Raw genomic sequence first — 55,669 nt, 5'->3', positions numbered from 1 at the left:
CTGGATGATGTTGTCGGCGCTGCCACCGGACCGGTTCGACAGGTTGTAGACCGAGCCGTCGGGGGCGACGACGTCGACGACCAGGTCACCGCGGTAGGTGTGGTAGATCGCCACGTTCACCGAGCTGGTGGCCGAGGCGTTGCGGTTGCAGCCACTGATGGTGATCGTGCTGGTCACCGTGGTGTTGTCCGGGATGGCGACGTCGTTGCCGTTGGTGCCGGTGCAGCCGGGCGCGCCGTTGACGGTCAGGCTGAACGTGGTGGTCCGGGTCGAGCTGGCGCCCGTGCCCGTGATGGTCACCGCGTAGGTGCCGGACGGGGTCGACGCGGAGGTGGCGATCGTCAGCGTGGACGTGCCGCCGGCCGAGTTGATCGAGGCCGGGCTGAAGCTGGCGGTCGCACCCGACGGCAGGCCCGACGCGGTCAGCGCCACGGTCTGCGCCGAGCCGTTGGTGAGCGTCGCGGTGATCGTGCTGGTCGCCGCGCTGCCCGGGTTGACCGAGCCGCTCGCCGGCGCGGCGGCGAGGGAGAAGTCGTTGCCGGTCGGGCAGACGGCGTCGTTGCCGGCCACGTTCACCGCGGTCCACGCGGCCTGGACGGCCTTGTACTCCACGGAGCAGGTGCCGTACAGGTCGGTCGCGGCGCTCAGCGAGTACGCCCGGGCCGTGTTGCCCGGGTTGCTGGTGTTCACGTAACTCGTGTTCGACGTGAAGTAGACGTCGAGCGCGCGGTACCAGATCTTCTCGGCCTTGGCCCGGCCGATGCCGACGACGGCGGGCGCGGAGCCGCAGACCGGCGAGGTGCCGTAGGCGGTGGCCCCGGTGCCCTCGGCGAGGTTGAAGAAGAAGTGGTTCGCCGGGCCCGACGAGTAGTGCACGTCGACGTTCTTGGTGCTGGTGGACCAGCAGCCGTGCGACGAGCCGTCCAGGGTCGGGTTGTACATGTAGCGCAACGGCGTGTTGTTGCCGTTGATGTTGATCTTCTCACCGATCTGGTAGTCGCCCTGGTCGCTGGCGTTGTTCGCGTAGAACTCGACCATCGAGCCGAAGATGTCGCTGGTGGCCTCGTTGAGACCGCCGGACTCACCGGAGTACACCAGGCCGGCGAGCGCCTCCGTGACGCCGTGGCTCATCTCGTGGCCCGCGACGTCCAGCGCGACGAGCGGCCGGCTGTTGCCGGAGCCGTCGCCGTAGGTCATCTGCGCGCCGTCCCAGAACGCGTTGACGTACGCGTTGCCGTAGTGCACCCGCGACGGCACGCCGGCGCCGTTGCCGAAGATGCCGTTACGGCCGTGCACGTTCTTGTAGTAGTCAAACGTGACCGCAGCGCCGAAGTGCGCGTCGACGCCCGCGGACTGCCGGTTGGAGTTGGCGCCGGTGCCCCACGTGTTGTCCGCGTCGGTGAACGTGGTGCAGGTGCTGGTGCCGTTGTTCATGTCGCAGGTGCGGCCGTTGCCGTGCGACGGGTCGATCATCTGGTAGGTCGTGCCCGACAGTGTCGTGTCGATCGGGACCGAACCCGAGTAGATGCTGTTGCCGGTGCCCTGGACGGTCTCGATCTCGTCGAAGGCGCCGCGCACCGCGTTGGTGGTCGCGTCGGTGATGACGTGCAGCTTCGACGGGGTCTGTCCGTCGGCGAGCCAGCCACTGACCACGGTCTCGTAGGCGAGCACGCCGGTGCCGTCGCTCGCGTCGACGAACAGCTCGGGGCTGCCGACCGAGGTGATCGTGCCGCTGAACGCCGACTTCGCCTTGGCGGCGCCGGCCGTCTTGGACACCGCGGCACTGGTGCCGAGGGTGAGCGGTGCGTGCAGCCCGACGGACGCACTGCTGAACGTGCCGTCCGGCGCGGCGTGCACGACGAAGTCGCCGCCGTAGACCCGCAGGCCGTGGTAGGTGCGGGTATAACGGGTATGGGACGCGCCGCTGGCGTCCTTCCGGCTCCTGGCGACCGTGTAGGCCTCACTGTCGGCGGCCCGGATGTCCGCCCGGTGGGCCTGCAGGGCCGAGGGGGCTGGGTTGCTGGGCGACGCGTCAGCTGGTGACGCGAGAGCGGCCAGCATGCCCCCGGTCAGGAGCAGTGCACCGGCTGCGGCGATCTTTCGTTTCACTCGGCCTCCCTGGCAGCGGATGTGCCGTGACGGTAGTCACGTATGTACATATAGCAATGCCTAGGGATGACCCATCCATACCACTTCCCTCATACCGCCGGGACCGTCACCCGCCGGGGTGGGTCCGGACGTGACCGCCTTATGCCACTTCGTTGGGAGACATCCGCGCCGGCAGATCGAGCACCGACGCGAGGCGCCGCGCCTCGGGCACGTCGGCGCGGCGCGCCGGGTCGATGAGGAACGCGGTCATGCCGAACTTCTCCGGCCCCGCGAAGTCCGCGAGGTAGGTGTCGCCGACGAAGACGGCGGCGGACGGCTCGATGCCGAGCGCCGCCACGGTCGCGGTGTAGATCGCCGGGTGCGGCTTGCGGTGGCCGACCTCCACCGACGTGATCACCACGTCCATCAGGTCGGCGATGCCCATCGCCGCGAGGTGGCCCGGCACCAGGTCCGGCTGGTGCGTGTTGGTGACGACGGCCAGCCGGTACACCCGCGACAACGACTGAATGAGCGGCACGACCCCATCGGGATACCGGACGCCGGCGCTCCACTCGGCCAGGTAGGCCCGGATGAACGCGTCGACCTCGCCGGCGGCGGGCACCCGGCCGAGCACCTCGGTGAGGTAGGCGGTGCCGACCTGCGCCATCGAGAACTCGTGGTCGTCGGCGTCGCTGTCCCGGTCGAACGCCGCGAACGCGCCGTCCCAGCCCTGGAGGAACTCGGCGTAGGAGACCGTGGCGCCGAGCCTGCCCAGTTCGGCGTAAGCGCGCGGATACCCCTGGCTGGTGCGGCCGGCGTCGTAGTCGACGAGCGTGCCGAAGAAGTCGAACAGGATGTGCGAGTACATCCGGGCAACCCTAACGAGACTCATCGACGGGTCTTGAAGCCTCGGCTACTCGGGAGTAACTTGACCGGATGCGAATGGTGGCGCTGCTGGCCGCGGCGGTCGGGATCATCGTCGAGGGCGTGGTCGTCGGCGCCGCGCTGTTCGTCGTCGGTGGGGTGATCGGGGCGTACTCCATGTCGCTCAACGGCGCCGATCCAGGCCATGCCCAGGTCGGGATCCGGGTCGCCGCCGTCATCCTGGGTGCGTTGCTGGTCGCGCTCGGCGCGGTGCTGCTCGCTGCCGCGTTGCGGCGCCGCGCCGCCGGCCGCCTTGAACTCCTGGCCACCGGCCGCTTGGCGATGGTCGCGCTCGTCGTGCAGTGCGTGGTCGTCACGGTCGCCGGGATCGCGCTCGGCTGGGAGGTCTTCGCCGGCACCCTGCTCGTGCTCGGCGCGCTGCTGTACGTGCGGCTCGACGAGGGCTCGTCGCTGCCCCGCACGGCCGATTCCCCCTGACGATCAACGCGGTAGCGTTGCGCTACCGCGTTCGGCGTCAAGGGGGTCGGAAGTGCAGCAGGTCAGGGTCGGCCGGCGGGTCGGCCGGATGATCGGCCGGATGATGCGCCACCTGCAGCCCGGCGAGCCACTGCCGCACCTGCTCGCCGACGACGGGCGGGACTCGATCGTCGACTGCGCGCTCTACGTCCGCGGCGTCCGGCAGCCGGACGGGCACACGTTCCGCGAGGCGTACGCGGCGGCCCGCCGGCGGCGCAACGGGTTCGTCTGGCTGGGGCTGTTCGAGCCGACGTGGGCCCAGTTCGCGGCCGTCGCCGAGGAGATCGGCATCGACGACCACACCGCCGAGAAGGCCGTCGCACGGGAGCGCCGGCCCGCCGTCGAGCGCCGCGGCGACGTGACGATGCTGGTGATCCGCACCGCCCGCTACGTCGAGCACGCCGAGCTCACCGCCACCTCCGAGGTCGTCGACACCGGCGCGGTGACCCTGCTCATCGGCCCGCACTTCGTCGTCTCGGTCCGGCACGGCGGCGCGGGCGCGCTCGCCGACGTCCGCCAGCAACTCGAGCAGCGCCCCGCCATGCTCGGGCACGGTCCGTGGGCGGTCGCCTACGCGGTGTGTGACCGCATGATCGAGGTCTACCACGACGTCTCCACCGACGTGGAGCAGGACGTGGAGCAGCTGGAGCAGACCGCGTTCCTGCGCGTCGGCGGCTGCGACGTGCAGCAGATCTACCAGCTCAAGCGCGAGCTGGTCGAGTTCAAGCGGGCGGTCGTGCCGCTGCAGGCGCCGCTGCGCCGGATGAACGACCCGGCCGTGGTGGAGCTGCCGCCGCAGCTGCGGCAGTACTTCGCGGACCTGCTCGGCCGGCTCACCCAGGTCGTCGACCGGGTCGCCTCCGACAACGAGCTGCTCGACTCGATCCTGCAGGCCCGCCTCGCCCAGGTCGGCCTGGACCAGAACAACGACATGCGCAAGATCGCCTCCTGGGCCGCGATCGCCGCGCTGCAGACCGCGATCGCGGGCATCTACGGGATGAACTTCGAACACATCCCCGGACTGCGGTGGGACTACGGCTTCTACCTCATCCTGCTGATCATGACCGTCGGGTCGGTGGTCCTCTACCGCCTGTTCCGGCGCTCGGGCTGGCTGTGACGCTCCTGTACGCGCTGACCTAAGATCGTCGCCGTGTCGTACACCTTCATCACCGCCGCCCGGATCACCATGTCCCGGGATGGCTTCGACACCTGGATGGACGCACCGGTGCCGCCGGCCTCACGCATCGAGAACCCTTCGGCGATGTTCGCCGGTTGGTGGTGGTCCGACCGCACGCCGCAGTGGTCCACCGACGCCGTCGACGAGACTCCTCGCTCCGTGCTCGCCGAACGCGCCGACGACCCGCAGACGCTGACCGTGCTGCGCCACCACGACGGCGCCCTGGAGGCGTACCTGTGGACGGTCGGCCACTCCGGCTTCTGGGAGCCACCCGCCCAGCAGCTGCTGCTCATGCTGGCCGGGGCGGCCGCCGTCAAGACCGACGACACCGAGGACCACGTCCTGTTCTGGGAGGACGCCGCCGGCACCCTCCCGACCCGCGACGAGTCGGCGCTGATCTCCCTGCTGGCCGTCGGCCGCGACAGCGCCCGCTTCGTCGGCCGGCGCCCACTGGCTGACCTGCTCACCCGCCTGGCCCCGGTCGAGGAGGCCTTCGCCGAGCTCGCCGAGTCCTACGACGACTAGGCTCGCGCCCCGCCCCCGGGAACCTCGCGCCGCCGCCGCGACTCACGGACGCGTGAGACTTTCTTCGTGGTGCGCCGTGCTGCTGCCGGCCGTCGTCATGGTGTCCGGCGGCTGTACCGCCAACCGCCCGCAACCGCCGTCCCGGACCGCCCCCGCACTGGGCGCACCCTCTCCAGGCGCACCGTCTCTGAGCACACCGACTCAGACCGTGCCGGCCGCCCCCGCCCGCTCGGGATGCGGCTCCCCGGTCGACACCGGCCCCTTGCCTTCGTGGGCCCGCGCTGGCTTCACCGGAGACTCGAGCATGCCGCACGTCCTGAGCGACCACGGCACCATCGTCGCCGCGATGTTCGGCCACCCCCTCGCCGTCACCAGACCCGCCGGCTCCTCCAACAAGATCCTCTGGATCGCCAAGGACCCCACCCCACCCGGCGACCTCCAGATCGACGCCACCCGCACCGGCACTCAAGACGTGGTCCGGCGTACCGTCCCCGGCGGCCCCGGCCCGTCGATCATCGACCTCCCCCAGCCCGGCTGCTGGCATCTCACCCTCACCTGGCCGGCCCACACGGACACCCTGGACCTCACCTACCAGCCCTGACCCACCAGACACCCAGCACCCTCCTCGACACGAATGATCGAAGGCCGGACCGGGTCGCACCGGCAGCCACCCCGGTCCTTGGATCAACCCGACACGAGGATCACCCTCACGACCCGGCAACACTCACACCCACCCCCTGCCACGGCCCGGCGACGCAGCAACACGGCGACGCAGCAGCACGGCGACGCAGCAGCACGGCGACGCCGGTGATCGAAGGACAGCACCGGCCGCGGCAACGGCCACCCCGCGACTTGGATCACCCGCCGCGAGAACAGCCTCACGAACCCGGCGCCCAACCCAGCAGCCAGCAACACCCACACCCGCCTCTACCTCGGCCCGGCGACACAGCAACACGGCGGCACCGGTGATCGAAGGACAGCACCGGCCGCGGCAACGGCCACCCCGCGACTTGGATCACCCGCCGCGAGAACAGCCTCGCAAACCAGGCGCCCAACCCGGCAGCCAGCAACACACACCCGCGCTCTACCTCGGCACGGCGACACAGCAACACCGCGGCGCCGGTGATCAAAGGACAGCACCGGCCGCGGTAACGGCCACCGCACGACTTGGATCAACCGCCACAACAATTGACCTTGCGCGAACTCGGCGCCCAGGCCCGGCGGCCAGCGACACTCCCGCCCGGCCCCACCACCGACTCCAGTTGCGGCGCGGAAACGCCACTCAGGCGCAGACGCTGGCCCGGGAAGCAGGCCGCTGCGGCCTTGAGTGCTGTCGGCGCCGCGCCGGGCGAGCGCGCCGACGCCGAGGAGGCAGCACCGCGGCGCCGATGAGCGCGCCGACGCTGAGTGCAGCACTGCGGCGCCGGGTGACCTCGCCGACGCTGAGGAGGCAGCACCGCGGCGCCGGTGAGCGGGCCGACGCTGAGTGCAGCACTGCGGCGCCGGGTGAGCACGCCGATGCTGAGGAGGCAGCGCCGCTGGCGGTGGTGAACCCACCCGGCGCTGGGTGCGGGTGCTGTTGCGTCGGGTGAGCACACCGGTTCTGCGTCTAGGCGCTGAGGAGGCAGCGCGCAGCGGTGGGGCAGGGCGCGGCGGCGGGGCAGTGCGCGGCGGCGGGGCAGGGCGCCGGCGCTGGGGTGGGCAGCGCCGGCGGGGAGTGGAGCGGGTTGCGGGATCGGGCCGGTGGGCAGGTTGGTGGGTGCGAGTGAGAGGTCAGCCGCGTTCGACCAGGTGGCCGACGATCTCGGGGGCTCGGAGTTGGGCGCCTGAGCCGTCGCGGCGCTGGTCGGGGGCGGGCAGGTCGCGAGGCTCGCCCTTGGTGGAGGAGGCAGCGGGGCGGGGGCCGACCCAGGCGAGCACCAGGCGGCTCTCGCCCTTCAGGAAACGCTGGGCGCGCACGCCGCCGGTGGCGCGGCCCTTCGCCGGGTAGAGGCGCAGCGGGGTCATCTTGGCGTTGCCGATGGTGGCGGTGACGACCATGGGCTCGCCGTGCTGGGGGTCCTGGGTGTTGACGGCGCCGAAGTAGAGGACCTGGGCGCCTTCGGACAGGGCGATGCCGGCCATGCCGCCGCCCTTCAGGCCCTGTGGGCGGACGAGCTTGGCCGGGAAGCGGAGCAGCGACGCATCCGAGGTGACGAACGCGAGGGTCTCGGCGCCGTCGGTGAGCCAGGTGGCGCCGACGACCTCGTCGCCGTCGCGGAGGCCGATGACCTCGAACTCGTCGGCGCGGACGGGCCACTCGGGCGCGCAGATCTTCACCATGCCGTTGCGGGTGCCGAGGGCCAGGCCGGGTGAGCCCTCGGCGCCGGGGCCGCCGAGCGGGGCGAGCGCGACGACCGTCTCGCCGGGCTGGAGGGAGACGAGCTCGGCGGTGGACATGCCGCCGCGCAGGGAGACGGTGCCGGGCTGCTCGGGCAGGACGGGCAGGGGCAGGACGTCGACCTTGAACGCCCGGCCGAGGCTGGTCACGAGCAGCACCTGGCCACGGGCGGTGGTGTGCACGACGGCGCGGACGGTGTCGTGCTTGTCGCGGCCGGCCTTGCGGCTGCCCTCGGGGGCCTCCTCCGACTCGGCGGCGGTGCGGGCGACCAGGCCGGTCGTGGACAGCAGGACCTGGCACGGGTCGTCGGACACCTCGAGGGGGCCGGCGGGGACGGACGCGGCGAGGACCTCCTTGAGGTCGCCGTCGATGAGCGTGGTGCGGCGCGGCTGGGCGAACTCCTTGACGACGGCGGCCAGCTCGTCGGAGACGACCTTCTTCAGGACCTTCTCGTCGTCGAGGATCTGGCTGAGCGCGGCGATCTCCTCGTTGAGCCGGGCCTGCTCTGCCTCCAGCTCGATGCGGTCGTAGCGGGTGAGGCGGCGCAGCGGCGTGTCGAGGATGTAGGTGGCCTGGATGTCGGTGAGGCCGAACTCGCTCATGAGCGACGCCTTGGCGGCGGCCGCGTTCTCGCTGGCGCGGATGAGCGCGACGACCCGGTCGATGTCCAGCAGCGCGACGAGCAGGCCGTCGACGAGGTGCAGCCGGTCCTGGCGCTTCTTGCGGCGGAACTCGGTGCGCCGGGTCACGACCTCGTAGCGGTGCGCGAGGAAGACCTCCAGCAGCGGCTTGAGGCCGAGGGTCTGCGGCTGGCCGTCGACGAGGACGAGGTTGTTGACGCCGAAGGACTGCTCCAGCGGGGTCAGCCGGTACAGGTCGGCGAGCAGCGCCTGCGGGTTGACGCCGACCTTGCACTCGATGACGAGGCGGGTGCCGTTCTCCCGGTCGGTGAGGTCCTTGACGTCGGCGATGCCCTGCAGGCGCTTGGTCTTGTTGACCTCGTCGGTGATCTTCTCGATGACCTTCTCGGCGCCGATGCCGTAGGGCAGCTCGGTGACGGTGATGGCCTGCCGGCCGCGGCTGCCTTCGAGCAGGCCGATCTCGACCCGGCCGCGCATGCGCACGACGCCGCGGCCGGTCTCGTAGGCGCGGCGGACCTCGTCGAGGCCGAGCAGCAGCCCGCCGGTCGGCAGGTCGGGGCCGGGGACGAACTCCATGAGCTTGTCGAGCGTGGCGGCCGGGTGGTTGATCAGCCAGCGGGCCGCGGCGACGACCTCGCCGAGGTTGTGCGGGATCATGTTGGTGGCCATGCCGACGGCGATGCCCGAGGAGCCGTTGACCAGCAGGTTGGGGAACGCGGCGGGCAACACCGAGGGCTCGTCGAGGGAGCCGTCGTAGTTGGGCCGGAAGTCGACGGTGCCCTCGTCGAGCTCGCCGACGAGCAGCATCGCCTCGCGCGACATCCTCGCCTCGGTGTACCGGGAGGCGGCCGGACCGTCGTCGGGGGATCCGAAGTTGCCGTGGCCGTCGATCAGCGGCACGTTGAGCGAGAAGTCCTGCGCCATGCGGACCATCGCGTCGTAGATCGCGCTGTCGCCGTGCGGGTGGTACTTACCCATGACGTCACCGACGACGCGGGACGACTTGACGTGGCCGCGGTCGGGGCGGTGCCCCTGCTCCTGCATCGAGAACAGGATGCGGCGGTGCACCGGCTTGAGGCCGTCGCGCGCGTCGGGCAGCGCGCGGGAGTGGATGACCGAATACGCATACTCCAGGTAGGAGTCCTCGACCTCGGTGATGAGCGGGTTGTTGAGCACCCGCGCGCCCGCCTGGTCGAAGGCGGACAGGTCGGCCTTCATTGGTTTGGCCTTGCGTGCCATGTCGCCGGACTACCCTTCCTGACTCAGGCGTCGATGTTCTCTTGGTCGACCCGCGGCGCGGCGTCGATCAGCCAGTTTCGCCGGGGCTCGACCCGCTCACCCATGAGCAGCTCGAGGACCTCCTCGGCCTTCTCGATGTCGTCGAGGGTGATGCGCCGCACGGCCCTGGTCGCCGGGTTCATCGTGGTGTCCCACAGCTCGTCGGCGTCCATCTCGCCGAGACCCTTGAACCGCGGGATCGGCGTGACGACCTGCTTGCCGGCCTTCTCGAGGCGGCTGACCGTGCTGACCATCTCCTGCTGCGTGTACGTGTAGATCGTCTCCGGGTTGCGCCCCTTCGTGACGATCTTGTGCAGGGGCGGGACGGCGGCGTAGAGCCGGCCGTCGGCGATCGCGGGCCGCATGTACTTGGCGAACAGCGTGATGAGCAGAGTGCGGATGTGCGAGCCGTCGACGTCGGCGTCGGCCATGATCAGAATTCGCCCATACCGCATCGACTCCAGGTCGAACGTGCGGCCGGAGCCGGCGCCGAGGACCTGCACGATCGCGGAGCACTCGGCATTGTCCAGGACCTGCTGGATGTTGGCCTTCTGCACGTTGAGGATCTTGCCGCGGATCGGCAGCAGCGCCTGATACTCCGAGGAGCGGGCCATGCGCGCGGTGCCGAGGGCGCTGTCGCCCTCGACGATGAACAGCTCGCTGCGCTGCACGCCGGTGGAGCGGCAGTCGACGAGCTTCGCCGGCATCGACGCGCCCTCGAGGGCGGTCTTGCGCCGGGCGGCGTCCTTCTGCTGCTTCTGGGTCAGGCGGACCCGCGCCGCGTCGACGATCTTCTGCAGGACGGTGCGGGCCTCGACCTTGGTCTTGCGCGCCTCGACCCACGCCTTGATGTGCTGCTCGACGATCCCCTGCACGACCCGGGTCACCGGCGCGGTGGACAGCTCGTCCTTGGTCTGCGACGTGAACTGCGGCTCGGGGATCCGCACGTGGATGACCGCCGTCATGCCTTCGAGCACGTCGTCGAGGGTCGGCAGGTCCTCCTTCGGCCGCAGCAGGCCGCGGGTGTTGCGGATCGCGTCGCTGAGGGCCCGCAGCGCGCCGCGCTCGAAGCCGCGCCGGTGCGTGCCGCCGTGCACGTTGCGGATCGTGTTGGTGAACGACTCCACGACCCGCTCATAGCCGGTGCCCCAGCGCAGCGCGATCTCGACCTCGGCGCGGCGCTCGACATTGGCCTTCATGACGCCGTTCTCGTCGGCGGCATTCTCCTTGTAGGTGCCCTCGCCGGTGATGTGCAGCAGCCCGCACACGGCGCGGTCGCCGGACGGCGCGAGGAACTCCACCATGTCGGCGAGCCCGTTGGGGTAGTGATACGTCTCCGTCGAGATCTGCCCGCCGGTGGCGTCCTTGAGCACATAGGTCACGCCGGGGACGAGGAAGGCCGTGTTGCGCAGCTTGGCGCGGACCGCCTCGACGTCGAGCGCGGCACCGGTCTCGAAGTAGCGCGAGTCGTGCCAGTAGCGGATCGAGGTGCCGGTGGACTGGCCCCGCTTCATCCGCCCCGTGACATTGAGCCCGGAGCGGCGGGTGAACGCCGCGCTCGGGCCGGCGCCGTCGAAGTCGCCGGGGACGCCGTGCTGGAAGGCCATGTGGTGGACCTTGCCGCTGTGGCGCACGGTGACGTCGAAGCGGTGCGACAGCGCGTTGACCGCGGAGGCGCCGACGCCGTGCAGGCCGCCGGAGGTCTTGTAGCCGGAGCCGCCGAACTTGCCGCCGGCGTGCAGCCGGGTCAGCACGAGCTCGACGCCGGACATGCCCGACTTCGCGTGGACGCCGACGGGGATGCCGCGGCCGTCGTCGTCGACCTGGACGGAACCGTCGGCGTGCAGGGTCACCTCGACGCGGGTCGCGTGGCCGGCGATGCCCTCGTCGGTGGAGTTGTCGACGATCTCGTTGAACAGGTGAGCGACGCCGCGGCTGTCGGTCGAGCCGATGTACATGCCGGGCCGCTTGCGGACAGCGTCCAGCCCTTCGAGGAGCGTGAGGTCGTCAGCCCCGTACAAGGTCTCGGGTTGTGCGGTCAACTCGATGCTCTCCAATGATCCTGGTGCGCTGCTGCCCGCGAGCGTAGCCGCAGGGTCTGACATTTCCGTGGCACCCTCGCCGGATGTGGCGCCCGACGCGCCGCAACCAGCGACGACGACACCACGGAAAAGACGACCACACCACGGAAAACGAAACCGGCGACGACGGCACCACGGCAAACGGCCGACCACAGAAGCACAACACGACGCCGGGAACGGCGAGGTGGCCCCGCGTCCCGTTCAGTGAAGCACGACCATCCCCGGGACGCAGTCCAGGGACGCGTGTCACGCCTCCAGGACCGGCCGCCCGCTGAACCGGCCCACCGCGCCGACGATCTCCGCCGGGGTCCGGTCGTTGAACCGCAGCGGCACGGAATAGCGGACCCCGTCGGTGGTCAGGACGGTCAGCCGGCGGGATCGGGTCAGCTGCGAGACCCCCGCCCACGGTACCCAGACCGGGGTGCCCCAGAGCCCGCGCGAGTTGCGGACCCACAGGCCGACGGAGTCGAGCGCGAGCACCGGACCGCCGGACACCGCGATCCGCACGGCGGCGACGGCCAGCGCGCCGAGGACCACCAGGGCGCACAGCCCGATGGCCACGACCGCGACGGCGTCGCCGTTGGTCCGGTCGGGCGAGTCACCCGCCAGCAGGCCGGCCGACACCAGGATCATCAGCAGGACCCAGGCCGCCGCGGAGACGCCGCCGATCAGCACGGTCCACCGCCCGGTGCCGCGCCGCACGACGAACGACAGGTCGCCCGGGATCCGCTTCACGCCGAGGTCCGGTCGATCCAGGAGCGGTAGCTGTCCCCCGTGCCCTGCCCTTCCAGGTAGTACTCGCGCAGGTCGGTGCGGACCAGGAAGCCGGCGACGAAGAACAGCAGGCCGGCCGCGATGAGGCCCGCCACGCCGTGCACCCACAGGTACCACTCCGGCACCGCGCGGGCGTACTCCTGGCGCAGCAGCTCCGGCTCTTCACCCGTCGGGGCGACCGCCCACTCGGGGCCGCCGACCAGCCCGCACAGCAGGGCGAGGGCCAGCAGCGGGCCGACGACCCAGAGGATGGCCCTGATCTTGGGGGTGCGCCACCGCACGAAGAACAGCAGCGCGCCCAGGACGACCGCGCCGACCGAGGCGACCACCAGGTTGTTGTGGTAGTCGGCCTCGACCTGCTGGAGCGACCGGGGCGACATGAGCACGGTGTGGAGCGCGGCGAGGTCGCGCGTCACGACCGCCGTGACGGCGACATCGACGGCGAGCAGCGCCGAAGCCGCCGCCACCGACCAGAACACCAGCCGGACCTGGGTGCCAACCTGCATCGCCACACGCTATCGACGTGACATCCGCCGCCGCAGCCCCGTTTCGTACCGACAAAGACGACCGAGATAGTGCACAATTCGCCGGTGGATCCTGTGATGGCCCTGGCGGGGCTCGGCGTCGGCATCGTCGTCGGACTGACCGGCATGGGCGGCGGCGCGCTGATGACCCCCATCCTGGTGCTGTTCTTCGGCATCCCTCCCCTGGCCGCGGTCTCCAGCGACCTGGCCGCGAGCGCGGTGATGAAGCCGTTCGGCGGCTGGGTGCACGCCCGCCGCGGCACCGTCAACTGGTCGCTCGTGCGCTGGCTGTGCCTGGGCAGCGTGCCGTCGGCGTTCGCCGGGGTCCTCCTCATGCGCGCGCTGGGCGACGGCGAGCAGGTCCAGGACATCGTCCGCGTCGCGCTCGGCGTCGCACTCCTGCTGGCCGTCGTCGGACTGCTCCTTAAGTCGTACAAAAGCGGAAAAGGCGAAAAGTCGGATGTGCCGCTGAAGGTCAGGCCGGTCCCCACGGCCCTGCTCGGCGCCGTCGGCGGGCTGGTGGTCGGGATGACCTCCGTCGGCTCCGGCTCGCTGATCATCGTCATCCTGCTCGCCCTGTACCCCATGCTGCGCCCGAACGACCTGGTCGGCACCGACCTCGTCCAGGCCATCCCCCTCGTCGCGGCGGCCGCCCTCGGCCACGCGATCTTCGGCGACCTGAAGCTCGACCTGGCCGCCGCGGTCCTCATCGGCTCGGTCCCCGGCGTGCTGATCGGCGCCCGCCTGTCGTCCCGGGCGCCCGCCGGCGTGGTCCGCGCCGCGCTGGTCATCGTGCTCATCGCGAGCGCGCTGAAACTGTTCGAGGTGCCGACGGCCACGGTCGGCATCGTGGTCGCGGTGGCGACCGCCGGGGCCGTCGTGTTGGGCCTGCGCCGACGTCAGGCGGTTTCGGCAGATGTACAGGCGTCCGCCGGCGAACCGGAGGAGGCGCTGGTCAGCGGGCGGGACCAACCGCAAGATCGGCGCGCGGAGGACGAGACGCACCCGAAAGGGGCACAATCCCTGTGAGAGTGTGACCTCGCTGAAGGAGTGCTTGATGTCTCAGGGCCGACTCAACCAACTGCCCGAATGGGCCGCGCTGGCGAAACACCGCGCCGAGCTTGGTGAGGTGCACCTGCGGGACCTGTTCGCCGAAGACCCGGAGCGCGGGACGAAGTACTCCCTGCAGGTCGGCGACCTCTACCTCGACTACGGCAAGCACCTGGTCACCGGCGAGACCCTCGGCCTGCTGCGCGACCTCGCCGCCGCGCGCGGGGTCGCCCAGCTGCGCGACGCCATGTTCCACGGCGACAAGATCAACTTCACCGAGCACCGGGCGGTGCTGCACACCGCGCTCCGCGCGCCGCGCGACGCGGTCGTCGAGGTCGACGGCGAGAACGTCGTGCCGAAGGTGCACGCCGTGCTGGACCGGATGGCCGCGTTCGCCGACCGGATCCGCTCCGGCGAGTGGACCGGCTTCACCGGCGAGCGGATCACCACGATCGTCAACATCGGCATCGGCGGCTCCGACCTCGGCCCCGCGATGGCCTACGAGGTGCTGCGCGGCTACACCGACCGGGGGCTGGAGATGCACTTCGTCTCCAACGTCGACGGCGCCGACCTCTACGAGGCGGTCCGGGCCGCGGACCCGGCGAGGACGCTGTTCATCGTGTCGTCGAAGACGTTCACGACGATCGAGACGATCACCAACGCGACCGCCGCCCGCCAGTGGATCCTCGACGCGTTCGGCGACGACGCCGCGGTCGCGAAGCACTTCGTCGCCGTGTCGACCAACGCCGGCGAGGTCGCGAAGTTCGGCATCGACACGACCAACATGTTCGAGTTCTGGGACTGGGTCGGCGGGCGTTACTCGTACGACAGCGCGATCGGCCTCTCGCTGATGATCGCGCTCGGGCCGGACGGCTTCCGGGAGATGCTCGACGGGTTCCACGCGATGGACGAGCACTTCCGGACCGCGCCGCCGGAGCAGAACGCGCCGCTGCTGCTCGGGCTGCTCGGCATCTGGTACCGCAACTTCCACGACGCCCAGACGCACGCGGTGCTCCCCTACAGCCACTACCTGTCCCGGTTCACCGCGTACCTGCAGCAGCTGGACATGGAGTCCAACGGCAAGTACGTCGACCACGACGGCCGCCCGGTCGACTGGCAGACCGGCCCGGTCGTCTGGGGCACCCCGGGCACCAACGGCCAGCACGCCTACTACCAGCTGATCCACCAGGGCACGATGCTCATCCCGGCCGACCTCATCGGCTTCGCCCAGCCCGCGCCCGGCCTCGGCGTCTTCGCCGACCAGCACGACCTGCTGATGGCCAACCTGTTCGCGCAGGGGCAGGCCCTCGCGTTCGGAAAGACTTCGGAGGAGGTCGCGGCCGAGGGGGTGCCCGCCGAGGAGGTGCCGCACCGCACGTTCCGCGGTGACCGCCCCACCACCACGATCCTCGCCGACAAGCTCACCCCGTCGGTGCTCGGGCAGCTCATCGCCCTCTACGAGCACAAGGTCTTCGTCCAGGGCGCGATCTGGGACATCGACTCGTTCGACCAGTGGGGCGTGGAGCTCGGCAAGGTCCTCGCCAAGCGGATCGAGCCGGCGCTCACCGCCGAGGCCGGCGACACGTCCGCGCTGGACTCCTCGACCGCCGCCCTGGTCGACCGTTACCGGGCGCAGCGCGGCCGCTGAGTGCCGATCACCGACGACGAGCTCGCTCGGATGTCCCCGTCCGAGCGGGCCGACCTGGCCCGGCGCCTGGCCGTCCTCATTCCCGCACCGCGTGCGGGTGAGCGGACCCGGCGCCGGTTCGTCGTCGTGGTCGTCACCGCCGCCCTGTTCCTGATCCCGTGGGTGGCGGTGCTCGCGTGGACGTTGCCGCCGCGCTACCTCGCCGGCCACTGGCGCGCCACGTGGGTCGGCTTCGACCTGGTGCTCGCCGCCGCCCTCGCCGCCACCGCGTGGGCGGCGGCGCGGCGCCGCCAGGTCCTCCTGCTGACCGCGGTCGTCAGCTCGACCCTGCTGGTGTGCGACGCGTGGTTCGACCTGATGACGGCGGCGGGCCCCGACCGCTGGGTCAGCCTCGGCACCGCGCTGCTGGTCGAGCTGCCGCTGGCGGCGTGGCTGCTCTACGTCGCGCACCACCTGATCCGGCTCAGCCTGCGCCGCATGCTGACCCTGTCCGGCGAGTCGTTCACCGACCTGCCGCTGTGGCGGATGCCCCTCTTCGGCGTCCCGCCCCGCCATCGTCGTCAGCGCTGACCCCGTCGGCTTCGTCGTGAGCGCCGGTTCCGCCTTCAGCGCCGGCTTCGTCGGTACCGTGGCCGCATGACCCACTGGACCCTGGGCTGCGACGCGACGGACCCGCACGCCCTCGCCGCGTTCTGGGCGGCGGCGCTCGGCTACGTGCCGGAGCCCGGCTACGACGAGCCGGACGGCGCCTCGATCGTCGACCCCGCCGGCGCCGGCCCCGCGATCGGCTTCCTGCGCGTGCCGGAGGGCAAGACCGCGAAGAACCGGGTGCACATCGACATCCGGGTGGCCGGTCCGGCGACCATCCGCGACAAGGCCGCCGAGCTGGTCGCCGCGGGCGCCACGCTGGTGCGCGAGGAGCGCTACGGCGACCGGCTCGGCCACATCGTCATGCTCGACCCGGAGGGCAACGAGTTCTGCGTCGCCTAGCCCCTGACCTCCTCCAGTAGGGTCGGGCGGGTCGGGGACCAGCCGAGCGAGCGGGCCTTCGCGCCGGTGGCCCGCTGGTCCAGCAGCAGCGCGTCGGCGAAGAGGGCGCCGAGCCTGGCCCGGGACTCCTCGACGGTCTCCGGCACCACCTCGGCGCCGGTGGCCTCGGCGATCTCGCGGACGGTCGGGCTGGCGCCGGACACGCCGAGCACGTGCCCGAGGCGCTCGCCGCGCTCGACGACGGTGACGTACAGCGCGGCCACGTCCTCGACGTGCACGGTCGTCCAGTGCTGCGAGCCGTCGCCGACCAGCCGGACCTTGCCGTCGCCGGGCGTGAGCACGCCGGCGGGGATGCCGCCGCCGTGGCCGTACACGACGCCGGGCGTGACGATCGTGGCCACCAGGTCCGCGTCGAGCACCGACCGCTCCACCTCGGGCCGCCACGCGGTCAGCGCCGGCGGCGCGAGCGGCGAGTCCTCGGTGATGTCGGCGTTGCTGCCGTACAGCCAGACGCCGCTGGTGTGCACGTAGGGCTTCCCGGTCCCGGCGAGCGCCTCGACCGCCGCCTCGACGACCGCCCGGTCGAACTGCTCGCTGCTGCCGTCGCCGGGCGCCGCGGTGTGCACCACGGCGTCGGCGGCCGCGAACAGCCGCGCCGTCCACGCGGTGTCGTACAGGTCCCCGATGGCGGCCTCCGCCCCGGCCTTGCGCACCTTCTCGGCCGCCTCGTCGCTGCGCACCAGGGCCGTGACGGCGTGCCCCGCCGCGACGAGCTGCTCCAGCACCACGGATCCGATGTACCCGGTCCCACCGGTCAATGCGATGTTCATGCCACCGAGCCTAGGAGCGTCACGGCCTCCGGCGCAGCGTGACGCAGCCGGCGCCCGGGCCGGGAATACGCCTCCGACGAGGCTATTCCCGGCGGCCCGGTGACGCCTGACCTACGGCAGCGCCTCCGCCTTGCGCAGCAGGACCGCCCGTTCGCGGGCGTTGGTGCACAGGCGGGCGGCGCGCTCCAGCTCCGTCCGCGCCTCCCTGGTGCGCCCGAGCCGCCGCAGCAGCTCGCCGCGGACCCCGGGCAGCAGGTGCGAGCCGGGCAGCCGGTCGGCCGCGACCAGCTCGTCGACGATCGCGAGCCCCCGCAGCGGCCCGCTCGCCATCGCGACGGCGACGGCCCGGTTGAGCTCGACGACCGGCGACGGCGCGATCCGGCCGAGCGCCTCGTAGAGCAGCACGATGCGCTCCCAGTCGGTCTCCTCCACCGACGGCGCGGCGGCGTGGCACGCGGCGATGCCGGCCTGCAGCCCGTACGGGCCGAGCCCCCTCTTCGACGCGGCCGCGAACGCCGCGAGCCCCCGCCGGATCGCGGACCGGTCCCACAGCCGCCGGTCCTGGTCCTCCAGGAGCACCGCCTCGCCGTCCGGGCCGGTGCGCGCCGGGAAGCGGGCCGCGGTCAGCTCGCACAGCGCGAGCAGCCCGTGCACCTCGGGCTCGCCGGGCAGCACCGCGGCCAGCATCCGGGTCAGGCGGATCGCCTCGTACGCGAGGTCGGGGCGCAGCAGGTTGTCGCCGGCGGTCGCCGTCGAACCCTCGGTGAAGATCACGTAGAGGACGCTGAGGACCCCGCCGAGCCGCTGCCTGCGGTCCTGCGCGGGCGGCAGTTCGAACGGCACCTTCGCCGCCGCGATCGTCTTCTTCGCCCGGGTGATCCTCGCCTGTACGGTCGGCACCGGCACCAGGAACGCCCGGGCGATCTCCTCGCTGGACAGGCCGCCGACGGTGCGCAGCGTCAGGGCGACCCTCGCCTCCGGCGCGAGCACCGGATGGCAGGCCACGAACATCAGCGCGAGGATGTCGTCGTCGATGCGGTCCGGGTCCCACGGCAGGTCGTCCTGCTGCTGCGGCACCAGCGCCCCCGCGGCGGCATCACCCTCGCCGAGCTGGCCGGCTATGGCGGCGTACCGCTCGTCCCGCGCCGACCTGCGCCGGAAGCTGTCGATGGCGCGCCGCCGCGCGGTCGCCAGCAGCCACCCCACGGGGTTGTCCGGCGTGCCGTCGCGGGACCAGCTGACCAGCGCCTCCGCCACCGCTTCCTGCGCGACGTCCTCGGCGAGGCTGAAGTCGCCGGTGTACCGGCTGAGCGCCGCCACGATCCTCGCCGACTCGATCCGCCACACGGTCTCGACGGCCCGCCGCGCCGTCTCGGTGCCCGGCGGGCCGTCGGGGTCTGCGGAGTCCATGGGGGTCACAGCTGCCCGGTCCGCTCGCGCCTCGCCCGCTCCTTGGCGATCCACTCGTTGTCCTGCGGGAAGTCGTCGATGTCCGACACCCGCCGCACCTCGACCTTGGTGCCCGGCCCGCCCGGCAGGCGCCGCGCCCACTCGACGGCCTCCTCCTTCGAGGCGACGTCGAGGATGTAGAAGCCGCCGAACAGCTCCTTGGTCTCCCCGTACGGCCCGTCGGTGACCACGGGCGTCTCCCCGCCGAACTCCACGACCACGCCCTGGCCCGCGTCGTCGAGCCCCTCGGCCGCGACCATGACCCCGGCCCGGATCAGCTCGTCGTTGTATCGGCCCATCATGTCCAGGATCTCCTCGAACGGGATGTCCGCCGACTTCGCCATCGCCTCGTCGGTGGCCCGCAGGATCAGCATGTACTTCGCCATCGCCGTGCTCCTCGCCTTCGGTGGGGTCGCGTCCCGACCCTCTCACCCCGAGGTCGAACGGGCCCACCCGCCGATCGACACCCGCCCCGGAGAATCTTTCCCGCGTGCGTCCGGTCGATACAGTTCGGGGCCGCCGCTCGAAGGAGCGTCGCGCGGAGTTCCGCCGGCAGCTGGCGGTGGCCGACGAGACACGGTGAAGGCGCGGGGTTGGGCCCGCGCCTCCACCGGTCGTGCGGCGGTGCTGCTCAGCGGCGGTCGAGGAGGACCTCGGCGGCGCCGCCGTCGACGTGCAGGGCGTAGCGGTCGGCGGCCTGCTGCCAGCCGGGCAGGGCGATGACGGCGCCGCCGGCCAGGTTCTGCTTGGCCGAGGTGTCCAGGGTCGCCTTGCCCACGGTGCTGGTCTGGCCGAGCGTCAGCTGGGCCGGCGGGCCCGCCGGGGCGTGGACGAGGAGCTTGCCGACGCCGCCGACCCGGATCGGCAGCTCGCCCTCCGGCTTCGGGACGGTGACGTCGAGCTCCTGCACCCCGGCGACCACGTCGACGGCGGCGAGCCGGCCGGAGCCGAAGTCCACGACCTGCCGCAGGCCGCCGCCGGCGAGCTTGAGCGTCCAGCGGACGGTCGAGTTCAGGTACACGTGGACCGTCGCCTGGCCCGCGACCTCCGTGCCGTTCAGGCTGAGCCGGACGACCTCGCCGTCGACGGCCGCGGCGGGTTCGACGCGGCTGCCGGGCAGGGTCGAGGCGCGGTACAGGTAACCGTCCATCGGCTCGCTGTGGATGATCACCGACTCCGCGCCGGTGACCACCTCCAGCGTCGCCGCCTGCCGGCCGTCGTGCGCGCCGGTGACGGTGTGCACCGTCTCCTTCTCCGCCGGTGCGTCCGGCTTGGAGCTCCGGGTGGTGGCGATGACGAGGCCTGCCAGTACCAACGCCACCGCCACCACACCGGTCAGCAGCCGCAACAGGGGTGACTTGATCATGGGCTGGTGCAGCTCAGGGTCGGGGCGGTCGCCGGGGCGGTGCCGGTGGCGTTGAAGCCGAACGACGTGGTGGCGCCGGCGGCGAGGACCCTGTTCCAGTCGACGTTGCTGACGGCCGGATTCGGGGGCTGTGCGACGAGTGTGCCGTTCCACGGCGATCCCTCGAAGCCTTGTCCGCCGGTGTACGACCAGCGCACCGTCCATCCGTTGAGGCTGCCGCTGCCGTTGTTGCGGACGGTGACCTCGGCCTGGAAGTGCCCGGCCCATGAGCTGGGGACGATGCTCCAGGTGGCGGTGCAGGCGCCCGACCCCGTGGACGGCGAGTTCGACCGCGACGGGGACGTGCTCCTGGACGGTGACGTGCTCCTGGACGGGGAGGCGGACGCCGACGGCGACGTGCTCCTCGACGGGGAGACCGAGGCTGAGGGCGACGACGGCGCGCCGCCGATGCCGGTCACCTCGCCGTTGCCGCCGTCGAAGACGATGTCGGAGCAGCTGAAGAAGTTCTCCTGGCTGTCCGAGCGGACCCACTGGATGAACAGCATGTGCTTGCCGGTCTTGCCCGACGGCAGCGTCGCGTTGAACGAGTAGTAGTTCAGCGCGCCGGGCGGGCCGGACTGCGGCGGGTCGGTCGCGCTCCAGAACGGCTCCAGGTCACCCCACGCGAGCGGGGTGGTGGGGCTCCAGCCGTTGCGGGTGACGTACAGGTGGAACGTGCCGGGGTGCGCGGCCCAGTTGCTGTACCGCATCTGGATCGTGGCGCCGGCGGTCAGGTGGGTGGTCGGCCAGTCGGTCCGGGCGGCGTTGTACGCGGCGTACTTCGTCGTGCCCGCACCGCAGATCTGGCCGTCGGGGATGAAGCCGGTGGTGCGGCCGCCGGCGTCTGAGCGCAGCACGCCGAACCAGTCGTACAGCGGCTGCTGACCGCCCTGCGCGACGGCGTCGGCGCAGGCGGGGTTGGACGGGATGATCTGGCCGGTGGCCTTCAGGCCGTCCACGTAGCACAGGTAGGTGCGGCTGCCGGGCACCATCGCGACACCGTGGGCGCTCGCCGGGGCGGGCACCACGAGGACCGCGACAGCGCCGACGGCGAGGGCCGCCAAGACGCTCCACACTGGGCGCAATGTGCTCCTCCTCACATGAGGTGAGCGCAGTGTTCCCACGGCCTCCCGCCATTGGCAAGCATCGACGTCTCCGGTACGGCGGGACTTCGGCTTTCGCTTGAAAGTTCCACCGCGGCCGTCACACCGCGATCGACAGCCTCGCGGTGGTGCCCTTGCCGGCCGAGCTCAGCGAGACGGTGCCGCCGTGCGCGGTGGCGGCCTGGCGGGCGATGTGCAGGCCCAGCCCGACGCCGGGGACGGCCTGCTGGCGGGCGTGCCGGCCGCGGTAGAAGCGCTGGAAGACATACGGCAGCTCGTCGGCCGGGACGCCGACGCCGGTGTCCGCGACCTCGACGGTCGGCGCCGGGCCGCCGACCACCGCGACGGTGACGTCGCCGCCCGCGGGGGTGAAGAGCACCGCGTTGCGCACCAGCTGCTGCACCGCATGCGTCAGCTGGGTCACGTCGGCGCGGACGTCCACCCGTGCCGGCGAAGGAACCACCGACAGGGTCACCCCGCGCTGCTCGGCGAGGCTGCGGCAGGCCCGCCAGGCGGCCTCGACGACCATGGCCAGGTCGACCTGGGTGCGGTGCAGCTCGGTCAGGGCGTGCGCGGGGCGGGTGCCGGTCAGCAGGTGGTCGACCATGCGGACGAGCCGCTCGCCGTTGCGCTGGATCGGCTCCACGAGTCGGGCGTACGCGGCGAGCTGCTCCTCCTCCGCGAGGAGCTCCAGGTACCCCTGGATCGCCGCGACCGGGGTGCGCAGCTCGTGCGAGACCGTCGCGATCAGGTCCTCCTCGCGCTGCGTGGCGCGGGCCAGCTCGTCGCCGAGCTCGGCGAGCAGGAGCCGGTTGCGCAGCAGCGACAGGTGCCCGACGGCCTGCGCGGCGAGGGTGTCCAGGGCCTCGCGCTGGCGGGGGCCGAGGTCGCCGGGGCGGTCGTCGATGACGCACAGGGCACCGAGGGCGTGGCCGTCCTCGTCGACGAGCGGGGAGCCCGCGTAGAAGCGGATGTGCGGGTCGCCGGTGACGTTGGGGTACGTGCGGAAGTGCGGGTCGAGCCGGGCGTCGGGCACGACGAGCTGCCGCCGCTCGGGCAGGGTGTGCGCGCAGAACGAGACGTCGCGGGGCGTCTCGGCGTCGGCGAGGCCGGTGCTGCCGGCGAACCACTGCCGGTCCCGGTCGATGAGCGAGACCGAGGACATCGGCGCGTCGAAGATCGACGACGCGAGGCGGGTCAGCTCGTCGAGGGCCGCGGGGCGGGGGCCGTCGAGGATGCCGTAACTGTGCAACGCGGCGAGACGGGCATCCTCGTCGTGAGCATGTGTCGTCATCTCGTCTCCCAGGCTCGGTTGTGCCCCATCAGGTTCGGGAGGCCGGGGTGCCCGCCGCGATCACACCCGGTTGCCAAGTAGTAGCGGACCGCCGGAAGTGTCGGTGGTTGTGGTTAGGGTGTGGTTCTCGTCGTACTCGGGTTTCCGTTCTCGTCTTTCCGCTTTTTCGCTTTTCCGCTCACAGCATTATTCGCTTGTCCGAGTGAGTGCTCGCTCAGTAAGGTGGCCGTCGTGAACCAGCAGCCTGTCCGAGCCCGACGCCGGCGCGTCCCCGCGCTGTCGCCGGACGACCGGCGGGCGGCGATCGTCGCCGCGACCATCCCGCTGCTGCGCACCCACGGGGCGGCGGTCACCACGAAGCAGATCGCCGAGGCCGCGGGCGTCGCCGAAGGCACCATCTTCGGCGTCTTCCCCGACAAGGCGTCGCTGATCCTCGCCGCGCTCGGCACCGCCTTCGACCAGGAGACGGTGCTGCGCGACCTCGACGCGATCGACCGGCAGGCACCGCTGCGCAAGCGCATGCGCGACGCGGCGGCGGTCCTGCTGCGCCGGTTCGAGTCCAATGTCCAGCTCATGATGGTCGCCCGGACGCTGCCGATGGAGACCGGGCGACGCCAGGTCGAGCAGCTGATGGAGGGCCGCCGGGTGCTGACCGAGGCGGTCGAGGCCCTCATCGAGCCCGACCGGGCGCTGCTGCGGCGCAGCCCCGCCACCACCGCCGGCATGCTCGTGCTGCTCGTGATCGCGTCGGTCCGGCCGGAGCTGGCCGAGCCCGGCGAGCTCGACGCCGACGGCGTGGTCGCCGTCCTGCTCGACGGCCTGCTGGTCCGCCCGACCGACACCACCGGGGGAGACGCCTGACGATGTTGATCCGACTGCTCAAAACCTATCTGAGCCCGTATCGCAGGACGATCTGGCTCATCGTGCTGCTGCAGCTGGTGCAGACCACGGCGACGCTGTACCTGCCGACGCTCAACGCCGACATCATCGACGGCGGTGTCGTCACCGGCGACACCGGCTACATCATGCGCATCGGCGGCTGGATGCTCGCCGTCACGCTCGTGCAGATCGTCTGCTCCGCCGCCGCCGTCTACTACGGCGCCCGCACCGCGATGGCCCTCGGCCGGGACGTGCGCGCCGGCATCTTCGACAAGGTGCAGGAGCTGTCGGCGCGGGAGGTGGGGCAGTTCGGCGCGCCGTCGCTGATCACCCGCACGACCAACGACATCCAGCAGGTCCAGATGCTGGTGCTGATGACCTTCACGCTCATGGTCACGGCACCGATCATGTGCGTCGGCGGCATCATCCTCGCCCTCGTGCAGGACGTGCCGCTGTCGGCGCTGCTGCTGGTCGTGGTCCCGATCCTGATCGGGATCATCGCCGTCATCGTGGTGCGGATGCGGCCGCTGTTCCGCCTCATGCAGGTGCGCATCGACCTGGTCAACCGGGTCATCCGCGAGCAGATCACCGGCATCCGGGTGATCCGCGCCTTCGTCCGCGACGAGCACGAGCGGGTCCGGTTCGCCAAGACCAACGGCGACCTGCGCGACGTGTCCCTCGCCGTGGGCCGGCTGATGTCGCTGATGTTCCCCACCGTGATGCTGGTCGTCAACGCCTCCAGCATCCTCGTGCTCTGGTTCGGCGCGCACCGCATCGACACCGGCGGCATGCAGGTCGGGGCGCTGACCGCGTTCCTCAGCTACCTGATGCAGATCCTCATGGCGGTCATGATGGCGACGTTCATGTTCGTCATGATCCCGAGGGCCGAGGTGTGCGCGGAGCGCATCCAGGAGGTCCTCACCACCGAGTCCAGCGTCGTGGTGCCGGCGACGCCGGTCACCGTGCTGCCCCGCCATGGCGAGCTGGAGCTGCGCGGCGTCGAGTTCCGCTATCCCGGCGCGGAGTCGCCGGTCCTCAGCGGCATCGACCTCGCCGCCCGGCCCGGGCAGACCACGGCCATCATCGGCAGCACCGGCGCCGGCAAGACCACCCTGCTCAACCTGGTCCCCCGCCTGATGGACGCGACCGGTGGCACCGTCCTGGTGGACGGCGTCGACGTGCGCGACATCGACCCGGCGCTGCTGTCGGCGACGGTGAGCATGGTGCCGCAGAAGCCGTACCTCTTCTCCGGCACCGTCGCGTCCAACCTCCGCTACGGCCGGCCCGACGCGACCGACGCCGAGTTGTGGCGAGCCCTGGAGGTCGCGCAGGCCGCCGACTTCGTCCGGGCGATGCCCGAGGCGCTCGAGGCGCCGATCGCGCAGGGCGGCACCAACGTCTCGGGCGGGCAGCGGCAGCGGCTCGCGATCGCCCGGACACTCGTCGCCCGGCCTGAGGTCTACCTCTTCGACGACTCGTTCTCCGCCCTGGACTACGCGACCGACGCCGCGCTGCGCGACGCGTTGCGCGCCGAGATCGCCGACGCGACGGTCGTCATCGTCGCGCAGCGGGTCAGCACGATCCGCGACGCGCACACCATCGTCGTGCTCGACGAGGGCCGCGTGGTCGGCACGGGCACCCACACCGAGCTGATGGACGGCAACGCCACCTACCGCGAGATCGTCCTCTCCCAGCTCACCGAACAGGAGGCCGCAGCATGAGCGGCCAGCGAAGCGGCTCGGGCCGCTCATCAGCATTGCAGGTTCGGCTCAGGCCGACGCCGGAGCGCAGCGGAGGTGGCGGCATGAGCGGCCAGCGAAGCGGCTCGGGCCGCTCATCATGTGACAGGTTCGGCTCAGGCCGACGCCGGAGCGAAGCGGAGGTGGCGGCATGACCGGACCGGGGCGCCCTGGTGGGCCGGGTGGCGGGTCGCGGCCTTCGCCGCCCGCGTTCGGGCCTGGGCGGATGATGATGGGCGCCGGCGGGCCGCCGGCGAAGCTGGAGGACTTCAAGGGCTCGTCCAAGCGGCTGCTGCGGATGCTCGCGCCCGACCGGATGCTCGTCGCGGCCGTGCTGGTCTTCGGCATCGGCAGCGTCGTGCTCTCCGTCATCGGGCCGCGGCTGCTCGGCCACGCCACCGACGTCATCTTCGAGGGCATCGTCGGCCGGCAGCTGCCCGCGGGCATCAGCAAGGCCGACGCGGTCGCGGGTGCGCGGGAGCGCGGGCAGGACCGCTTCGCCGACCTGCTCGCCGCCATGGACCACGTCGTGCCCGGCCGGGGCATCGACTTCGCCCGGCTCGAGCGGGTCCTGCTGTGGGTCGCCGTCGTGTACCTCGGCGCCTGGATCCTCGGCCTGCTCCAGGCCCGGCTCACCACCGTCGTCGTGCAGCGCACCGTCTACCGGCTCCGCGAGCAGGTGTCGGCGAAGCTGTCCCGGCTGCCGCTGAGCTACTTCGACCAGCAGCCGCGCGGCGAGGTCCTCAGCCGCGCCACCAACGACACCGACAACATCGCGATGACCCTGCAGCAGTCGCTGAGCATGTTGCTCACGTCGCTGCTGACGATCTTCGGTGTCCTCGGCATGATGTTCTGGATCTCGCCGCTGCTCGCGATCATCGCGCTGGTCACGGTGCCGGTGTCGGTGCTGGTCACCATGCGCATCGGCAAGCGGTCGCAGCCGCAGTTCGTGAAGCAGTGGGCCAGCACCGGCAAGCTCAACGGGCACATCGAGGAGATGTTCACCGGGCACTCCGTGGTGAAGATCTTCGGCCGGCAGGCCGAGGCCGCGAAGACGTTCGAGGAGCACAACGAGGCGCTGTTCACCGCGTCGTTCCGGGCGCAGTTCATCTCCGGGCTCATCCAGCCCGCGATGATGTTCATCGGCAACCTCAACTACGTGCTCGTCGCCGTCGTCGGCGGCCTGCGGGTCGCGTCGGGGTCGCTGTCGCTCGGCGACGTGCAGGCGTTCATCCAGTACTCCCGCCAGTTCAGCCAGCCGCTGACCCAGGTCGCGAGCATGGCCAACCTGGTGCAGTCGGGTGTCGCCTCCGCCGAGCGGGTGTTCCAGCTGCTCGACGCCGACGAGCAGTCGCCGGACCCGGTCAAGCCGGCGCGCCCCGCCCAGGTGCGGGGGAAGGTGACGTTCGAGGGCGTCTCCTTCCGGTACAAGGCGGACGAACCCCTGATCGAGGACCTCTCCCTCACCGTGGAGCCGGGCCAGACGGTCGCGATCGTCGGCCCGACCGGCGCCGGCAAGACCACGCTCGTCAACCTGGTCATGCGCTTCTACGACCTGACCGCCGGGCGCATCCTCCTCGACGACGTCGACATCGCCACCATGTCCCGCGACGACCTCCGCGAACAGATCGGCATGGTCCTCCAGGACACGTGGCTCTTCCAGGGCACCATCGCGGAGAACCTCGCGTATGGCGCCGACCACCCGACCCAGGACAAGATCGTCGCGGCCGCCGAGACCGCCCACGCGGACCGCTTCGTCCGCACCCTCCCCGACGGCTACGACACCGTCATCGACGAGGAGGGCGCCGGCGTCTCGGCGGGCGAGAAGCAGCTCATCACGATCGCCCGGGCGTTCCTCGCCGAGCCGACGATCCTCATCCTCGACGAGGCGACCAGCTCCGTCGACACCCGCACCGAGGTCCTGATCCAGCGCGCGATGACCACCCTGCGCGCCGGCCGGACCAGCTTCGTCATCGCCCACCGCCTGTCCACCATCCGCGACGCCGACCTCATCCTCGTGATGGAGCACGGCACCATCGTCGAGCAGGGCACCCACTCGTCCCTGCTCGCCTCCGGCGGCGCCTACGCCAGGCTGTACTCGGCCCAGTTCGCCGCCGCCGCGGTTGAGGTCGACTGACCTCGCCCACTCACCCGCACTTTCCCGGGCCGGTCCGGCAGGAGCAAGGCCTCCCGCCGGACCGGCCCGGCCTCGCCGCGACCACCTCGCTGGAGGGTGGCGGGGCATCGGCTGAGCTGCGGCGGAACGGAGTTGGAAATTCGTTTGGGTGGCGTGTCGATCCTCGGGTGGGTCGTTCGACCTTGGGGTGAGAAGGTCGAGGAGCGACCTTCACCGTGAGGAGAACCACGATGGCGAAGTACATGCTGATCATGCGCGGCAGCGATGAGTCGACGGCGAAGATGATGGAAACGCCGTTCGAGGAGATGCTGGAGACGGTCGGCAAGTTCAATGAGGAGCTGATGCGGGCCGGGGTGCTGCTGGCGGCGGAGGGGCTTGACGACCCGGCGCAGGGGGTCGTGGTGCACTTCGACGGGGAGACGCCGGTGGTCACCGACGGGCCGTACGGGGAGACGAAGGAGCTGTTCGGCGGCTTCTACCTCCTCGAGGTCGCTTCGAAGGACGAGGCGGTCGAGTGGGCCAAGCGGCTCCCCCAGTTCCCCGGCAGCAAGGTCGAGGTCCGGCGGGTGCCGAGCATCGACGAGTTCCCGCAGGACAACGAGTGGATCGCCAAGGAGCGGGTCTGGCGGGAGCGGACCGGCCAGCTCTGACCACGTGGCACCGGCAGCGGGGGGCCGCTGTGGCGGGCCCCCGCGCCGGAACCGGAAAGCGTGCCCCTGACGTACCGAAAACGGACGGCCGCGATAGGGTCCGGCGATGATCGATGAGGACGGCTACTTCGGGGAGCGGGTCGCGGCCCGGTACGACGAGTCGTCGAGGGAGATGGCGGACCCCGCGGTCGTGAAGCCGGCCGTCGACACCCTTGTCGAGCTCGCCGACGGCGGGCCGGCGCTGGAGCTGGGTATCGGCACGGGGCGGATCGCGCTGCCGCTCTCGGCGCGTGGGGTGCCCGTGCACGGGATCGACATGTCCCGGGCGATGGTGGCCCGGCTGCGGGAGAAGCCCGGCGGCGACGCGATCGGCGTGACGATCGGGGACTTCGCGACGACGCGGGTGGACCAGTCGTTCGCCGTCGCGTACCTCGTCTTCAACACGATCATGAACCTGACGACGCAGGCGGCGCAGGTCGCGTGCTTCCGCAACGTGGCCGCGCACCTGCAGCCCGGTGGGCGGTTCGCGGTCGAGGTGATGATGCCCGACCTGCGGCGGCTGCCGCCGGGGCAGGACGTGGTGCCGTTCCTGGTGAGCGAGACCCGCTGGGCGTACGACCTCTACGACGTCGCGACCCAGTCGATGAGCTCGAACTACGTCGAGGTCTCCGGGGGCCGCGGCGGCTTCCGGTCGATCCCGTTCCGGTACGTGTGGCCGGCCGAGCTGGACCTGATGGCGCAGATCGCGGGGCTGCGGCCGCTCGCGCGCTGGGCGAACTGGCAGCAGGAGCCCTTCACGAGTGAGAGCGTCCAGCACGTCTCGGTGTGGGAGAAGCCCGTCCTGCCGGACTGACGCACAATGTGACCGGAGCGAGGGGGGCTACGGTATGCGGAACCGGCGGGTGAGCCTGCTCGACATCGGGCTGGACCAGTCGTTCGACGCGTCGATGGCGTTCGTGCAGTCGACGTTGCAGAGCATCAACGCCGGGTTACCCGTCCCGATCGTCGACATCGACTTCGTGCGGTCCCGTGACCCCGACACGATCTTCGCCGCGTTCACGGCGGCGTGCGACGTGCTGCACGTGATGGCGCACGGTGACCACGCGGAGACGCCGACGTTCAGCAGTACCGACGGCAAGACGATGCTGGCGTTGCAGGAGTTCGGCGACTACGCGGCCGAGCGCGGGCACGGGCTCAACGCGAGTGCGGTCCTCGCCGACGGCTGCAAGACCGGGATCGGCGCCTGGCAGAAGGCGCTGCGCGACTGCCTGCACGGTGAGATCGTCTACATCGGCACGTCCACCCGGGTGGGCTGGCACGAGGGCACCGTGTTCGCCTCGGCGTTCTACGGCGCGCTGTTCCGGAACAAGGGCAAGGGGCAGACGCCCCTCGCTCAGGCCCTGGACGCGGCCGACCGGGCGGTCAAGGCGTACGAGGCGATCACCGACCGGGCCTGCCCCTACAAGGTGATGGTCCTGGAGCCGAGCCGCCAGGCGCGGCTGGCGTTCCGCTGATCACAAGTTTCGCTGATCCCAGATGTTCCGCTGATCCCAGATGTTCCGCTGATCCCATGGAGGAAGACGTCATGATCTTCATTACGGCGAAGTTCCAGGTCCTGCCGGAGCACGCGGAGCGGTGGCCGGAGATCGCCGCGGACTTCACCCGGGCGACGCGGGCCGAGCCGGGCTGCCTGTGGTTCGACTGGTCCCGCAGCCTCGCCGACCCGAACGAATACGTGCTGGTCGAGGCGTTCCGCGACGGTGACGCCGGCGGCGCGCACGTCCAGTCGGCGCACTTCAAGGACGCGCAGCGGACGCTGCCGCAGTACCTCGCCGCGACCCCGCGGATCGTCAACGCGACCGTCGACCAGGACGACTGGTCCGAGCTCGGCGAGCTCGCAGTCAACCGATAGCAGCATAAATTCGGACTTGTCGGGTACTCCGGTCCGGTGCTGACGAATCTCGCGCATCTGGACTCGTTGCGGGTCCGCCTCACCCCGCCGCCGCAGCCGGGGCATACGACGTTCCGCCTGGCCGAGGAGCCGGCGGTCGAGGTCGTCTGGACCTACGCCGAGCGGCTCCCGGACGGCACCTACCTCCCGGTCGGCGGCGGGCCCGTCGACCCCGACAACGGCTACTACACGCAGGGCGCGTTCAACGCCGACGACATCGCCCGCGCCGCCGTCGTCTATGTGCGGCACTGGCGGGCGACCGGCGCCGGCACCAGCCGCGACGCCGCCCGGCAGCTGCTGCGCGGCCTGTGCTTCCTGCAGACCGTCCACGACGACGAGACCGACGACGACCCCGGCGACCTTGCCCACGGCAACGTCGTGCTGTGGCAGCAGCCGGACGGCACCCTGAACCGCAGCGGCATCCCCGCGGAGAGCCCCGACCCGTCCGACGAGGGTGAGTCGGCGTGGCTGGCCCGCACCGTATGGGCGCTCGGCGAGGGCTTCGCCGCGTTCAGCGCCGACGACGGCGGAGAGCCCGAGTTCCCGGCGTTCCTGCGCCGCCGGCTCCGGCTGGCGATGAGCGCCATCCGGCGGCAGGTGCTGCCACGGTACGGCCAGTGGCGCGTCGTCGAGGAGTCCGCCACCCCGGCGTGGCTGATCGGCGACGGCGCCGACCTCACCGGCGAGGCGCTGCTGGGGCTCTGCGCGTACACCGGCTGCACCGGCGACGACGACGCCCGCAAGCTCATCGAACAGCTCGCCGAGGGCGTCACGGCGATGCGGACCGGCACCCCGTGGACGTGGCCGTTCGGGGCGGTGCTGCCGTCGGCGCTGTCCCGCAGCGCCTGGCACGCGTGGGCCGGGCTCGCACCGGCCGGACTCGCCCGCGTGTACGAGGTCGCCGGCGACCTCGCCGCCCGCGACGCCGCCCTGGCCGACGCCGCGTCGTTCACCCCGCACCTGCTGGTCGAGGGCGGACCGGACAACCTGCGGGTCGCGGTGCCGGGCGCGCGGGAGGCGCTGACGATCGACGGGGTGCAGCTGTCGTACGGCGCGCAGTCCCGCGTCGAGTCGCTGCTGACCACGGCACGGGTGACGGGCCGCCCGGCGCTGTCGACGCTCGCGGGGATCGCCGGCTCGTGGTTCTTCGGCAACAACCCGGCCGGCGCGCCCATGTACGACCCGGCGACCGGCCGCACCTACGACGGTGTCGACATCGTCGACGGGGCGCCGCGGCAGCAGGAACGGCGCGGGGTGGTGCACCGCGACGCGGGCGCGGAGTCGACGATCCACGGACTCCTGGCGATGCTGGCCCTGGACGCGGACCCGCACGCGGCCGCGGTCGCGCGGATCGCCGAGGCGGACCCGGACACGTCGACGACGGCCGGCAGCTGCCGCGACGACGGGGAGATCCACTGCCTGACGCTGCGCGACCCGCAGCACCGGGCGCGGGTGACGCTGCTGCGCAGCGTCGCGACGAGCACCCGCGTCTGCGACGTCGACATGGCGACCAGATCCGGCGGGGCCGGCGGGGCCCTTGAGGGCGCCGCGACCGTGACCGTCAACGACCCCGGCGGCGAGGAGCTGGAGCACTACACGACGACCGCCGGCCGTATCCGCGCCCTCGTCCCCGCCGGTGGCTTCACCATCATCTCCCGGCTGCCTGAGGCGGGCTGACGCACAAGCCCCGGGAGCCGGCGGGCACGATCATCAACCGCATCGAGCGCTGCATGCGGCCCAGCGTCCGATGCGTGGGCGTCGCCGTGGTCAGCGGCGGGTACGGATCGGGTAAACCGGTACCCTGACCCGATGTCCGCACGCCCCTCGCACGTCCTCGGCGCCGTCGCCGTGGGCGGGTCAGCGGGCAGCGCCGCCCGGTACGGGGTGGCGCTGCTGCTGCCGCACGACGCCCAGGCGGGCGTGCCGTGGTCGACCATCGCCGTGAACGCGACAGGATGCCTGCTCATCGGGGTCCTCGTGGTCGTCGTCGAGGGCCGGCACCCGCTGCTGCGGCCGCTGCTCGGGGTCGGGGTGCTGGGCGGGTTCACGACGTTCTCCACCTACACCGTCGACGCCGTCGTCCTCGCCTCCAGGGGTGCCGCCTGGACCGCGGCCGCCTACGTCGCCGGGACGCTGGTCACCGCGATGGCGGCCGTGTCGTTCGGCGTGTGGTCCGCCCGCCGCCTGACGAGGCGTCCCGCATGACGCTGCTGCTGGTGCTGATCGGCGGGGCGGTCGGGGCGCCCGCCCGGTACCTCACCGAGCGGGCGCTCAAGGACCGCTCACCCCTCGGGACGCTGATCGTCAACGTCTTCGGCAGCGCGCTGCTCGGGTCGCTGATCGGCGCCGGCGACGCGCTGCCCGCCACCGTGAGGACCCTGGTGGGCACGGGGTTCTGCGGCGCGTTGACGACGTACAGCACGTTCAGCCTGGAGACGCTGCGCCTCGTCGAGGAGGGCCGGCCGCGGCGGGCGGCCGCGTACGTGACGGCGAGCCTGGTGCTGGGACTCGCCGCCGCGACGGCCGGCTACACACTGACGCAGACGCTGCGGTAGCAGCCGGCCGGGCGGCGGCGCTCGTCAAGCTACCGCGGACGGTGCTGGAGCAGGCGGAACAGGGTCAGCCACTGCTCGGGCCAGACCAGCCCGACGGGCGTGTCCGGGTCGAGCCGCAGCGCCCGGAACGCACCCGAGACGCGGCGCGGGTCGTACCGGCGACACAGCGACGCATGCAGCGAGCCGCCGACCCCGCTGAACCCGAGCTCCACGAACCCCGCGTAGCCGCGGGCCGGGGCGAGCGGTTGCGGGCGGCGGGTCAGCCGCAGGATGCCGCCGTCGACCCGGGGCACGGGCCGGAACGCCCCACGAGGCACCCGCCCCGCGAGCCGCCAGTCCCACCACGGCCAGGTCGCGATCGTGAGGCGGCTCCAGCGGCCGTAGTCGCCGGTGCGTTTGCGGGCGTACTCCAGCTGGGTGAGCAGCGTCGCGCCGGTCAGCCCGGGAGCGTGCAGGCACCAGTCGACGACGGCGGACGTCAGCGCGTACGGGATGTTGCCGACGACCGCGAACGGTCCCGCCGGCGGCCGCGCGGCGAGGAAGTCCGCGACCCGGACGGTGACGCCGTCGCGGGCCGGCAGGGCCGCCGTCAGGGCCGCCGCCAGGTCCGGGTCGACCTCGTAGGCGATCACCCGGCGGCACCGCTCGGCGAGCGCGGCGGTGAGGTGCCCGCGGCCCGCCCCGACCTCGACGACGAGCGTCGACGGGTCGAGCCCGGCGGCGTCGACGAGCCGGTGGATCGCGGTGGGTGCGGTGAGCAGGTTCTGGCCGTACACGCGACGGCTGCGAGAATGAGCGGATGGCGCCATGACCGTGGTCCCGTCTGCCGCCCCGACGAAGGGCGGCGAACACGGACAGGCGGCATCGCGGCCCGTCCGTTTCCGAAGATGGACTCGGAGGGCCCTGGCGCGACTCGGGTGGCGACGCCCTACAAGGTGTGCGTCACACCTGGCGGACCAGGGCGCGACGCCGGGCGCGCAGGCGCATGGCCGGCACGGCCGACATCGCCGCCGCCGCGAGGAGAGCATGCGTCATGGTCATCGCCGCAACATATCCGAGCCGCCCACCCCGGTGCACGCGGTTTTCGCCGGAACCGGCAGCCGGGTGGTTCACAGGCGGCCCGCTTCGGTGATGCGCTGCAGGAACTGGCGGGTGCGGGGTTCCCGCGGGGCGCCGAACACCTGCTCCGGCGGGCCTTCCTCGACGACGACACCGCCGTCGAGGAAGCAGACCCGGTCGGCGACCTGCCGGGCGAAGCTCATCTCGTGGGTGGCGATCACCATCGTGACGCCGTCGGTCTTCAGGTCACGGATGAGGGCGAGGACCTCCCCCACCAGCTCCGGGTCGAGGGCGGAGGTGACCTCGTCGAGCAGCAGCAGCCGCGGGTCGTTGACGAGGGCGCGGACGATCGCGACCCGCTGCTGCTGGCCGCCGGAGAGCCGGTCGGGGTAGGCGCGGGCCTTGCCGGCGAGACCGACCCGCTCCAGCAGCGCGAGGGCCTTCGCCTCGGCTTCCCGCGCCGGCAGCTTGTGCACGTGCCGCGGCGCGAGCGTCACGTTGTCCAGGACGCTCAGGTGCGGGAACAGGTTGAACGCCTGGAAGACGATGCCGATGCGGCGGCGGACCTTGTCCGGGTCGGCGCGCGGGTCGGTGATGTCCTCACCGTCGAGGTGGATGGTGCCGTCGTCGACCTGTTCGAGGAGATTGACGCAGCGCAGCAGCGTCGACTTGCCGGAGCCGGAGGCGCCGATGAGCGCGACGACCTCATGCTCGGCGACGTCGAGGGACACCCCGCGCAGCACCGGATTGCCGTTGAACAGCTTGTGCACGCCGTTGATGGACAGCAGGGTCACAGCCGGTTGTCTCCTGACTGGCGGCGGGCGGCGCGCAGCGTGACCCAGTCGGTGACGGCGACGACGGGGATCGCCAGCAGCACGAACAGGACCCCGGCGACGACGTACGGGGTGTAGTTGTAGGACCCGGCGGTCTCGATCTGCGCGGCCCGGATCGCGTCGATCGGCCCGGCGAGGGAGATCAGCCCGACGTCCTTCTGCATCGCGACCAGGTCGTTGAGCAGCGGCGGCGCGACCCGCCGCACCGCCTGCGGCAGCACCACGTGCCGCATCGTCTGCCGGTAGTTGAGGCCGAGGGACCGGGCGGCGGCCCGCTGCGACGGGTGCACCGACTCGATGCCGGCGCGGAACACCTCGGCGATGTAGCCGCCGTACGTGAGCACGATCGCGATCCCGCCGAGCACGAGCACCGACGGGGTGCCGCTCAGCCGCAGCCCCGGCACCCCGAACGCGAACAGGTACAGCGTCACGATCAGCGGCAGCCCGCGGAACGTGTACGTGTAGCCGGCGGCGAGCGCCCGCAACGGGAAGAACACCGCGGGCCGGACAGTGCGCAGGGTCGCGATGCCGAGACCGAGCAGCACCGCCGCGACCGCGCAGACGACGAGCAGCCGCACATTGAGCCACAGGCCGCGCAGCACCGCCGGCAACGAGTCACGGGCGGCGTCCACCGACAGGAAGCTGGCACGGAACCGGTGCCAGCCCGGCGCGCCGGTGACCGCCGCGTACAGCAGAACCCCCACGACCAGCGTGGACACGGCCGCGACCGCCACCGACAGGATCGTCTGCCGGCGGCGGTACGCGTCCCGTTCCAGCTGCAACGGGCTGGGCTTGAACGTCATCAGCTGAGCTTCGGCGCGCCCTGCACCGACGACAACCACTTGTCGGTCAGCGTCTTGAGGGTGCCGTCACCGCGCAACGCGTCGACGGCCTGGCTGACGCAGCCGGTCAGCGACGAACCCTTGTCGAGCACGAGACCGAACTGCTCCGGAGTGCCGGACGGCTGCGGCAGCTGCCCGACGATCTGCGCGTCGGTGATCTCGGCGCCGGTGATGTAGAACGCCGTCGGCAGGTCCACGACGAGCCCGTCGATCTGCCCGTTCTGCAGGGCCTTCTTCGCGTCGTCGTTGTTGTTGTACACCTGCGGCTGCGCCGACGGCTGCACCACCTCGGTGATCGACCGGTAGCTGGTGGTGCCGACCTGCGCGCCGAGCTTGGCGCCCTTCAGGTCCGCGACGCTCTTCGCCCCGGCGATCTTCGAGGTCTTCAACGCGATCACGGTCTGCGTCACGTCATAGTACGGGGCGGAGAAGTCGACGGCCTGCTTACGCTCGTCGGTGATGGAGAACTCGTTGACGTCGAAGTCGAACGTCTTCTTGCCCGGGGCAATCGCGTTGTTGAACGTGACCCGGGTCCACACGACCTGGTCCTTGCTGTAGCCGAGCTTCGTGGCGACGGCGTACGCGACCGCGGACTCGAAGCCCTCACCGGACTCGGGTTTGTTGTCCTTGAACCACGGCTCGTAGACGGGTTCGTCGGTCGCGATCGTGAGCTTGCCCGCGGCGACCGTCTTGAGGTTCGCCGGGTCACAGGTCGCTGTGCCGGGGCTGGCGCCGCTCGAGGCGGCCGGGGATGCAGTGTCGTCGTCGGCCGGTGCGCAGCCGGCAGCGGCGGCGAGGGCCGCGGTGAGACCCGCGGCGAGGAGGAGGGTCCTGGAGCGCATGGCGGCGATCGTACCCACCTGACCGGTAGGAAATGGATCTACCGTGTGTCGGATCACGGCAACGGTGTGGCCCGGCGCGGCATCAGCAGCACCGCGCCGGCGCCGAGGACCGCGACGCAGGCCAGGGCGATGAACACGTGGTGTGTCGCCGCATACAGGCTGCCCCGCGCGTACTCCAGGACCGCCGGCTGGGTGCCGTTGCCCTTCAGCACCACGTCGGTCGCGTCGGCGCCGCCGAGCCGCTCCCGCACACCGGGCGGCGCGGCCGCGAACCGCCGGTCGAGGGTCGTGTTGGCGATCGCGCCGAACACCGCCCCGCCGACGGCGCTGCCGATCGACCGGAAGAACATGTTCGTGCCGGTGACGACACCCCGCCGGTCCCAGCCGACCACCGACTGCAGCGCGACGAGCGTCGGGCTCGACGTCAGCCCGAGCCCGACGCCGATGACGAAACAGGCGACCGTCAGCCAGCCGATGCCGGTGTACCGGCCGAGCACCGCACACATGACGCTCCCGGCGACGATGACCGCGCCACCCGCCAGGGACGTGTCACGGAACCCGATGCGCAGGTAGAGCCGGCCGGAGAGGGTCGCGGCGATCGGCCAGCCCAGCGACATCGCCGCGACGACGAACCCGGCGCCGACGGCGCTCGCCCCCAGCACACCCTGCGCGAGGCTCGGCACGAACGAGGTGAGCCCGATCAGCAACGCGCCGACGACCAGCGCGACGAGGTTGCCACCGACCAGGATCCGGTGCCGGAACACCCACAGCGGCAGGACCGGCTCGGCGGCCCGGCGCTCCACGAACCAGAACGCGACCATGAGCACGGCACCACCGGAGAAGATCGCCACGCTCGGCACCGACGTCCACGCCCACGTGATGCCGCCCTCCAGCGTGCCGAGGATCAGCAGCGTGCAGCCCGCGACCAGCAGCGACGCGCCCAGGTAGTCGATGCGGTGCTGGCGCCGCTCGACGCGCTCCTTGAGGTTGCGCACGAGCATCCACACCGCGGCCAGCCCGACCGGGATGTTCACGAAGAAGATCCACCGCCACGACAGGTAGTCCGCGAACACACCACCGATGGCCGGACCGATCACCGACGACACGCCCCACACCCCGGCGACGTACCCCTGGACCCTGGCCCGCTCCTCCACCGTGTACAGGTCACCGATGATCGTCATGCTCATCGGCTGGATCGCGCCGGCGCCGACGCCCTGCACCGCCCGGAACACGATCAGCGTCAGCATGCTCCACGCGAACCCGCACAGCACCGACCCGACCAGGAACGCGGCGATCCCGGCGAACATCACCGGGCGGCGGCCGACGACGTCCGCCAGCTTCCCGTACAGCGGCGTCGTCACCGCCGCGGTCAGCAGGTACACCGAGAACAGCCACGGGAACTGCGAGAACCCGCCGAGGTCCCGGACGACGGACGGCACGGCGGTCGCGATGATCGTGCTGTCGAGCGCGACGAGCCCGGTGGTCAGCATCACCGAGGCCAGGACCGGTCCACGCTCCGAACGCAGGCCCACCGCCGTCCGGGGCGTGAAAGTGGCGTCGACCATGCACACACCTTACGACCGGCGGGCGGCTCCGGCGCTGTACGCCGTCGCGTGGCCCGCCGGTCGTGAGGTCCGTCTCTCTGCGACGCCTCTCTGCGACGCCTCTCTGCGGCGTCTCTCTGCGGCGTCTCTCTGCGGCGTCTCTCTGCGGCGTCTCTCTATGCGACGCGGACCGGTTCCGGTGTGGTGATCCTGGCCCGTTCGATGACCCGCAGGCCGGCGAACGCCATCACCGCCAGCATCGGCAGGGTCCCCACCGCCGGGAGGATCGGTGTGTCGTACGGCATGAGCAGCAGCCCGGCGTAGCCCAGGACGATCCCGCCCAGCGACCACCAGCCGATGACACCGGCCCGCGCCAGCCCGACGAACGTGAGCAGCAGCGCCAGCGACACCAGCGGGCCGGGGCTGAACGCCAGCTGCTGCGCGGGGTGCGCCAGCACCTTGTCCGACAGCGCCACCGCCTGCTCGACCGGCAGGTTCCGGCCGATCTCCATGTGGAACCAGTCCGACAGCAGCGCCCCGGACATCTCGGTCAGGAACAGCGCCCCGAGCAGCGCCCCGACGAGCGTCATGACGCTGCCGCGGCGCCCCCGCACGAGCAGCGGCAGCGCCAGCATCCCGACGCCCATCAGCAGGTTGCCGTAGTGCAGCAGCAGCGCCGACAGCTGCGTCTGGAACGGGTCGGCGGCCAACGACTGCAGGTATGAGGCCTTGTCGTCGCCGGTGCTCGGCGGGGACGTGGCAAGGCCGGCGAAGAAGAGGACAGCACCGGCGATCAGCGACGTGCCGGCGGCGTATGGAAGGACCCGGTGGGCCGTGGTTGCGTGTTCGTTCATGCCGCAAACGCTATGGTCCGGCCCTCCCCACGGTCTGCTGTCCGGCGTCTCGACCCGCGTCCGCCGCGCGACGGACACGGCACCGTCACGCTGTCCGCCGCACGGCCGACCCGGGGCCCTGAACTGCGGCAATAGGATCAACCCATGCACCGCACGCTCGCGCGCCGGGCCGCCCTGCTTCCCTGGGCCGCCGCCGTCACCCTCGCGGTCATCGGCGTCGCCGAGATCCTCCTCGACAGCGCGTTCTCCGCCGCGCCGGCCGTGCCCGCCGCCGCGCTCGCCACCGTCGTCGCCGGCACCGCCCTCGCCGGCCGGTTCCCGATCGCCGGCTCCGCCGTCGTCGCCGCCGCGTTCCCGGTCGCGGTCGCCGGCGGGCTCAACGGCCCCACCGGCGCCGCCGTCCTCGGGTTCTTCCTCGCCCCCGGCTGGGCCGGCTACCAGCGCGCGGCCTCCTGGCCACCCGCTACGTCGCGGCCGTCCCGGTTCTGGTCGGCCGGCTCCCGGCCCGCGCGGTTCGCCTTCTGGTCGGCCGGCTCCCGGCCCGCGCGGTTCGCCTTCTGGTCGGCCGGCTCCCGGCCCGCGCGGTTCGCCTTCTGGTCGGTCGGGTCCTGGCCCGCGCCGCTCGCCGCGCAGCTCATGGCGAGCCTCGGCACGTGGATCGCCGGCCGCGCCGCCGGATCCACGGTCGGCGGGCTCGCCGCCATGGCCTGGGAGAACCTGTTCTTCGGCCTGCTGTGCTGGGGCGCCTGGGGCGTCGGCCTCCTCGCCCGCCGGCTCCAGGACCGCGCCGAACTCCTCGCCCGGCTCACCACCGCCCTCGACGCCGAACGCGACGCCCGCGAGCACGCGATCGTCGCCGAGGAACGGCAGCGGATCGCCCGCGACATGCACGACGCCGTCGCCCACTCGATCAGCGTCATGGTCCTGCAGCTCGGCGCCGTCCGCGCTACCCTCCCGGCCGGCACACCACAGGCAGAGATGCTGCAGGGCGTCGAACGGCTCGGCCGCGAATCCGTCCGCGAGCTGCACACCCTCGTCGGCATCCTCCGCGACACACCCGACCTGCTCGTCGCCCAGCCGTCCATCGCCCGCGCCGAGGAACTGGTCGCGCAGCTGCGCGCCGCCGGGCTGCCCGTCGAACTGACCGTCGACGGCGACCTCACCGGCGTCCCCCGCGCCCAGGACATCTCCGCCTACCGGGTCCTGCAGGAGGCATTGACCAACGTCCTGCGCCACGCCGGCACCGCCGCGACCAGCGTCCACCTGCACCGGGCAACGGACCGCCTGACCCTCACCGTCGACAACGTCCTGCCCTCCACCGCCCCCGAGCCCGCCACCGCTCCGGACGGGGGCGGGCACGGGCTCATCGGGATGCGTGAACGGATCGCCGTCTTCTCCGGCACCCTCACCGCCGGCGCGCGACCCGGCGGGTTCACCGTCCGGGCGTCGTTCCCCCTCGGTACCGCATCATGATCCGCGTCGTGGTCGTCGACGACGAAGCGATGATCCGCGCCGGACTGCGCATGCTCCTGGACCACCAGCCCGACATCGAGGTCGTCGGCGAGGCCGCCGACGGGGTCCGCGCCCTCGACGAGGTCCGCCGCACCAACCCCGACGTCGTCCTCCTCGACGTCCGCATGCCCCACGGCGACGGCATCGAGGCCGCCGGCCACATCCTCGCCGCCGGCCCGACCAAGGTGATCATCCTGACCACCTTCGACGACGACGAGGCAGTCCGCCGGGCGCTACGCCTCGGGGTCAGCGGCTTCCTGCTCAAGGTCGCCCCACCCGAACAGCTCGTCCACGCCGTCCGGACCGTCGCCGCCGGCCAGGCGCTGCTCGACCCCGCCGTGACGCTACGGGTCATCGCCTCCTACGCCGCCTCCCCCGTCGCCGACCCCCGCGCCGCCGCGCAGCTCGCCACGCTCACCGAACGCGAGGTCGACGTGCTGCGCCTCGTCGCCCGCGGCCGCTCCAACGCGGAGATCGCCGCATCGCTGTTCCTCGGCGAGGCGACCGTGAAGACGTACGTCTCCCGCATGCTCACCAAGCTCGACCTCCGCGACCGCGTCCAGGCCGTGGCGTTCGCCTACGAAAGCGGCCTGATCCGCCCCGGCGCCGCCTAATGACCCACCCCGGCGCACCACCCCCGCCTCGTACGCGAACACGACGATCTGCACCCGATCCCGCAGCCCCAGCTTCATCAGCAGCCGCCCCACGTGGGTCTTCACCGTCGCCTCCGACAGCGACAGGACCGCCGCGACCTCCAGGTTGGACCGGCCGCGGGCCACCTCGACGAGCACCTCCCGCTCCCGGACGGTCAACCCCTCCAGCAGTCGCTCCGCCTCCGACACCTCGCCCGCCGGGTCCGGCAGGTGCCCCGCGAACGCGTCGATCAACCGCCGCGTCACCCGCGGCGCGACGACCGCGTCCCCCGCCGCGACCGACCGGATCGCCCCCGTCAGGTCCGCCGGCTGCACGTCCTTGAGCAGGAACCCGCTGGCACCCGCCCGCAGCGCCGCCCACACGTACTCGTCCAGGTCGAACGTCGTCAGCACCAGAATCCGCGCCGCCGACCCCGACCCCACGATGCCACGGGTCGCCTCGATCCCGTCCGCCACCGGCATCCGCACGTCCATGAGCACCACGTCGGGCGCGAGCGCCGCGGCCATCGCCACCGCCTGCACGCCGTCCCCCGCCTCCCCGACCACGTCCAGGTCCGGCTGCGTCGACAGGATCATCCTGAACCCGAGCCGCAGCAACGGCTGGTCGTCCACCAGCAACACCCTGATGCTCACGCCCCGCCACCCCCTCCCCCACGCCCCGCCACGCCGCTTGCCGGGCCGCTCGTCGGGTCGCCGGCCCGCACAGCCGCCTGTGTCGTGCCACCGCGGTCGACGATCGTCTCGCTCGCTGGACCCCCGCTCGCCGGGCCGTCCTCTGCCAGACGACCGCTCGCCGGGCCGTCCTTTGCCCGACCACTCACCAGGCTGTCCTTTGCCGGGCCACTCACCAGGCTGTCCTTTGGCCGATCACTCACCAGGCCGTCCTTTGCCGGACCATCCACCAGGCTGTCCTTTGCCGGACCATCCACCGGGCTGTCCTTTGCCGGGCCACCGCTCGCCGGACTTCCGCCCGCTGGGCCACCGCTTGCGCGACGACCGCTCGCGGGGGCGCTGATTGCCGGGGCATCGCTTGCCGGGTCGCCGTGGAGGGTCGCGCGGACGGACCAGCCCGGGGCGCCGGTGCGTGGACCGGCCGCGAACCGGCCTCCGTACGCCGCCGCTCTCGCCGCCATGCCGGTCATGCCCCTGCCACCGGACTGCCCGCCGCCGCGCGGGGCGCTCGTGCCGTCGTCGGTGACCTCGAGCTCGACGCGGTCGCCGGTGTACCGCACCCGCACCCCCGACCGGCTCGAAGCACCCGCGTGCTTGAGCACGTTGGTGAGCGCCTCCTGGACGATCCGGTACACCGCGAGCTCCACGCCGGGCCCCAGCCGACCCGGCACGCCCTCGGTGGTGACCTCGACGTGGAGGCCCGCCGCCCGTACGCCGGCGATGAGCGCATCCAGATCCGCCAATCCCGGCTGCGGGCTCGCCGCCACATCACCGGCACCGCCCGCGCCCCCGGACGCGGCGGCCCGGGTGTCCTCGTGCAGCAGCCCGAGAACGCGACGCATCTCCCCGAGCGCCTGCCGGCCGGTGCCCGACACGTGCCGCATCGCCGTCACCGCCTCGCCCGGCGACGACGCCGCCGTCAACGTCGCCGCATCGGCGAGCGTCACCATCACCGACAGGTGGTGCGCCACGATGTCGTGCATGTCCCGCGCGATCCTGGCCCGCTCCGCGGCGACGGCGATCTCGGCCCGCTGGTCACGGTCGCGTTCGAGACGCCAGGCCCGGTCCTCCAGCTCGGCCAGGTACGCCCGCCGGGTCCGCACCACCAACCCCAGCAACACCACCGCGGTCAACCCGAACGTCACGAACCCCACCGCCGTCCACCGCGGCCCCGCCGAGAACGACGCCGTGAGCGCCAGCGACCCGACCACCACGACCACCGGCACGAGCCGCCGCAGCACCGCGTGCCGCGCAACGGTGTACACCCCGATGGCGATCACCGCCTCCGGATGCAGCCCTTCGACCCTGACCCCGACGACCACCAGCCCGAGGACCGCGAGCCCGAGCACCGCCCAGCACACCAGCACCGGCGCCGCCCGCCGCCAGACCAGCAGCAGATGAACCCCCACGTAGAACGCCACCCCGGCCGCCCCGGCCCCGGCGAGCGCCCGGTCCGCGTTGACCAGCCCGACCCCGGCAGCGAGCGCACCGTCGACCCAGCGCGGGTGCCGCACCACGAACCCCCGCACCCCGCCGAACCACCGCGCCCCCACCCCCGCCACCCCGGCCGCGACCCGGTCCCGCACCACCGGCGGCTCCCGTTCCACCATCCGATCCCCCTCCCCGGACCTCATCGTGCCGCCCCAGCACCCGCACCGATGCCCCGGCCGAGAGCCAACGACTGCCGCAGCCCCACGATCGTCCCGCCCCAGCACCCGCGCTGACACCTCCGCCGAGAGCCAACGACTCACGCAGACCCACGATCGTCCCGCCCCCAGCACCCGCACCGACGCCTCCGCCGAGAGCCGACGACTCACGCAGACCCACGATCGTCCTGCCCTACCCGGTACCACCGCCCCCCTGCTGCGCCGACGAGGCGCACGACCAGAATCGCCCCGCCGCCCCGCGACCGCCGACCCCGCCAACTAACGGTGCCCCGGCCCGAACGGTCCCGCCGCACCTCGCCCCCGCCCCGACGGAGCAACGACGGCACGACCAGCACTGCTCCCCCGCTCATCGCCCGACCCGGCCACGCACCAACGCCACCAACAGCACCGCCGCTCCTGCCAAGCCCGGCCGAGCGACGACGGCACGACCAACACCGCTCCTCGCTCAATGCCCCGACCCAGCCACGCAACGAGGACACCAACAGCACCGCCGCTCCTACCAGACACCGGCCAAGCAAGGACGGCACGACCAACACCGCTCCTGCCAAGCCCGGCCGAGCAAGGACGGCACAACCAACACCGCTCCCCGCTCAAAGCCCCGACCCAGCCACGCAACGAGGACACCAACAGCACCGCCGCTCCTACCAGACACCGGCCAAGCAAGGACGGCACGACCAACACCGCTCCCCGCTCAATGCCCCGACCCAGCCACGCAACGAGGACACCAACAGCACCGCCGCTCCTACCAGACACCGGCCAAGCGGGGACGGCACGACCGACACCCCGCGCCCGCTGATGCCCGGCCCGGCCCAGCAATGAGACGCGACCAGCACCGCGCAGCGCCCGGCCCGGCCCGGCCACATGACAACGGCACGATCAGCACCCCTCCACCTCAGCTCCTGCCCCGACCCGGCAGAGCACGGCCGGCACAACCAGGACCGTTTCCGCCCCACTCACGCCTGACCCAGCCGGGCGACGGCACGACGGGGACCGCTGCGCCTCGCCCCGGCCCGACGGACGGAGCAGTGACGGCACGACCAGGACCGCTCCCCCACATCGCCCAGACCCAGCCACGCGACGACGACACCAGCGGCACCGCCGCTCCTACCAGCCCCGGTCGAGCGACAACGGCACGGCCAGGACCGTTTCCGCCCCACTCACGCCCGACCCGGACATCTCCGTGACCACCTGGCGAGCGCCGCCCCGCCGACGCCGGCCGGGCATCAGCGGGGCATGACGGCGACCGCCGCGGCCCCGCTGATGGCCGGCCACGCGCAGCGATGAGGCGCGACCACGCCTCTCCGCCCCGCTCACTGCCCGGCCCGCCCCGGTGGGCGAAGGGTGGCGTGGCGCGGACCGCGTCGCACCGCTGGGCGCGACCGGGCCGCAATGGCGTGCGGGTGGGGTCAGGCGTCCCTGCGTCGCAGGACGAGGGTGCCGGCGAGCAGTAACAGCGCGACCCAGCCCGCCAGGACCAGGGCCGACACGGCCGGGGAGAAGGTCTTGAACGGGTTTCCGGAGCCGTCGACGCTGTACATGGCCTGGGCGGCGACCGTCGGCACGAAGCGCATGACGTCGTCGGCGCGGTCGGCGGGCAGCGCGGCGCCGAGCAGCGCCGGGCCGACGAACATGGCGGCGACGAGCGCGGTGATCGCACCGGCGGAGTGGCGCAGCAGCGTGCCGACGCCGAGGCCGAGCAGGCCGGTGAGGACGAGACCCGCCGCGGCGCCCGCGACCGCCCGCGGCACCTGCGGGTCGCCGAGCGACGCGCCGTCGGCGCCCAGGAACGCCTGGCACACCAGGAACGACCCGAGGCACACCACCGTCATCAGCGGCACCGTGAGCGCCGCCTGGGCGACGGCCTTCGCGCAGACGACGGGCCAGCGGCGCGGGACCGCGGTCAGGGTGGAGCGGATGGACCCGGTGCCGTATTCACCGGTCATCTGCAGGACGCCGAACACGCCGACGACGAGCACGACGAAGTCGACGGGCAGGAAACCGGCGCTGACGGCCCTGGCCACGTCGGGTGCACCGCCGCCACCGAGGACGGAACGGTGCACGCCATAGCCGACCGCGCCGGCGAGGCCGACGGTGACGACGGCCATGACGCCGAGGGTGAGCCAGGTCGAGCGCAGCGACAGCAGCTTGCTCCACTCGGAGCGCAGCACGCGCGGAAACGTGAGCCTCATCGGTATTCGACCTCCGATCCGGTGAGCTCCATGTAGGCCTCCTCCAGGGACGCACGGCGCGGGGTGAGCTCGTGCAGGGCGATGCCGGCGGCGCGCGCGACGTCACCGATGTGCTCGGCGGTGGCGGCGGTGACGTGCAGCAGGCCGGGCTCGACGCCGGTGACGACGGCGCCGGTGGCGGTCAGGGCGTCGCGCAGCGCCGTGGCGTCGGGCGAGCGGACCACGACCGTGCCGACCGCGACCCGGGCGATCAGCTCGGCGACGGTGGTGTCCGCGAGGAGCCGGCCCCGGCCGACGATGACGAGGTGCTCGGCGGTGACCGCCATCTCGCTCATCAGGTGGCTGGACACCAGCACCGTGCGCCCCTCCGCGGCGAGGTCCTTCAACAGGTTGCGGATCCACAGGACTCCGTCGGGGTCCAGCCCGTTGACCGGCTCGTCGAGAATGATGACGGCGGGATCGCCGAGCAGCGCCGCGGCGATGCCGAGCCGCTGCCCCATGCCGAGGGAGAACCCGCCGGCGCGCCGGTGCGCCACGGGCTCCAGGCCGACCAGCCCGAGGACCTCCTCAACGCGGGTGGCGGGGATGCCGTGGGTGTGCGCGAGCGCCAGCAGGTGCCCGCGGGCCGACCGTCCCTTGTGGACGGAACGGGCGTCGAGCAGGACGCCCGCCTGCCGCAGCGGGTCGGGGTGGGCCCGGTACGGACGGCCGTTGACCGTCGCGGTGCCCGACGTCGGGTGGTCCAGCCCGACGATCATGCGCATGGTGGTGGACTTGCCGGCGCCGTTGGGCCCGAGGAACCCGGTGACCTGCCCGGGCTTCACGGCGAACGACAGTGCATCGACGGCGACGGTGCCGCCGTAGCGTTTGCTCAATGCCTGCGCCTCGATCATGCCCCGACGCTACGGCCGGTCACGGACCCGCGACGACAGTCTCAGGTAGCGACCCGAACCACGATCTCTCGTCCTCAGGTAGGACCCGCGTCCTACCCACAGACGACCCACTCTTGCTGTTTCAGCAAGCACCATTGCGGTTCACGCCAGGGCGACGGACGCTCGTGGCATGGACAACGACTACGACGTAGTGATCATCGGCGGCGGCGCGGCCGGCCTGAGCGCCGCGCTCACCCTGTCCCGGGCCCGCCGCCGGGTGCTGGTCATCGACGCCGGCGAGCCCCGCAACGCCCCCGCCGGCCACGTGCACAACTACCTCGGCCGGGAGAGCACGCCGCCGGCGGAGCTGCTGTCGACCGGACGGGCCGAGGTCCACCAGTACGGTGGCGAAATCCGCGACGGCGTCGTCACCGCCGTCACCGGTGCGTCGCCGAAGTTCACCGTCGAGACGGCGGACGGCCGGACCGTGTCGGCGCGGCGGATCCTCGCCACGACCGGCCTCGTCGACGAGCTGCCGGACATCCCGGGCCTCGCCGAGCATTGGGGCAGCCGGGTGCTGCACTGCCCGTACTGCCACGGCTGGGAGGTCAGGGACCGGCCGGTCGCCGTCCTCGCCACCACCGGCATGGCGGCCCACCAGGCGCTGCTGTGGCGGCAGTGGACCCCGCAGGTCACGCTGCTGCGGCACACCGCCCCCGCCCCGACCCCGGACGAGGTCGCGCGGCTGGACCGGCGCGGGATCCGGATCGTCGAGGGCGAGGTCGTCTCGTACGGCGCGGACGGCGCCCACCTCGCGGACGGCACCATCGTGCCGGTCGAGGCGCTGGTCGCGATGGGACGGGTGGCGGCACGGGCCGCGTTCCTCGAACCGCTGGGACTGGCGCCGGCCGCCTTCGAGGCGCACGGCGTGCCGCTGGGCACGCACCTCCCCTCCGGTCCCGCCGGAACCACCAGCGTCCCCGGGGTCTACCTGGCGGGCAACGTCACCGAGCCGATGGCCACGGTCATCGCCTCGGCCGCCGCCGGCGTCAGCACCGCCGGTCTGATCAACATGGATCTGGTACTGGAGGAAGCGGCGTGACCCGCGCTCGTTGAGGGTCTGCCCCGGCTGCGACTGGCGGCCGGGGTCACGTCGCGTTACGCTTCCTAGGACACTAGGTTCCAGTGTCTGGCATCGGACGGGGGTTACGGTGTGGCGGTGACCGCTGCGAATGAGGAGCGCGACGGCGTCGCGCTGACGAACCTCGATCAGACCCTGTTCGACGAGGCGGGAGCGACCAAGCGCGACCTGGTCGACTACCTCGACGCCGTCCGTTCGCAGATCATCCCGGCGCTGACGGGGCGTCCGCTGTCGGTGGTGCGGGTGCTGCGCGGCCAGGCGCCCTTCATGCAGAAGAACCTGCCGAAGTACACGCCCGACTGGGTGCCCCGGGTGACCGTCTGGGCCGAGTCGTCCAAGCGCAACGTCACCTACGGGCTGTGCGAGGACCGGCGGACCCTGCTCTGGTTCGCCAACCAGCGCTCCGTCGAGTTCCACCCGCTGCTGTCGAAGGCACCCGACTTCGCGCACACCACCCACATGATCCTCGACCTGGACCCGCCGGCGCCGGACGCGTTCGGGCTCGCGGTCGGCGCGGCCAGGCTGATCCGGGCCGTGCTCACCGACCTCGGCATGGACAGTGTGGTGAAGACGAGCGGCGCCAAGGGCCTGCACGTGTTCGTGCCCATCGACGCCCATGCGCCGATGGAGGACATCGCCGCCGCCACCCGCGCGGTCGCCGCCCGCGCCGCCCGGCTCGACCCGTCCCTCGCCACGACCGCCTTCATCCGCGAGGACCGCGAGGGCAAGGTCTTCCTCGACCCGACGAGGGTCGGCGGCGCGACGGTCGCCGCCGCGTACAGTCCACGGCTGCGCCCCGGCACGCCGGTCTCGTTCCCGGTCGCCTGGGACGACCTCGACGACGTCACGCCGGCCGACTTCACCGTCCACACCGTGCCCGCCCTCCTCGCCGGCGCCGACCCGTGGGCCGAGCGGATGCCACCCCCGCAACGACTCGACGCCGCCCTGATCGAGGAAGGCCACACGATCCCCGTGCCACGCGTGCAGGCGATGCACGAAGGCAAACGCCGCGCCAAGGCCAAGCGCGAAGCCACGGTGGAGCCCTGATGCCGATCGTCGTCGACGCGCCGCGCGAGGACTGGGCGGCCCAGGGCCTCGCGCTCGCCGCCCGACTCCTGCACGACCTGGCCCCGCACGCCGCCGCCGTCGAGCACATCGGCAGCACGTCGATCCCGGGCATGCCCGCCAAGCCGATCCTCGACCTGCAGGTCAGCGTGGCCGACCTCGACGCGCCGCTGGACGCCCCGCTGCAGGCCCTGGGCCTGTCCCGCATGCCGTTCGAGCGCGACCACGTGCCCGCCGGCCTGACCGACGACCCGGCCCGATGGACCAAGCGGATGTGGTCCGGCCCCGGCATCAACCTGCACGTCCGGCGCGCCGGCTCCCCGAACGAACGCCTGGCCCTGCTCTTCCGCGACTGGTTCCGCGCCCACCCCGCCGCCGTCCCGGCCTACGGCGCCTTCAAGTCCGCCCTCGCCGACGCCATCTCCGGCGCCCCCGACGCCCTCGGCGTCTACAGCGATGTCAAGGACCCTGTCGTCGACCTCGTCATCGTCGCGGCAGAGGAATGGGCCGCCGCCACCGGCTGGTCAGCGCACAACACCCACCAGCCATGAGCCCAGCCCCGCGACCTCGAGCCGCAACACCTCCGCACACCGATGCCTACCAGCCAGGCCGACGCGACGGCATCCGCGCATCGCTGAAGGTCCCCGCGAATCGCTGCACCGGCCACACCCGTCGCAGGGCCAGCCATCCCGAACACGACATCAGCCAACGCGATGCGAGGCCACCCAGCATCACGGAGCCGGGCATGCCGCCTGCGGAACCGGGCACTTCGAGCGTCAGGTCGGGGTGTGCTGGCCGAAGTTGGGCGTGCACTTCGGCAGGTTCTTCTGCATGAAGGGCGGCCGGCCCCGCAGCACCCGCACCACTGACAGCGGCCGCCCCGTCAGCGCCAGGCTGATCTGCGAACGGACGGCGTCGAGGTCGTCGACCAGGTCGCGATGACCGTCGTGCCGGGCAAACCGGTTCGTTGTCGTCAGCAGCCCTCCGCGTACATTGCGGGACTCGGGGCGAAGGTCAGGGCTCACCCTGGCGTGCTGGTGTCCGTCAGCTGAAGTCTGACGGTGTGAAGGCGCGGGGCTCGACTAAGACCAGCCAGTTGCCGGTGATGTCGCGCATGACGGCCTCCACGCCATACGGGCGGTCGGAGGGCTCCTGCAGGAACGTGACCCCCTTCGCGGACAGCTCCTCGAACGTCTTGTGGCAGTCGTCGACACGGAGGCCGAGCGCGCCCATCTGACCCTTCTCCAGCTGGCGGCGGACGAATGCGGCGGCCTCCTCGTCGAGCGGCGGGCCGGGGAGCATAAGGGTCACCTCCAGCTCAGGCTGGCTCGGGTGGCCGATCGTCAGCCAGCGGTAACCTTCACCCAACGTGACGTCGGTGCGGACCTCAAAGCCGAGCACGTCGACGTAGAAGTCGCGGGCTTTGTCCTGGTCGAGGCAGTACAGCGTGACAAGCGAAACGTTCGAGATCATGCGGACAACGTTACTGACCGTCAGCTTCGGGGTGCTTCTCCAGAATTGCGCGTCAGCACGCCGTTCATGAACAGGAAGCAGCCCGGGACGTGCGGATTGCCGAGGGCCGCCCAGCGGTCCCGGTAGGCGGTCGGGCTCTCGCCCACGATCGCGGTGAACTTGGAGGAGAACGAGCCGAGGCTGCTGAAGCCGACCAGCATGCAGATCTCGGTGACGGTCAGGTTGGCGGAGCGCAGCAGGTCCTGGGCGCGCTCGATCCGGCGGCGGGTCAGGTAACGCATGGGCGTCTCGCCATACGCCGACTCGAAGCTGCGCACGAAGTGGTACTTGGAGACGCACGCGACGGCGGCGACGGCGTCGAGGTCGAGGGGCTCGCGATAGTGCCGGTCGAGATGGTCCCGGGCACGGCGTAGATGCGGTAGGAGCTGCACGGGCACCACCCTGGTCGTCGTCATGCCAGCACCATAAACGGCAGTATCGAGCCCCATGACCCTACGTATTCACATGCCTCCTTTCCGTTAGAGGGGATGTGAATCATGCCCGGATTCGGCTACGTTGGCCGGGCAACGCGTTTTGCCGTTTGTTGTAAGGAGCGTTCAACGTGCCCCGACGCAGGTCCGTGGTCACGCTGCTGATCGCCTCGATGCTCGCCCTCACGGCGTGCGGGTCGGACAAGAAGCAGGACCACCAGGCCGCCCGGCCCGCCACCGGCGCCCCTTCCGCGACGGCGTCCGCGGACCCCACCCCGACAGCCGACGTGTCGCCGTCGACGGGCCCGTCCGCGTCGAAGTCACCGGCCGGGAAGCCGTCGCCGAAGGCGAGCGCGTCGACGGTGAAGGGGCCCGAGGGCACGTTCGTGATCCGCCCGCCGGGCTCCGGTCACGGCGCCGCCGGCTCGCAGAGCCGCACCGGGACGACCGCGGTCGCGTTGACGTTCGACGACGGGCCCGACCCGGTGAACACCCCGAAGATCCTCGACCTGCTGCGGGACAACGGCGTCAAGGCCACGTTCTGCCTGGTCGGCTTCCGCGCCCGGGACAACCCGGCCCTGGTGCGGCGGATCGCCGACGAGGGGCACACCCTGTGCAACCACTCGTGGCAGCACCTGACCAATCTCGCGAAGAAGGATCCCGGCTACATCGACTGGGACCTCAAGCGCACCAACGAGGCCATCCACGCCGCCGCCCCCGGCGCCCCGATCAAGTACTTCCGCGCGCCCGGCGGCAATTTCACCCCCGGCCTGATCGCGAAGGCGAAGGACCTGGGGATGGCGTCGATCTACTGGGACGTCGACCCCGCGGACTGGAACCACACGAAGGAGGCCGACGACGCCGCCCACATCAGGCGGGTCATCGCCGACGTGAAACAGCACGTCCGGCAGGGCTCGATCGTGCTGTCCCACGACAACAAGCAGCCCGACACGATCATCGCGTACCAGACGCTGCTGCCGTTCCTGAAGCAGTACTTCACGCTCGAGGCGCTCTGAGCACCTGGTGCAGCACCGTGTCGACGAGCGCCCCGCCGGTCACGGTCGCGGTCATGTAGGTGGCGTACGGCTGGCGCCTGCGGTCCGTCGGTGAGCCCGGGTTGAGCAGTCGCAGGCCGGCGGGTGTGACGGTGTCCCACGGGATGTGCGAGTGGCCGAAGACGAGCAGGTCCCGGCCCGGGAAGCGGGCGTCGCAGCGCTGCTCGCGGCCGGTCGCCGGGCCGGTCTCGTGCACGACGGCGACCCGGAGCCCGTCGAGGTCGACGTCGGCGACCTCGGGCAGCCTGGCCCGCAGCGCCGGACCGTCGTTGTTGCCGTACACACCGATCAGCCGCGCGCACCGGGCCTCGAACCGGTCCAGGAACGGCTCGTCGACCCAGTCACCGGCGTGGATGACGACGTCGGCGGCCTCGACCGCCGCCCACAGCTGGGCCGGCAGGTCACGCGCCCGCTGCGGTACATGGGTGTCGGCGACCAGCACGAGCCTCATCACGCCGACGCTACCGGGCGCATGAAAAAGCACCCCGGAGGTCCGGGGTGCTTCCCATGGCGGACTTACGCCTTGGTGACGACCGTGCCGACGATCTTGTCGCCCAGCGTCTGCTTCTTGGCGTCCCAGAGCGGGAAGAGCCAGCCGATGTAGCAGATGATGCTGTCGACGATGTGGGCGATGTCCCGCAGGAACGCCATGCCCGCGCCGATCGGCTGGCCGGTCTGCTCCTTGACCAGGTACAGGCCCAGCGCCTTCTTGCCCAGGCTCTGGCCCTTGCCGCCGAGGATCCAGCGGTTGTACACGATGTAGCCGAAGCCGAGCAGCGAGAACACGAAGTAGATCGGGCCGAGCGTGCCGTCGTCGTTGCGGCCGACGCCCGCGCCGATGCCGAACAGGAGCCAGGCGGGGATGTAGTCGACGATGAAGGCGCCGACCCGCACGGGCCACGTTGCGAGGTTCATGGAACTCCTTGGACGAGAAAAGTGGGGGTACTGCAACAACTTCCGGCTCAGGAGAACCCGAGCCGGTGCAACTGGAAGGCCCAGCTCATGGCTGCCGCCACGAGCATGACCCAGCCCATGCGCGATCGGGCCCTGCCGGACCACGGCACCGGGGCACCGACCACACCGACCTGGCGCAGCAGCAGCAGCGGTACCGTCACGGCGGTCACCGCCGCGACGCCCAGGATGGCCGGATTCGCCGCCGCCGAGGCCACGACGTGTCCGTGCACCAGCTCGACCGCGGCGGTGGTCAGACCGCAGGCCGGGCACGGGACGCCGGTGAAGGTGCGCAGCAGACACGGCGCACCGAGACCGGTGGATGCCGTGAACATCGGCCAGAACGCCGCGGCCACCGCGATACCGGCGCCGAGGGCGCCGATACGTTCGGGGACGGACAGCTGCGTGCGCACGTGACCTGCTCGATCGACGGTATGGGACCGCGATCGTATGGCACGGGATCAGGCCATCACCACCCCGTTAGCTCATCCGAACGACCGACATCTACGCCGAAGGTGGCTACATGAGTCACCCGATTTCGGTACACAGGCGGATGAAACGGGCGAGGACGCAATGATAACGATACGAAATATTTGCCTGATGGATGCGTATCAGGGCGCTCGGGTGATCCGGCATGCGCCTCGGCATGACATCCATCATGGGGTCGCGGGTGACGCCGGACAGATCCGCCGGGGTGGATGCCCGGCGATGCTTCTGGCATGACGAACGCAGCAGTCCAGTTGACCGGCCTCACGAAACGGTTCGGTGCCCTCACCGCTGTGGACGGGCTGGACCTCACGATCCGCCGCGGCGAGGTCGTCGCGCTCCTCGGCCCGAACGGCGCGGGCAAGTCCACGACGATCGACATGCTGCTCGGCCTCCTGCGCCCCGACGAGGGCACGGTCCTGCTCGACGGGCAGTCCCCGGCGAAGGCGATCGCGAAGGGCACGGTCGGCGCGCTGCTGCAGAGCGGCGGCCTGCTGCCGGACCTCACCGCGGGCGAGACGGTGCGCCTCACCGCCGCCCTGCAGCAGCGGTCGCGTCCGGTGCCGGAGGTCCTCGAACGCGCGGGGGTCGCCGAGTTCGCCAACCAGCGTGTCGGCGGTCTCTCCGGCGGGCAGCAGCAGCGCATCCGCTTCGCGATGGCCCTCGTCGCCGACCCCGACCTGCTGGTCCTCGACGAGCCGACGACCGGCATGGACGTCGAGACCCGTCGCGGGTTCTGGACGACGATGCGGCAGGAGACGGCGCAGGGGCGCACGGTGCTCTTCGCGACCCACTACCTCGACGAGGCCGACGCCTACGCCGACCGCATCGTGCTCCTGCGCTCCGGCCAGGTCATCGCCGACGGCACCGCCGCACAGATCAAGGCGGCCGTGACCGGCCGGACGATCCGCGCCACCCTCCCCGGCGCCGACCTCGTCGGCCTCGCCGCCCTGCCGGGCGTCGACCGGGTCGAGACCCGCGGCGACGTCGTCATGCTGCACTGCGACGACTCCGACACCGCCCTGCGGTCCCTGCTCAACTCCACCGACGCGCGCGAAGTCGAAGTCACCGCGCGCAACCTCGAAGACGCCTTCATCGCCCTCACCGCCGCCGGGAGCAGCAAGTGAACACGACCTACCTCCGCATGGAGATCGTCCGTCTCGTCCGTAACAAGCGCGTCGTCATCTTCTCGATGCTCATGCCGGCCCTGCTCCTGCTCATCATCGGCGGCGTGTCCGTCGGCGGCGACGCCGACGCCAAGAAGTACGTCATGGTCAGCATGGCCCTCTTCGGCGCCATGACGGCCGCCCTCACCAGCGGCAGCACCATCGCCGTCGAGCGCGGCCTCGGCTGGAACCGCACCCTGCGCCTCACGCCCCTGTCCCCCGGCGGGTACGTCGTCAACAAGGTCATCGTCGCGCTGCTCGTCGCCATCCCGCCGGCCCTCGTCACGTTCCTCGTCGGCGCCCTGGGCCTGCACATCCGGCTCACCGCGACCGAGTGGGTGCTGTGCTTCGTCGGCGCCTGGCTGTCCGCGCTGCCCTTCGCCGCGCTCGGCGTCGTCATCGGCTACCTCGCGAAGCCCGACGGCGTCCAGCAGGTCACCGCGCTGCTCAACCTGACCCTCGCCGCATTCGGCGGGCTCTGGGTGCCGGTCTCGCTCATGCCGGGCTTCATGCAGCAGATCGCGAAGCTGACCCCCTCCTACTGGACCGGGCAGGTCGCCCGCAGCCCGCTCGACCACGGCCACATCGACGTCCAGGCCATCCTGGTCCTCGGCGGCTGGACGCTCGTGCTGGCGCTCGTCGCGCTGCGCCGGTTCCGCGTCGACACCGCCCGCGCCTGAGTCGTCGGTACCGTGTCCGTCATGAGTGACCCAACCAGCCGCCGGTCCGCACCCAGGTTCTTCTGGCTGTGGGCCGCGGTCTGGCTGTTCTACATGGCCGGCCCCATCGGCGACGCCTGGCGCCGCCCGGAGGTCTGGGAGCGCGTCGCCGGCCTCGCCGCGGCGCTCGCCTTCTGCGCGCTCTACCTGATGTCCTTCGTCGCCGCCCGCGCCGCGATGCGACGCACCGGCGCCCCCATGGTCCTTCCCTCCGCGGCGTGGCGGCTCGGGGTCATGATCGCCCTCACCGCGGCGCTCACGCTCATCGTCGGCGAGTCGGGCCTCACGGCGCTGGTCTACGTCGGCGTCATGGCCGTGTTCTCGCTCGGCCCGCGCCTCGCCTGGACCGTCGTCTTCAGCGCCGCCGCGTGCGCCGCCGCCCTGCCGAAGCTCGTGCCCGGCTGGGACGGCGGCATCGACCTCACCTTCGCCGTCCTGGTCGCCGCCCTCGCCGTCTGGGGTGTCACCCGCTTCATGCAGCGCAACGCCCAGCTCGCCGAGGCCCGCGAGGAGATCACCCAGCTGGCCGTCGCCGCCGAACGCAACCGCTTCGCCCGCGACCTGCACGACCTCCTCGGCCACTCCCTCACCGTCGTGTCCGTGAAGAGCGAGCTCGCCGCCCGGCTGGTCCACATCGCCCCCGACCTCGCGGAGGCCGAGCTCACCGACATCCAGCGGCTCGTCCGCGAGGCCCTCGTCGACGTGCGTGCCGCCGTCTCCGGCTACCGCGAGATGTCCCTGGCGACGGAGCTCGCCTCGGCGCGCAGCGCCCTGGACGCCGCCGGCATCGAGGCCGAGGTGCCCCTCACCGCCGAGGCCGCCGACCCTGCCCGGCAGCAGCTCTTCGCCTGGGTCGTCCGCGAGGGCGTCACCAACGTGATCCGCCACAGCGACGCGAAACATTGCTGGATCCGCCTGGAGCACAACGCCGTCGAGATCAGCGACGACGGCCGCGGCCCCACCAGCCGCGCGCCGAGGCCGAAGAAGTGCCGGGTCGTGAACGAGACGGACGAATGGCTGGGCGTGATGCGGTAGGTGCCGACGGGCAGGAGCAC

General features: G+C 71.9%; 53 protein-coding genes and 2 pseudogenes (1 of these 55 cut by a window edge). 27 read left to right on the top strand and 28 right to left on the bottom strand.

All coding sequences use genetic code 11. The features are described from left to right. Together AB0I21_RS13180 and AB0I21_RS13175 are read right to left on the bottom strand one after the other, a co-directional pair. On the bottom strand, positions 1-2,109 hold the 5' portion of the coding sequence (locus tag AB0I21_RS13180) for a M4 family metallopeptidase (protein WP_360560841.1). The gene continues 114 nt to the left of window position 1, outside the view; the window shows 2,109 of its 2,223 coding nt (coding positions 1-2,109); it begins with the start codon at positions 2,107-2,109; its stop codon lies beyond the left edge, outside the window. A gap of 139 nt (positions 2,110-2,248) precedes the next feature. Beyond that, positions 2,249-2,956 (bottom strand): HAD family hydrolase, encoded by a 708-nt coding sequence (locus AB0I21_RS13175; protein WP_360560839.1) that lies wholly within the window; start codon positions 2,954-2,956, stop codon positions 2,249-2,251. A gap of 68 nt (positions 2,957-3,024) precedes the next feature. Between AB0I21_RS13175 and AB0I21_RS13170 the strand changes: the two genes are divergently transcribed. From AB0I21_RS13170 to AB0I21_RS13155, 4 genes are all read left to right on the top strand, one after another. Beyond that, positions 3,025-3,450: a hypothetical protein gene (locus AB0I21_RS13170; RefSeq protein ID WP_360560837.1), complete on the top strand. Its 426-nt coding sequence runs from the start codon at positions 3,025-3,027 to the stop codon at positions 3,448-3,450. A 52-nt stretch (positions 3,451-3,502) separates the two neighbouring features. Further along, positions 3,503-4,606, top strand: coding sequence for a magnesium and cobalt transport protein CorA (locus AB0I21_RS13165; protein WP_360560836.1), 1,104 nt, complete (start codon positions 3,503-3,505; stop codon positions 4,604-4,606). A 33-nt stretch (positions 4,607-4,639) separates the two neighbouring features. Next, entirely contained in the window at positions 4,640-5,191 is a 552-nt protein-coding gene (locus tag AB0I21_RS13160; protein WP_360560834.1) for a hypothetical protein, read from the top strand. Between the two features lie 304 nt (positions 5,192-5,495). Then, a complete protein-coding gene (locus AB0I21_RS13155; RefSeq protein ID WP_360560832.1) occupies positions 5,496-5,792 on the top strand; it encodes a hypothetical protein in 297 nt (98 codons plus the stop codon). Between the two features lie 1,172 nt (positions 5,793-6,964). Here AB0I21_RS13155 and AB0I21_RS13150 read toward each other — a convergent pair. From AB0I21_RS13150 to AB0I21_RS13135, 4 genes are all read right to left on the bottom strand, one after another. Beyond that, a complete protein-coding gene (locus tag AB0I21_RS13150; protein ID WP_360560831.1) occupies positions 6,965-9,451 on the bottom strand; it encodes a DNA topoisomerase IV subunit A in 2,487 nt (828 codons plus the stop codon). Positions 9,452-9,474: 23 nt separating this feature from the next. Further along, a complete protein-coding gene (locus tag AB0I21_RS13145) occupies positions 9,475-11,595 on the bottom strand; it encodes a DNA topoisomerase IV subunit B (protein ID WP_360560830.1) in 2,121 nt (706 codons plus the stop codon). Between the two features lie 222 nt (positions 11,596-11,817). Then, the gene (locus tag AB0I21_RS13140) at positions 11,818-12,306 is read right to left on the bottom strand and encodes a hypothetical protein (RefSeq protein WP_360560829.1); all 489 of its coding nucleotides are present in this window, start codon (positions 12,304-12,306) and stop codon (positions 11,818-11,820) included. Further along, entirely contained in the window at positions 12,303-12,851 is a 549-nt protein-coding gene (locus AB0I21_RS13135) for a hypothetical protein (protein WP_360560827.1), read from the bottom strand. Before AB0I21_RS13135 ends, AB0I21_RS13140 begins: the two co-directional genes overlap by 4 nt. Before the next feature lie 84 nt (positions 12,852-12,935). Between AB0I21_RS13135 and AB0I21_RS13130 the strand changes: the two genes are divergently transcribed. From AB0I21_RS13130 to AB0I21_RS13115, 4 genes are all read left to right on the top strand, one after another. Then, complete coding sequence (locus AB0I21_RS13130; RefSeq protein WP_360560826.1) at positions 12,936-13,898, top strand: sulfite exporter TauE/SafE family protein; 963 nt, start codon at positions 12,936-12,938, stop codon at positions 13,896-13,898. Between the two features lie 28 nt (positions 13,899-13,926). Then, complete coding sequence (gene pgi, locus AB0I21_RS13125; protein ID WP_360560824.1) at positions 13,927-15,567, top strand: glucose-6-phosphate isomerase; 1,641 nt, start codon at positions 13,927-13,929, stop codon at positions 15,565-15,567. Positions 15,568-15,597: 30 nt separating this feature from the next. Continuing rightward, positions 15,598-16,137 carry a hypothetical protein gene (locus tag AB0I21_RS13120; protein ID WP_360560823.1) on the top strand — a complete coding sequence of 180 codons (540 nt, stop codon included), beginning with the start codon at positions 15,598-15,600 and terminating at the stop codon, positions 16,135-16,137. Between the two features lie 66 nt (positions 16,138-16,203). Next, complete coding sequence (locus tag AB0I21_RS13115) at positions 16,204-16,557, top strand: VOC family protein (protein ID WP_360560821.1); 354 nt, start codon at positions 16,204-16,206, stop codon at positions 16,555-16,557. Here the strand turns inward: AB0I21_RS13115 and AB0I21_RS13110 are convergent. The 6 genes from AB0I21_RS13110 to AB0I21_RS13085 all read right to left on the bottom strand — a co-directional run bounded on the left by AB0I21_RS13110 (position 16,554) and on the right by AB0I21_RS13085 (position 22,638). Then, the gene (locus AB0I21_RS13110; protein ID WP_360560819.1) at positions 16,554-17,387 is read right to left on the bottom strand and encodes an NAD-dependent epimerase/dehydratase family protein; all 834 of its coding nucleotides are present in this window, start codon (positions 17,385-17,387) and stop codon (positions 16,554-16,556) included. The two genes, AB0I21_RS13115 and AB0I21_RS13110, sit on opposite strands and share 4 nt — an antisense overlap. Before the next feature lie 111 nt (positions 17,388-17,498). Further along, the gene (locus AB0I21_RS13105) at positions 17,499-18,797 is read right to left on the bottom strand and encodes an RNA polymerase sigma factor (RefSeq protein WP_360560817.1); all 1,299 of its coding nucleotides are present in this window, start codon (positions 18,795-18,797) and stop codon (positions 17,499-17,501) included. Positions 18,798-18,802: 5 nt separating this feature from the next. Then, positions 18,803-19,222: a YciI family protein gene (locus tag AB0I21_RS13100; protein ID WP_360560816.1), complete on the bottom strand. Its 420-nt coding sequence runs from the start codon at positions 19,220-19,222 to the stop codon at positions 18,803-18,805. 245 nt (positions 19,223-19,467) lie between these two features. Then, complete coding sequence (locus AB0I21_RS13095) at positions 19,468-20,202, bottom strand: hypothetical protein (protein WP_344504336.1); 735 nt, start codon at positions 20,200-20,202, stop codon at positions 19,468-19,470. Beyond that, positions 20,199-21,317 carry a lytic polysaccharide monooxygenase gene (locus AB0I21_RS13090; RefSeq protein WP_360560814.1) on the bottom strand — a complete coding sequence of 373 codons (1,119 nt, stop codon included), beginning with the start codon at positions 21,315-21,317 and terminating at the stop codon, positions 20,199-20,201. Before AB0I21_RS13090 ends, AB0I21_RS13095 begins: the two co-directional genes overlap by 4 nt. 127 nt (positions 21,318-21,444) lie before the next feature. Beyond that, complete coding sequence (locus AB0I21_RS13085) at positions 21,445-22,638, bottom strand: GAF domain-containing sensor histidine kinase (protein WP_360560812.1); 1,194 nt, start codon at positions 22,636-22,638, stop codon at positions 21,445-21,447. 231 nt (positions 22,639-22,869) lie between these two features. Between AB0I21_RS13085 and AB0I21_RS13080 the strand changes: the two genes are divergently transcribed. The 10 genes from AB0I21_RS13080 (at position 22,870) to crcB (ending at position 32,549) form a co-directional block, all read left to right on the top strand. Continuing rightward, on the top strand, positions 22,870-23,499 hold the full coding sequence (locus tag AB0I21_RS13080) for a helix-turn-helix domain-containing protein (protein ID WP_360560810.1): 630 nt from the start codon (positions 22,870-22,872) through the stop codon (positions 23,497-23,499). 2 nt (positions 23,500-23,501) lie between these two features. Then, on the top strand, positions 23,502-25,238 hold the full coding sequence (locus AB0I21_RS13075; protein ID WP_360560808.1) for an ABC transporter ATP-binding protein: 1,737 nt from the start codon (positions 23,502-23,504) through the stop codon (positions 25,236-25,238). Between the two features lie 244 nt (positions 25,239-25,482). Then, positions 25,483-27,393: an ABC transporter ATP-binding protein gene (locus tag AB0I21_RS13070; RefSeq protein WP_360561009.1), complete on the top strand. Its 1,911-nt coding sequence runs from the start codon at positions 25,483-25,485 to the stop codon at positions 27,391-27,393. Positions 27,394-27,608: 215 nt separating this feature from the next. After that, a complete protein-coding gene (locus AB0I21_RS13065; protein ID WP_360560806.1) occupies positions 27,609-28,043 on the top strand; it encodes a YciI family protein in 435 nt (144 codons plus the stop codon). A gap of 106 nt (positions 28,044-28,149) precedes the next feature. Then, on the top strand, positions 28,150-28,896 hold the full coding sequence (locus tag AB0I21_RS13060; protein ID WP_360560804.1) for a class I SAM-dependent methyltransferase: 747 nt from the start codon (positions 28,150-28,152) through the stop codon (positions 28,894-28,896). Between the two features lie 49 nt (positions 28,897-28,945). After that, complete coding sequence (locus AB0I21_RS13055) at positions 28,946-29,557, top strand: hypothetical protein (protein ID WP_354898569.1); 612 nt, start codon at positions 28,946-28,948, stop codon at positions 29,555-29,557. A gap of 71 nt (positions 29,558-29,628) precedes the next feature. Continuing rightward, positions 29,629-29,955, top strand: coding sequence for a putative quinol monooxygenase (locus AB0I21_RS13050; RefSeq protein WP_360560802.1), 327 nt, complete (start codon positions 29,629-29,631; stop codon positions 29,953-29,955). A gap of 36 nt (positions 29,956-29,991) precedes the next feature. Next, on the top strand, positions 29,992-31,671 hold the full coding sequence (locus tag AB0I21_RS13045; RefSeq protein WP_360560800.1) for a hypothetical protein: 1,680 nt from the start codon (positions 29,992-29,994) through the stop codon (positions 31,669-31,671). A 132-nt stretch (positions 31,672-31,803) separates the two neighbouring features. After that, on the top strand, positions 31,804-32,199 hold the full coding sequence (locus tag AB0I21_RS13040; protein ID WP_344504323.1) for a CrcB family protein: 396 nt from the start codon (positions 31,804-31,806) through the stop codon (positions 32,197-32,199). After that, a complete protein-coding gene (crcB, locus tag AB0I21_RS13035) occupies positions 32,196-32,549 on the top strand; it encodes a fluoride efflux transporter CrcB (RefSeq protein WP_360560798.1) in 354 nt (117 codons plus the stop codon). Before AB0I21_RS13040 ends, crcB begins: the two co-directional genes overlap by 4 nt. A 29-nt stretch (positions 32,550-32,578) precedes the next feature. Here crcB and erm read toward each other — a convergent pair whose 3' ends face one another. From erm to AB0I21_RS13005, 6 genes are all read right to left on the bottom strand, one after another. After that, positions 32,579-33,358 (bottom strand): ErmE/ErmH/ErmO/ErmR family 23S rRNA (adenine(2058)-N(6))-methyltransferase, encoded by a 780-nt coding sequence (gene erm / locus AB0I21_RS13030; RefSeq protein ID WP_360560796.1) that lies wholly within the window; start codon positions 33,356-33,358, stop codon positions 32,579-32,581. A 300-nt stretch (positions 33,359-33,658) separates the two neighbouring features. Then, entirely contained in the window at positions 33,659-34,396 is a 738-nt protein-coding gene (locus tag AB0I21_RS13025; protein ID WP_344504444.1) for an amino acid ABC transporter ATP-binding protein, read from the bottom strand. Positions 34,397-34,398: 2 nt separating this feature from the next. Beyond that, positions 34,399-35,244, bottom strand: coding sequence for an amino acid ABC transporter permease (locus AB0I21_RS13020; RefSeq protein ID WP_360560794.1), 846 nt, complete (start codon positions 35,242-35,244; stop codon positions 34,399-34,401). Then, entirely contained in the window at positions 35,244-36,125 is an 882-nt protein-coding gene (locus tag AB0I21_RS13015) for an ABC transporter substrate-binding protein (RefSeq protein WP_344504319.1), read from the bottom strand. Before AB0I21_RS13015 ends, AB0I21_RS13020 begins: the two co-directional genes overlap by 1 nt. A 53-nt stretch (positions 36,126-36,178) precedes the next feature. Beyond that, positions 36,179-37,690, bottom strand: a complete 1,512-nt coding sequence (locus AB0I21_RS13010) for an MDR family MFS transporter (RefSeq protein ID WP_360560792.1) — start codon at positions 37,688-37,690, stop codon at positions 36,179-36,181. Between the two features lie 155 nt (positions 37,691-37,845). Next, a complete protein-coding gene (locus AB0I21_RS13005; protein WP_360560790.1) occupies positions 37,846-38,523 on the bottom strand; it encodes a hypothetical protein in 678 nt (225 codons plus the stop codon). Positions 38,524-38,667: 144 nt separating this feature from the next. Here AB0I21_RS13005 and AB0I21_RS13000 point away from each other — a divergent pair, with 144 nt between their 5' ends. Together AB0I21_RS13000 and AB0I21_RS12995 are read left to right on the top strand one after the other, a co-directional pair. Next, complete coding sequence (locus AB0I21_RS13000) at positions 38,668-39,996, top strand: sensor histidine kinase (protein WP_360560788.1); 1,329 nt, start codon at positions 38,668-38,670, stop codon at positions 39,994-39,996. Further along, positions 39,993-40,649, top strand: coding sequence for a response regulator transcription factor (locus AB0I21_RS12995; protein ID WP_360560786.1), 657 nt, complete (start codon positions 39,993-39,995; stop codon positions 40,647-40,649). Before AB0I21_RS13000 ends, AB0I21_RS12995 begins: the two co-directional genes overlap by 4 nt. A gap of 3 nt (positions 40,650-40,652) precedes the next feature. On the opposite strand, the pseudogene AB0I21_RS12990 reads toward AB0I21_RS12995, so the two are convergent. The 4 genes and pseudogenes from AB0I21_RS12990 to AB0I21_RS12975 all read right to left on the bottom strand — a co-directional run. Continuing rightward, positions 40,653-41,321: pseudogene (locus tag AB0I21_RS12990) on the bottom strand (response regulator transcription factor); the annotation flags it as partial. Next, positions 41,318-42,970: a histidine kinase gene (locus AB0I21_RS12985; protein ID WP_360560784.1), complete on the bottom strand. Its 1,653-nt coding sequence runs from the start codon at positions 42,968-42,970 to the stop codon at positions 41,318-41,320. The pseudogene AB0I21_RS12990 and the gene AB0I21_RS12985, both read right to left, overlap by 4 nt. A 1,463-nt stretch (positions 42,971-44,433) precedes the next feature. Beyond that, entirely contained in the window at positions 44,434-45,216 is a 783-nt protein-coding gene (locus AB0I21_RS12980) for an ABC transporter permease subunit (protein WP_360560782.1), read from the bottom strand. Beyond that, positions 45,213-46,109: an ATP-binding cassette domain-containing protein gene (locus tag AB0I21_RS12975; RefSeq protein WP_360560780.1), complete on the bottom strand. Its 897-nt coding sequence runs from the start codon at positions 46,107-46,109 to the stop codon at positions 45,213-45,215. The genes AB0I21_RS12980 and AB0I21_RS12975 overlap by 4 nt, the downstream gene beginning before the upstream one ends. A gap of 169 nt (positions 46,110-46,278) precedes the next feature. Here AB0I21_RS12975 and AB0I21_RS12970 point away from each other — a divergent pair, with 169 nt between their 5' ends. The 3 genes from AB0I21_RS12970 (at position 46,279) to AB0I21_RS12960 (ending at position 48,845) form a co-directional block, all read left to right on the top strand. Next, positions 46,279-47,190, top strand: coding sequence for an NAD(P)/FAD-dependent oxidoreductase (locus tag AB0I21_RS12970; RefSeq protein ID WP_360560778.1), 912 nt, complete (start codon positions 46,279-46,281; stop codon positions 47,188-47,190). 117 nt (positions 47,191-47,307) lie between these two features. After that, a complete protein-coding gene (locus tag AB0I21_RS12965; RefSeq protein ID WP_360560776.1) occupies positions 47,308-48,276 on the top strand; it encodes an ATP-dependent DNA ligase in 969 nt (322 codons plus the stop codon). Beyond that, entirely contained in the window at positions 48,276-48,845 is a 570-nt protein-coding gene (locus AB0I21_RS12960; protein ID WP_360560774.1) for a GrpB family protein, read from the top strand. The genes AB0I21_RS12965 and AB0I21_RS12960 overlap by 1 nt, the downstream gene beginning before the upstream one ends. 246 nt (positions 48,846-49,091) lie before the next feature. On the opposite strand, the pseudogene AB0I21_RS12955 reads toward AB0I21_RS12960, so the two are convergent. The 3 genes and pseudogenes from AB0I21_RS12955 to AB0I21_RS12945 form a co-directional block, all read right to left on the bottom strand. After that, positions 49,092-49,232 (bottom strand): annotated as a pseudogene (locus AB0I21_RS12955) (ATP-dependent DNA ligase); the annotation flags it as partial. A 106-nt stretch (positions 49,233-49,338) separates the two neighbouring features. Beyond that, positions 49,339-49,767: a VOC family protein gene (locus AB0I21_RS12950; protein WP_344504307.1), complete on the bottom strand. Its 429-nt coding sequence runs from the start codon at positions 49,765-49,767 to the stop codon at positions 49,339-49,341. Positions 49,768-49,787: 20 nt separating this feature from the next. Further along, positions 49,788-50,222, bottom strand: a complete 435-nt coding sequence (locus AB0I21_RS12945) for an AraC family transcriptional regulator (protein WP_360560772.1) — start codon at positions 50,220-50,222, stop codon at positions 49,788-49,790. A 146-nt stretch (positions 50,223-50,368) separates the two neighbouring features. Here AB0I21_RS12945 and AB0I21_RS12940 point away from each other — a divergent pair, with 146 nt between their 5' ends. Beyond that, on the top strand, positions 50,369-51,253 hold the full coding sequence (locus AB0I21_RS12940) for a polysaccharide deacetylase family protein (RefSeq protein ID WP_360560770.1): 885 nt from the start codon (positions 50,369-50,371) through the stop codon (positions 51,251-51,253). On the opposite strand, the gene AB0I21_RS12935 is transcribed toward AB0I21_RS12940, so the two are convergent. From AB0I21_RS12935 to AB0I21_RS12925, 3 genes are all read right to left on the bottom strand, one after another. Beyond that, the gene (locus tag AB0I21_RS12935) at positions 51,234-51,743 is read right to left on the bottom strand and encodes a metallophosphoesterase (protein WP_344504304.1); all 510 of its coding nucleotides are present in this window, start codon (positions 51,741-51,743) and stop codon (positions 51,234-51,236) included. The two genes, AB0I21_RS12940 and AB0I21_RS12935, sit on opposite strands and share 20 nt — an antisense overlap. 65 nt (positions 51,744-51,808) lie before the next feature. After that, entirely contained in the window at positions 51,809-52,207 is a 399-nt protein-coding gene (locus AB0I21_RS12930; RefSeq protein WP_360560767.1) for an RDD family protein, read from the bottom strand. A 47-nt stretch (positions 52,208-52,254) separates the two neighbouring features. Beyond that, positions 52,255-52,656, bottom strand: coding sequence for a DUF2752 domain-containing protein (locus AB0I21_RS12925; RefSeq protein WP_360560765.1), 402 nt, complete (start codon positions 52,654-52,656; stop codon positions 52,255-52,257). 306 nt (positions 52,657-52,962) lie between these two features. On the opposite strand from AB0I21_RS12925, the gene AB0I21_RS12920 reads away from it, so the two are divergent. The 3 genes from AB0I21_RS12920 to AB0I21_RS12910 are packed head-to-tail and all read left to right on the top strand — an operon-like array spanning position 52,963 to position 55,649. Then, on the top strand, positions 52,963-53,856 hold the full coding sequence (locus AB0I21_RS12920; RefSeq protein ID WP_360560763.1) for an ABC transporter ATP-binding protein: 894 nt from the start codon (positions 52,963-52,965) through the stop codon (positions 53,854-53,856). Beyond that, positions 53,853-54,575 carry an ABC transporter permease gene (locus tag AB0I21_RS12915; RefSeq protein WP_354898521.1) on the top strand — a complete coding sequence of 241 codons (723 nt, stop codon included), beginning with the start codon at positions 53,853-53,855 and terminating at the stop codon, positions 54,573-54,575. The genes AB0I21_RS12920 and AB0I21_RS12915 overlap by 4 nt, the downstream gene beginning before the upstream one ends. Positions 54,576-54,596: 21 nt before the next feature. Beyond that, the gene (locus tag AB0I21_RS12910) at positions 54,597-55,649 is read left to right on the top strand and encodes a histidine kinase (protein WP_360560761.1); all 1,053 of its coding nucleotides are present in this window, start codon (positions 54,597-54,599) and stop codon (positions 55,647-55,649) included. Positions 55,650-55,669: the final 20 nt, after the last annotated feature.

The sequence above is a fragment of the Dactylosporangium sp. NPDC050588 genome (assembly GCF_040654975.1).
Lineage (GTDB): Bacteria > Actinomycetota > Actinomycetes > Mycobacteriales > Micromonosporaceae > Dactylosporangium > Dactylosporangium maewongense.
Note: the sequence above shows the minus strand (reverse complement) of the source record. Positions and strands in the feature narration are given on the sequence as shown.

Excerpts from the sequence above, each read along its gene's own strand:
- AB0I21_RS13175 (WP_360560839.1), bottom strand. The coding sequence starts at position 2,956 with ATGTACTCGCACATCCTGTTCGACTTCTTCGGCACGCTCGTCGACTAC.
- AB0I21_RS13170 (WP_360560837.1), top strand. The coding sequence starts at position 3,025 with ATGCGAATGGTGGCGCTGCTGGCCGCGGCGGTCGGGATCATCGTCGAG.
- AB0I21_RS13155 (WP_360560832.1), top strand. The coding sequence starts at position 5,496 with ATGCCGCACGTCCTGAGCGACCACGGCACCATCGTCGCCGCGATGTTC.
- AB0I21_RS13150 (WP_360560831.1), bottom strand. The coding sequence starts at position 9,451 with ATGGCACGCAAGGCCAAACCAATGAAGGCCGACCTGTCCGCCTTCGAC.
- AB0I21_RS13145 (WP_360560830.1), bottom strand. The coding sequence starts at position 11,595 with ATGTCAGACCCTGCGGCTACGCTCGCGGGCAGCAGCGCACCAGGATCA.
- AB0I21_RS13135 (WP_360560827.1), bottom strand. The coding sequence starts at position 12,851 with ATGCAGGTTGGCACCCAGGTCCGGCTGGTGTTCTGGTCGGTGGCGGCG.
- pgi (WP_360560824.1), top strand. The coding sequence starts at position 13,927 with ATGTCTCAGGGCCGACTCAACCAACTGCCCGAATGGGCCGCGCTGGCG.
- AB0I21_RS13120 (WP_360560823.1), top strand. The coding sequence starts at position 15,598 with ATGTCCCCGTCCGAGCGGGCCGACCTGGCCCGGCGCCTGGCCGTCCTC.
- AB0I21_RS13115 (WP_360560821.1), top strand. The coding sequence starts at position 16,204 with ATGACCCACTGGACCCTGGGCTGCGACGCGACGGACCCGCACGCCCTC.
- AB0I21_RS13110 (WP_360560819.1), bottom strand. The coding sequence starts at position 17,387 with ATGAACATCGCATTGACCGGTGGGACCGGGTACATCGGATCCGTGGTG.
- AB0I21_RS13105 (WP_360560817.1), bottom strand. The coding sequence starts at position 18,797 with ATGGACTCCGCAGACCCCGACGGCCCGCCGGGCACCGAGACGGCGCGG.
- AB0I21_RS13100 (WP_360560816.1), bottom strand. The coding sequence starts at position 19,222 with ATGGCGAAGTACATGCTGATCCTGCGGGCCACCGACGAGGCGATGGCG.
- AB0I21_RS13095 (WP_344504336.1), bottom strand. The coding sequence starts at position 20,202 with ATGATCAAGTCACCCCTGTTGCGGCTGCTGACCGGTGTGGTGGCGGTG.
- AB0I21_RS13085 (WP_360560812.1), bottom strand. The coding sequence starts at position 22,638 with ATGACGACACATGCTCACGACGAGGATGCCCGTCTCGCCGCGTTGCAC.
- AB0I21_RS13075 (WP_360560808.1), top strand. The coding sequence starts at position 23,502 with ATGTTGATCCGACTGCTCAAAACCTATCTGAGCCCGTATCGCAGGACG.
- AB0I21_RS13070 (WP_360561009.1), top strand. The coding sequence starts at position 25,483 with ATGATGATGGGCGCCGGCGGGCCGCCGGCGAAGCTGGAGGACTTCAAG.
- AB0I21_RS13060 (WP_360560804.1), top strand. The coding sequence starts at position 28,150 with ATGATCGATGAGGACGGCTACTTCGGGGAGCGGGTCGCGGCCCGGTAC.
- AB0I21_RS13050 (WP_360560802.1), top strand. The coding sequence starts at position 29,629 with ATGATCTTCATTACGGCGAAGTTCCAGGTCCTGCCGGAGCACGCGGAG.
- AB0I21_RS13040 (WP_344504323.1), top strand. The coding sequence starts at position 31,804 with ATGTCCGCACGCCCCTCGCACGTCCTCGGCGCCGTCGCCGTGGGCGGG.
- crcB (WP_360560798.1), top strand. The coding sequence starts at position 32,196 with ATGACGCTGCTGCTGGTGCTGATCGGCGGGGCGGTCGGGGCGCCCGCC.
- erm (WP_360560796.1), bottom strand. The coding sequence starts at position 33,358 with ATGGCGCCATCCGCTCATTCTCGCAGCCGTCGCGTGTACGGCCAGAAC.
- AB0I21_RS13020 (WP_360560794.1), bottom strand. The coding sequence starts at position 35,244 with ATGACGTTCAAGCCCAGCCCGTTGCAGCTGGAACGGGACGCGTACCGC.
- AB0I21_RS13015 (WP_344504319.1), bottom strand. The coding sequence starts at position 36,125 with ATGCGCTCCAGGACCCTCCTCCTCGCCGCGGGTCTCACCGCGGCCCTC.
- AB0I21_RS13010 (WP_360560792.1), bottom strand. The coding sequence starts at position 37,690 with ATGGTCGACGCCACTTTCACGCCCCGGACGGCGGTGGGCCTGCGTTCG.
- AB0I21_RS13005 (WP_360560790.1), bottom strand. The coding sequence starts at position 38,523 with ATGAACGAACACGCAACCACGGCCCACCGGGTCCTTCCATACGCCGCC.
- AB0I21_RS13000 (WP_360560788.1), top strand. The coding sequence starts at position 38,668 with ATGCACCGCACGCTCGCGCGCCGGGCCGCCCTGCTTCCCTGGGCCGCC.
- AB0I21_RS12995 (WP_360560786.1), top strand. The coding sequence starts at position 39,993 with ATGATCCGCGTCGTGGTCGTCGACGACGAAGCGATGATCCGCGCCGGA.
- AB0I21_RS12985 (WP_360560784.1), bottom strand. The coding sequence starts at position 42,970 with ATGGTGGAACGGGAGCCGCCGGTGGTGCGGGACCGGGTCGCGGCCGGG.
- AB0I21_RS12980 (WP_360560782.1), bottom strand. The coding sequence starts at position 45,216 with ATGAGGCTCACGTTTCCGCGCGTGCTGCGCTCCGAGTGGAGCAAGCTG.
- AB0I21_RS12975 (WP_360560780.1), bottom strand. The coding sequence starts at position 46,109 with ATGATCGAGGCGCAGGCATTGAGCAAACGCTACGGCGGCACCGTCGCC.
- AB0I21_RS12970 (WP_360560778.1), top strand. The coding sequence starts at position 46,279 with ATGGACAACGACTACGACGTAGTGATCATCGGCGGCGGCGCGGCCGGC.
- AB0I21_RS12960 (WP_360560774.1), top strand. The coding sequence starts at position 48,276 with ATGCCGATCGTCGTCGACGCGCCGCGCGAGGACTGGGCGGCCCAGGGC.
- AB0I21_RS12950 (WP_344504307.1), bottom strand. The coding sequence starts at position 49,767 with ATGATCTCGAACGTTTCGCTTGTCACGCTGTACTGCCTCGACCAGGAC.
- AB0I21_RS12945 (WP_360560772.1), bottom strand. The coding sequence starts at position 50,222 with ATGACGACGACCAGGGTGGTGCCCGTGCAGCTCCTACCGCATCTACGC.
- AB0I21_RS12935 (WP_344504304.1), bottom strand. The coding sequence starts at position 51,743 with ATGAGGCTCGTGCTGGTCGCCGACACCCATGTACCGCAGCGGGCGCGT.
- AB0I21_RS12930 (WP_360560767.1), bottom strand. The coding sequence starts at position 52,207 with ATGAACCTCGCAACGTGGCCCGTGCGGGTCGGCGCCTTCATCGTCGAC.
- AB0I21_RS12920 (WP_360560763.1), top strand. The coding sequence starts at position 52,963 with ATGACGAACGCAGCAGTCCAGTTGACCGGCCTCACGAAACGGTTCGGT.
- AB0I21_RS12910 (WP_360560761.1), top strand. The coding sequence starts at position 54,597 with ATGAGTGACCCAACCAGCCGCCGGTCCGCACCCAGGTTCTTCTGGCTG.